We start from the raw sequence: 56,994 nt of genomic DNA, 5'->3' as shown, positions 1-56,994 counted from the left end.
ATAAGCCCAGGGGTCAAACGCGTTAACAATGAATAGACTGTTTGTGTTGTGGACGCTGAAGTTGACCTACATTTTTGGCGGACATAGTCTTCAAAGCGTCGTAAGTATTTGCCACCCATTGGGAAGTATTCATTACTCATTTGTGCCCCATCTGATTCCAATTTTTAGACTGCAGCGCCACCGCGAAGGAATTTTCTTGATGCATATTCCTAGGTCATCTACTTGTCGGATGTCTGGATTGCTCTTTACTAAGTTCTGACACTATCTTCATACTACAAAGAAAATGTCGGCTTGTCGTCACGGATGATCTGTAAAAACAGGCCGCACGCCATACATATATTCTAGTAAAAAAAGAGCTTTCCCAAGAATGATTGTGACAGTTTGAACTTTCTGCGCTGTTTTCTCCGGTATCTCCTCTGATATCTCCGAAGCGCGTATTCATCCTGTCGGATATTGAGGAATGAAATCGGGTTATCTGACACACGGACCCGTGAGATGCTATTCTGGAAATCGAGCTCACGGTCGAAATAGCGCTCAACGTCCTCGCGACCAAAATCTAACCCGAGTTGCGTCCCCAAAGAAACAACGATTTGGCCAATTTCGATCTGTTGATCTCGATGGGCGACAATCTCAAGCGCCTTAAGGGAATCCGCTATACCCCGATAGAAAAGGTAGCCGAACTCGATAGGCTCTTTCGAACGCCACTCCAAGTCAATAAATCTTGTTTTCCCATCGGGGGTGACCACTAGATTTTTCGGCAATGCGTCAAACAACCGGCTGGGGATTTCATGTCTTTTGTTTGGGACGTTATTTGCTTCAAGTTTGAGCTCCTTCAACAGAGCGTCAATCCAAGTGTCCGACCATTTCTTCAAGTCACCTATCTGCCAGTTTTCATCTAAAACCAGCTTTTGCAGCTGGTCAGTCCACATGACGCCTGGACAGAAATTCTCGTCCTCCAAAACCAGTGTGAAATGGTCTGTACTCTCTTGATGGTGATCCGTCACCAAAGCGCGAAAAACGCGCATGCCGTCGGGGGAAGACCGAAAGGTGACTGTCTTCAAATAGGCGTTTTTTCGGTTTCCACTACCATAGTGGATAGCGAGCAGGTCGTTCTTTGAGTTATTGGCAACGACATTGGACTTGCGAGCCATCACAATAAAGGAATTTGCCAGCTCCCCGCCAAGACCATTTTCCATAACTGATTTGACGGCCCCAGACATCGAAAAATGTTGCAAATCCGGCTTTTGCCTGTCTGATGCGTTGGCTGCGGCAACCAATGACGCCAGTTGCGACGCATAGGGTTGCGCGGTCGCAGGTTCGAAGAGTACCGCTTGTGGGAACTTGTAGTCTGGGAAGGCGTAGGCAAACTCGACGTTCTCGAGACCGGAGTTTTTCAAGCGCTGCTCAAGTTCCGCACGTCCGAAAGTTGCAATCGTTTCTGGACCGTATCGATCCTCGATTCCGAACATCGGCTTGCCAAAATGATCTTCCGAGTAACCTGCAAAGTATTTCAGGCCCAACTTATTCTCGATCGCTAAAACTAGGACACCATCGGGCTCCAGAATTTTCGAAACTGCATGAAGCATATGATCCACAGCGTCTGAATCTCCGGCGCTCCCAAAGTAGACCCGTGCGTATTCCAGAACCCCGATGAGCGTGATAGTTTTGAACTTCTTCTCCGGATTGAAATCCTGAAAGTTGCAATTAATCACTTGGACATTTTGCAAATCCCGGCATCGTTCGCCGATTATTGATGAACGTCTTCGGCTGCCTTCCAAGGCGTAGACAGAGTGTCCCAGTTCCCCTAGGTACCGTGTCAGGACGCCGCATCCTGCCCCGATTTCAAGGATCGGCCCAGTGAGGCAGTCCGCAATGGGACGAAAGACGTTACACCGTTGGTGATGCAAGTGATATGTCGACGGCCAGTCTTTCATTCCTTCTGAAAGCTCACTGGACATTACACTTCGGTCGGTAACTGACTTCAGTTTGGCCAGCAGGTACTCTTCATTCTCGTCGCCATCCGAATACCCAAAATCACCCATTTCGGAGCGAGTCGACCAAACATTTCGGGACGGATCGTAAGTGAAATCTGCTTCCAGCCAAGCCGCCTGTGCATTGTATTCGGGGTTTTCATTTTCGGACATGACCTGCTCCAAAGCTAGATTATCGCCGGTGCCCACCTCAAGGGAAGAACGGTTTGCACTCGCTTCCCGTGACCACTCAGGACGCCCTAGCAGTAAGAGGCGTAGTCCACAATACTGAAGCTAGATTACAGTATTTGGCTTGCTAGTTCCTGGTTGTTCTAAGTATGCGTGCGTCCAACTCGGAAGGTGCTTTCGCCAGAACTGGGTATCATAAACATTGAAGGCGTGGCAGCCAAATGGCAGTTTTTTCCCGTTCTTTTCATACAAATATTGTGACATCGTTTCGAAGGCGAATTGAGATGCAACGCGGCAGTTGGGAACCTTGAAGTCTTCCAAGCTGTCGCTGATGGGTCCTGTCCAGACAACGTCTTCGTGTGGGTTTTTGGGCACGATCAGGATAGTTTTTCCCAATGTGCGCAAAACCAGATTTGCAGCCTTGATCAACCCAATCGCCTTAAGCATACTAGTTATCCAGCTCTTCTTCAGGAGAATGATCTTTTGGAGAGCTAGTTGTGAGTCTGCGACTTTGCGTAGAGAGAGACCTCCATTTAGCATGCCCGTGAATTCGAGAGGTGTTACCGGTTTGTCAAAGCCTTTGAAGATTGGGGCACCCAAATACGAAAATTCGCTTTCCAGCCACTGCTCAAGGTTCTTTGAAAGCACAATTGCATCAGTCTGGCAGACCAAGATATGTGAGACGTCATCAAAGCGCGCAAAAAATTCGGGGTGCAGAAGTAGCCAGCTATAACTGAAAACACTACTGAAGTACTGATCATCAAAACACTCTGTCGAAATGTTCGAACCAGTTACTTCTTGCAGTTCTTTTGCCGTTGATTTGAGAAGCTGGCTATTTGATTGCGGTCCAAAAAGTACGGCCTGAAAACCCGAAAGGAGCGAAAGATTGTGGGCTGCCACCGCTGTTTCAAACTCCGTCAGGCGCCGGTGTACCGGAACCACAATCTTACAGGTCTTAGAACTACTTAATTTGGCCATCATTCGTTGTCCGTTTTCTGTGTTTGCCGCGAGATCGACAAGTATCAAGACAGTTTTCACAATTGAGGTGGCCCTTGGTAAGCAAAGAAGCGGTGATTTCGGTGCGGCCTAGGGCTTGCGCAAAGAGCCTCATTGTGCTTTGGCGGCGATGTTGTTTCCCAAAGTACCTACAATCTCAAAGCCTTGTGCTTCGAGCTTCTTGACCAGAGTAGATACAAGCTCATCGCGCTGGTAATAGTGACGGGGATGTAGTGCCATAATAAGCAATCGACACCGCGATAAGGCACTCCTGTCGCAGTCGATTAAATCCAGTTCCATTCCGCCAATGTTGCAGATCAATGAATAGTATCCCGTCAGCGAGGCATCCTGTAAGATCTTCCCGAGCGAAGCTGCAGGAACTCCTGCATGATACAACTGGCGACTTGGTGCACCAGACTTTTTGAGATCCTCGTCCCCGTCGACAACTAATGACGGAGCCTTGTCTTTTGTGGCGGCTTCCGGGTACGAGATAGTACAGTTCAAGACGAGAGTATTTGTGTGATCTTTTCCCAAGGACGCGTTTTGCGCGCACAGATCTATTAGGGCCGGGTCTTTTTCAACCACAATCTGACGCGTGTCAGTTTGGAGTGAATTTCTAGCTAAACCGCAAACAACTCCAAATGAAGCGCCGAGAACTATGTTGGGCAAGTCGTTAGGCAAGTGTCTTTTGATTAGTTCAAGGCGTTCTTGCGCGTATTTTCCCTTTCGAAGCGACTGGAATTTGGAAACCGTTATCTCACGTGGATAAGAAAAGCGTTTCCCGTCCAACTCGACGGTGTACCCTGACGACCATCCACGAATCGCTTTGAGTATTTTTGCGCTCTTTCGCTCGAATCCAACGCCCCGCTCGAGGTATCGAATTCGTCTTCGTCTGCCGGGCCCTGTGATTGTTCCTAAGTCTAGGGATGTGCAAGTCGTCGTAACGCTTCGCTTGCTGAATGCCTTTGCATACTTGGCCTCGAATTCTATGCAAGCTTTGTAGAACCTGGAGTCCACGTTACCGCTGGACAAATGCTCAACGCGAAAGTCTACAACGTAGGCAGTGCTCCCACGCACGTGGGCCTGTGCAACTAGGTCAGTTCCGTATAAATGGAAGCCTTCCAGGTCCACAGAAAATCCAATTTGTGCCTCTCGCTTCAAAACAATGAAGTTTTCGTCGACCGACATGACTTTCACTGGGGGTCGGCGAACCGGACCGACACTTATGTTATTGGGTTCGTTCAGATAAAAATAGCAATTATCTTCATTACATCCTGCGTTTGCCGCTATCGACCAACGCGGATCGCGTTCAGTTAAGTCTAAAATTGCGGTCCGCAAAGCTTCCGGACCGTCGATTGCCACCACATCCTGATGGCAAAAAATAAGATATTCGCCTCTTGCGAACCTTGCTAGCCGGTTGAGCCCTGAATATGCTGAATCCGAGTTGCCGTTGGTGTTGTCGATATACAGATACTCACTGTTGGTTTCATCGAAACCAGCGCTCCTGAATGAGGAGACCATCTCGCGAAATTGCTGTGGCTTTGTTACCAAAGAGCAAAATGAAAACTCGACTTCGTAAGCTGGCTCTCCACTGACCGCTACGGCGTCAATATCGCAATCCACTTTTTTCTCCGAACGCATTTGTGTGTCCTCCGAGGACTAGTCTAAGCCGCAGAGATTGACAACGTTTCAGCAATCAGCACGATCCGCAATATTCTTTCCAAAGATTGGGTTGCACGGTTAGGTAGGCAAACTACCGGGTGCTTGGGAATGTTGATTGCACTGTATTGACCGTAGTGCGGAGCCATAACTGACTGGTTCGGCGTGAATGAATTTGATGGCTTATGACCGCTGATTAATTCATTGGGACTTGATTGATAGCACAGGTCAGCGGGTTCCCAACGATTTATAGGCTAACTACATGCCGGTGATTTAACTCGCTCTTCGACGAATATTGGGGTCAGGACCCATAGCCAGCGAGCCACCCCACGTGAACTGATCCACCTAAATGTTTAGCTATCGGAGGGCCGCGAACGGCAAACAAGAGACCGAAGTCCGAAGAAATTTTCGTGACTTCACCGCAGGTTGAAGTTCTGATGCCTGGGAGAACACGCCGAGCCTTCTCTCGCTTCGTCTTCAAAATTGGACGCAGCACTTCTTCTATTTCTTCTTGGAACAAATTTTCTACTGACACTTCACCGATTATTGGAAACGCGTATGACTGTCGGGTTGCCACCCTAACGGGCAGTCTTTCTGAATTCGTGAACCTTCCCACCCGCTTCGCCCAGAGAGACGAGCCATGCGGACCCGAGGCCAAGTCCCCCGCAAGTCTCCCGCTTGCCTCCTCCACCCACTGTGATGCAAAGCAGCCAGAGACTCGCACCTGGCTCGTTAACCTAGAGATAGAGGCCGCCGCCGTCAGTGCGGCGCCCCAGCGGCGCTTTTTGCACGAAAGTAGTTTGTAACCGCTTCTCTAAGTCCGGCCCGGAGTGCTTACCGCTTCGGACGTTTTCTGTAGGCGATGAGCCATACTTTTTTGCCCCACCTTTTTTGTGGATAGTTTGGCATTAAATGTTGGAAGCTCGGCTAATAACCTTCGAATATCATGGGTATTCTTGATCCTTCGAACCTTCAATAGAGGGGTAATGGCGGAGACGAAGTCCGAAAGTTGTGTTTTGTCAGTACTTTAAGTGGCTGTTTTTGTTGGATACAAGACTGCTGGCTGTGGCAAATTGTGCAGCAAAGTGTGCAGCAGATAGAGGCTTATGCCAACTGCATCGTTCCTTAGTCGAACACATGGTGCCAGATAAGGGACCCAACCCAAGATCGACCGAGCTCATCTACGACCCCCCATGGACGTACGTCGACCGAAAGCTGTTGCGCTTTGACATGCAAGAGTGGTTTGATGCGGCAAATTCTAGTTCCGAAAGGCAGAGAGTTGGTCGTTAGATTTGAAGAAATTGACGAAGCTGAAAAACGTCGTTTGTGCGACTTCATGCTTGCGCAACGCGTATACTTGTTCGTCGGTTCCGGAGTTAGCCTTGATTCCATAGGCCTAGACGGAGAAATGTTCTCCGCAGGTAAGTTGCGCGAAGAGCTTGTCGCGTTAAACAGCCTTCCTTCAAATGCCACGCTTCAAAAAGCATACTCTGCTTTGAGTGATGAGCAAGTTGAGAAACATATAACGCGCCACTACACATGTACGGAGAATGGTCCAACAATAACGCGCTTGGCTAATCAACCATGGCGGCGAGTATACTCACTGAATGTTGATAACTGTTTCGAGAGTGCGTTTGGCTCTGTCATCGAATCAAACGAGTTTTCTCCTACATCGATTGAAACACTTAACTTCGACGATAGCTTTGTTGAGTTGCTTGCGGACAAACGCGCCTCAATAATTCACCTTCATGGATGGGTCGAGCAGACACAGAGTGGTTATGTTTTTAGTCAAAACGAGTATGCCAAGGCGATGACTCGTCCAAATTCGTGGATGCTGACGCTTAGCCAATTAATCCGAACCGAAACATTCATCGTAGCCGGCACTTCTTTTGATGAGATTGACGTTGAGTATTACCTCGAACAGAGAAGCCAAAAGACCGTTCGTGGTGACGTCCCGCCATCTGTCTTGATTGAGCCTTATCCAAACAAGCTTACCGAAATGCTATGTGAAAATCACCAGTTCTGCCTTTTTGAGGGAACAGTTCTGGACTTCTTCTCTAGACTAGAGACCATAGATGACCGTCTTCGTATACCGTGGCGCAATAACGAAAGCGATGGTTTGTCGGGGCTTGACTTATCGGAATCCGAACGACTGAGATTCTCTTCTAATTTCCATCGACCGCCTGACGATCCTCAAAAAATCCCGAACCCTGGGCGGTTCCTTCTCGGCGCAGAGTTGGATTGGTCGATGCTCGCCGCCAACTCGGATATTGCTCGAGAGGCATTTTCTGACGTTAGGCGGGATGTAGTGACCGCGGCCGACAGTCCACAATTCAAGCTTATTTTGCTTGTCGATGAACCTGGAAGTGGAAAGACGGCATTCCTGAAACGCCTCGCTTTTGACCTTTCCAGAGGTTCAGATGAGGTCTTTTGGTATGATGGCTTGGGTCTCGAACTTGAACCGAGCGAGGCCGCGGAAATATTTAATAAAATTGCCGGTCGCGTTTTTGTCTTCATTGATAATTTCGCGGATTGTTTAAATTCAATTTCACTGATCCTTGGGAGAATAGAGAAGCCAGATATTCTTTTCGTATGCTCTGAGCGAAACTACCGATTAAGGTACATCCAGAATGCCTTCACCGGCTTTGATTACCCTACGATTGAGGATAGACTTAAGCTTACCAAAGATGAAGCTAAGGCGCTTAGGACCGCCAACGAAGAGTATGGTCTATCTACAATAGGTGAAACATCGGAGAACCTTTACCTTGGGCAAGTTGTTGGTCGCACAATGGCCGAAGCAAATTGCAGAATTCAGAATAACTTCAAGACGCTTGATCGCATTGTGCAAGACCTAAGCAATGAGTGTGATCAGGATGAGAAGTTTGCCTACTTGCTCGTGGCTCTTGCGAGGTTCTGCTATTCAAATGGCGTCAGACGCAGTGTGCTCTCGACAGTATCCGTTCCAGATGCATTGGAGCACTTGCTTTCAGATCAATCTTCTTTATCTGTTTCTTACTCGGATATTGGTAGTTCGTTTGTTGTTCCCAAGCAGGCTATAGTTGGGGATCGTTTTCTAAGTCTAGCAAGACGCGATAAACATCGGCAACTATTTGAAGCTTTCTTGGAGTTGGCGAAGAGCGTAGCACCGAGAGTAAATATTACGACGATCAAGCACAAGACCCCAGAGGCACAGCTTCTCGGAAGGTTGATGGACTATGATAATAACGTAAAGGACTACATTGATGACTACGCGGAGGAGTATTATGCCGGTTTGAAATCTCTGTGTGATTGGAACTCTCGATATTGGGAACAGCTGGCTCTCCTGAAGTTAGATCGCTTTTATAGTTCGCCAGACGATAACCTCCTACTCGAGGAGAGCATACAACATGCTCGCTCAGCTATTTCGGCAGAAGTGCATCCTTTCTCTTTGGCTACACTGGCTAAGGTATTGTTCCAGGCAATGGAGAAATCCTCAAGAAACCGTGACCAATACTTTGCCGAGGCGTGGCAGAATGTTGTTGAGGCCAATATTCGCGAATCTCAATGGACAAACCGCGGGGCAACGCTGTTCATAATTGCGTTTGGAGGTGTGCTTAAGTTCCTTGAAATGGGTGGACAGCTATCGGGCGAGCAGAGCGAGTGTCTTCGGGACATGATTGCGGAGACTCGGACCCTCAAAGTGTCTGACAAAAGATTGATTGGATTGCGCGCTGAGTTAGAAGGTGCTCTTGGATGAACCAAGGTCAGCAGACTGACACTCAGTTTTCGGGCGATATTCGCGGCACAGAGATCGCCGAAAATCAATCGGCAACAGCTTTCTTGGCTAGTAAAATCGAACCGCTCAAGGTGAACCGGGATAGCCATTATGCTGCGTGCGAGTCGCTCCAAAGAACCCATACTTGGCTGGGTGTCGTCGTTGTAGCGCTTTCCACGATCTCGTTGGGGTTTGCTTTTGGCGGTGGAGAGATGCTTGGCGAGTTTGAGAGCTACTTTCTCGGCGGGACTTCCGTTGCAGTTGGCATACTGGCAGGGATACAAACATTCTCCAATTTCTCGGGACGAGCGTCCGAACATCAAGGCGCGGCAGTGGCGTACGGTACGTTGCTTCGAGAGTTGGAATTCAGGGTATCTGGAGCGATTAGCGACGGCGATAACCTGAATGAGTTGCCAAAATTAATGGACCGGTGGTCGGAGATATCGGAAATGGCGCCGTTGACGAAGTCGTCAATGCGAAAGAAATATGGCGATCCATGACGGCTGCTTCTTATCTCTAGCTCTATGCGCCGCTATGTGCATTTCGACTAGCAAACGAAAAAAGGGAATTGTCTAATTTCATGCGTCACGGCTACCGCCAAGATCAATCAATTTATTCCTGCAAGCCGGCGTGGCTAAAGAAGGTTAGGTTTTAGCACCATATTAGCACCATAGTGGCAAGCATTCTCACACTTCGAGTACCGGTGATCCGTACTATAGTCACAGCCCCAACCCCCGCTTCCGCCCGAAGGCCCAATCCACGCCTCCGCCCGGCAGCCCGACGCCGCCGATCTGTTGCCCCTTCCGTCGTTCCAGCGCGTCGTTCCAGGGGACGAGGCTGAAGCCCATGCCATTGTCGATCATGGCGAAGCGGCCGCTGGGAAGTTGGGTGCTGCCGACGAGTTCTCCACTGAAGCGGCTGCCGGGTTCGACGGGGAGCCAGTTGCGGCCGCGCTCGGCTGCCATGGCGCGGCCGACGCGGTCGATCTCGCGGGCTTCCAGCCGTTGCACGAGGTGGCGCGGGGCGCGGATGCGGCCTTGGCCGAGGTCTCGCGCGTCGCCGCGCTGGACGAGGACCTGCTTGCGGCGTTCCATGGCGCGTTTCATCTCCAGACCGAATCCTGTCGCTCGCAGATCGGAACTGCCTTGCCGCATCAACTCCTTGTCGAGCCAGGTCGCGCCATCGTGGGCGACTTGCTTGTCCAGCCCAATTGGTGACAGGAGTTCCATCCGCGCGCCGGAGCCGTGCGATTTCCGGTCATGGGCAAGACCGCTCTCGGGCAGGTCCTGCGGCACCTTCCAATGATCTGCGCTCCAGCGTTCGACGATCCCGGCGCGGCGCAAGGCTTCGAGGCGGCGCACATGGGCCGCGACGAAGCGCTCCGGGTCGGGCGTGATCTTCTCCTCCCGGGCGATCTCGATGTGCCGCGACGGATGATAGGTGCCGTCACTTCTGGTCGCGGCGAGGATGTTCCGGTCGGCGGTGCGGGATTCGGTCGGTGGCGGCACGGCGGCCACGATCATGCCGCGGGTGATGCCGTCGCAGCGGTCCGCACGCAGTTCGATCTGGTGCACGCGCCCGTCCGTGCCGTCGATGACCAGCTGCATCCGGTCGCCAATGCCGTCGCCCGCGAGGTCGCGCGCCAGCACCCGGCCGGTGATCCGGTCTCGCAGCTTGTCGCGGTGAACCGCCAGTTGGGATATGCCTCGAGCCTCGTTGAGGTCGTTGCCCTCCAACGCCCGGTGCATCGACTTGATGATGTCCTCGCGCTCGCCAATGCACGCAAGGCGCCTTCGGCGTGGTCGGAGATGTGCCATTTGCCGGGCCGTACTTCTGTTGCCAGACCCATCTTCTCGAGCCGCTGGGCACGGGCGATCAGCAACGCGCGGTTGCGCTTCATGATCTCCAGCGTGTCACGATCTCGCTCGCGCGTTCGCGGAGTCCGTGCGCGATGTAGTCGCCCGCGATGTTCAGGATCTTGCCCTGGTCAGTCACGCCACGGACAAGGATGTGGCTGTGCGGATGCCCGGTGTTGTAGTGATCCACGGCGATCCAATCGAGCCGCGTCTGCAGATCGGCCTCCATCTGGGCGATGAGATCGCGCGTCGTCTGGCGCAGGTCGGAGAGATCGACGCCGTCCTCGGCGGAGACGATGAAGCGGAACTGGTGCCGATCGTCGCGTCCACGGTCGAGGAAGTCCCGACCGTCGGCGACGTCCTCGGTCGCGGAATAGACCTGGCCGCGCTTGCCGTCGCGTGTTACGCCGTCGCGTTCGAGGTAGCGCAGATGCGCGTCGACCGCCTTGGAACTGACGAAGGACCGACCACGTGCCGCGCCGTGCTGCGGGTTCAGCTTCACGATCCGCGCCTTCACGGTCACCCGCCGGGCACGCGTCCGGCTGCCATCCGGACTGCGCGACCACGGGTTCCGGCCTTTCAATTCAACCGCCACTTTCGCACCCCGGCCGCGCGCGTTGAACCTCCCGCTCGCCTTTCCCTTTCCGGCCAGTCGGTTTGGATCGCCACCCGCGCGGCGCACGGCCTGGTGCACTTCGGCGAGGAAGCCCTGCGGCTTGCGACGCACCCTCGGCAGCCGCGGCGGGTGGTCCCGTGGCTTGCCGGGGCGGTTGCGGAACTCGGTCTCGTCACGGGTCATGGAGAGACGATTGGGGTTCGTATTGGCACGGATCAAGGGGCGTCCGAGCGCCATCGCAACGAGGCGTGCAAAGACAGGCCATGGCGTAGAGTGCTTCCCGATCGCGGCGTCGCGTGGCAGGAAAGAGTGTTGAATTCATTGAAGAAAGTGTCGGAACTTGCCGCACACTATCCGCGCACCGACCGCGACAGAGCCCAAAAAGCAATGTGCAGACAACAGCTTAGGGCCAAAGGCCCGGCCAGCGAGGAACTCGCTTTATCTTGCCATCCCTTCTGTTGTCTCCCGCGACCGTCCCAGGCGAGAATTTTACGCTCTCCCAAAGGCGCAAATGCGGCGACCCTTGCAACGCTCTTCGACGCATGAGTCGTGATCTGGAAGTGACCGCCAAGGTCACGGCATCGACGACCAGTAGCTGCCCCAGATCGCGCGAGTATCCCGTCCGATTTGCACGCTGTGGCAGGCCGCTTTGCGCGGCGCGGCCGCGCGCCCTGCACAAGACGGACGCGCCGCCACATGCTTGTTGGCATGACACGCGCCCGACCTTCACAGCGACGCAATCGCCCGGCCCAACCGGTCGATGCCGCGCGGATCGAGGCGGCACTTCTGAAGGTGGCTGCGCTGGTTGCCGATGACCCGACCTTTGCGCCAGTCTTCGAGCGACTCGAGGCCGAACTGGCCGCGGCCGTGAAGAAGGAAAGACGGCTGTTGGAGGCGCAGCGACGAGCACAGGCGCTGCTGGCTCAGAAGGCGAAGCGCGCGACGAGTTCTGCGACGTGTTCCAGCGACGCGCCCTTGCCGTATCGTTCGCGGTCAAGCCAGTGACCGAAAAGGTCGCGCCTGATGCGATCGTCGATCCCGGCGGCGAGCATGCGGTCCTCGAAGGAATGACGCAGGGAATACATCGAGTGGCGCGGCGTCTCGAGCAGGACGTTGGCGCGGAGGAACTTGTTCACGACCGCGCTGAGGGTCGCCCGATTGCGGTAACGCGGGAAGCCTTACGGGTGCTGTTTGAAGGCTTCGAGCGAGACGCCGGTCAACGGGATCACGCGGCGCGCATAGTGGCTCTTCAATTGCCGTCCCTCGGGCTCGATGGAGATGTGCGGCACGTCGCCATCGAGCCGGATCGTGTCCGCCGTGAGCGCTGCGCCCTCGGAGGGCCGGTAGCCGGTGTTGATCATCCCCAGCAACAGAGCACGGGCCTGGCCGTTCAACCCGTCCAGCGCACCGGGGGCGAGGAGCCGTGTCCTGATCCAGTCCTCGCTGAACGGCGGGCGCGTTAGCTTCTCGCCCTCTTTGAACGACAGCTCGCCCAAAGGCAGCGACAGCCCCAGCCGCTTCATCGTGTTCACGGTCTTCAACACGTCGCCAAGATGGATCAGGTCCTTGTTGGCCGAGTTCGCCGTGACCTCGCCCGCCTCGATCCGGTCGAGCCAGTGCTGGCGAAAGTCCAGCATGTCGTCGCGGGTGATGTTGGCGATCTCCTTGTTGCCGACGACTGCGACGAAGTTCTTCACCGCCTTCTTGCGCGGTGCTTCCCAGCGGCGAAGCTGGTCCTCACTCTTGCCAAGTGTCTTTTCCTTGGCGAGGCCTCAATACAATTGCAGCGCCTTGATGACCGTGATGCGGGGTTCCGGGACGGTGCCGAGAAGGGCGACGGCCTCGATGGTATCGGGCTGGTTCGCAGGCGCGGGGATCGCCTCCACGCGCATGATGACATCTTCGACCGGGAGCTTGGCCACGGCCCCCGCATCGAGATACCGAAAGCCCCGCGCCCGGGCCAGATCACGCGCGGCCTCGTAGCGGGCCTCCGCATCCACGTTGTTCCCGGCCAGTCGCGCCTCCCAGGCCTCGATCATCTGAGACCAAGCGCGATCCGCTTTGCTCCGAGCGACCGTCTCCGAGTCGGTACGCAGGCTGATCCAGACGGTTTCGCGCGGCTCGATGCCCCGATACCGACGCGGGACGCGGCGGCGGAGGTGGTAGAGACGGCCTCGTTTCGCGATGCTCATGGCGGAGAAATCCCCCGTTTGTGCAGCAAATTGTGTAGCAAAATGTGCAGCAAATCAAGCGGACCAAACACCGCCGTCAGCGCAAAAACGCCGAATTCCGACCTACTATCATGCGGTTAAGAGATAGCGATTTTTGGGAAAATGGCGGAGACGAAGGGATTCGAACCCTCGAGACGGTTTCCCGCCTACTCCCTTAGCAGGGGAGCGCCTTCGACCACTCGGCCACGTCTCCGCCGACGGGTATAGCCGTGCAAGCGACGGAAATACAAGGCCAATTCCTGCACCGCGGGAAATTTTTGCCAGATTGGGCGAAGCCCTTGAAAACGCTTGGAATCGCTTGAGTCTGCACCCGCTTGGGCCAAGGCGTGGTCACCATGTCTTGCTGTTGGATTTCCAAGAACCATGCGTGGATTCGCGTTCTGCTTCGATTTGGTTTCGATATCCCAACGTCCGTTGGCCTGAGAATGTACGCGCGGTCAGAGTACGTAATCGGACACAAAAATTATGGCGAGCCAGGTGCGGTGGGGAACTGCATCCGCAAAATGATGGGTGTCGCAAACGGCTGAACCAATTGGAAAGGTTGCCTGCCTTTGGCTTTGGAACGCGCTCTGCTGGATCTCCAGTGTCAGGTGGTTTGAGTTGCAGAAACGGCCGTTTCTTTTGACTAAACTCGGCGGCTCGGCTTGTCTGCGGAACAGGCATAAGAACAGAAAACTTGCCAATTACATGCCAATGGATGCATATTTGCTAAGATTTTAGTCATTTTGATTGATCCAAAAAACAGTTTCAGAGGCTGGCCGGGCAGTGAGCGCATCCGCGCTCGACAGTAACCTTTGGGGGAAGGGCTGGCATTTTGGCTTGGTTGAAGATTGTTCTGGTTGGTTTTTTCGTTCTTTGCGTTCCTGCCCTCAGCTGGGCAAACATCGGAACCGTAATCAGCGTGAAACAGGGGGCGGATGTGACCCGTGGCGGCAAAACGCTGCCCCTCCGTAATGGGATGGAGGTGTTGTCCGGCGACTCGATCGTCACGGATGCGAATGGCGTGGTTCAGCTTGTCTTTGTGGATGACACGAAGATCGCGGTTGGTCCCAATGCGCGGATGGTTCTGGACGTGAAGATGTTGCGCGGCAACCGCAAGGCCAAGAGCTTTGCTGTCGAGGCGCTGGGTGGAAGCTTCCGGTTCATCTCGGGCAAAAGCAGGAAACGCGCCTACTCCATCAAGACGCCGACTGCCACCATGGCGGTGCGGGGCACGGTATTTGACATGTGGATCGCGCCGGGAAACCAAAGCGCGATGCTCGTGCTGCACGGCACGGTTCAGATGTGTGGCCTCGGCGGCTCTTGCCGATCGACGGGCCGGATTTGCAGCTTGTATGCAACCAGCCAGCGCGGTGCGGTGGGGCGGCCGGTCGATCAGGCGATGTATGACAAGGCCGTGGTCAGCGGTTTTCCTTTCATTCAGTCGCAGAAAGACCTCAAACCGCCTTTGCAGGTGGATGTCGAGGGCTGCTCGGGTGAATCCCAACCTGCGCCGCGCGCAAAGTCGGACGCGCCCGAACCGCGCCGGTCCGCTCCGCCGCAGAGGCAGGTCAAGGCAGCGGTTGCCGCGCCGCCCGAACAACCGGATCCGGTCGGGCAGTTCGACAGGCCGGGTGACCGGCCCGAAACTGTCGATGATCGGCCGGATACTGGCGGCGGTGTCTTCGGGTCCGGTGGCGATGGCTAGAGCGTTGTCCATGTCGTTGCCGGCGAGCAGAGGTTGACGTGAGCGTCAGGCAGCACGAGAAAGCCGGACGGCGCCGTGCTTTTCGGCTGGTGGGCCTGGGTCTGATCCTGTTTGGTTGTCTGCTGCGGGTACTGGACCCTTATCCGGTCCGCATGTCCCGGCTGATCTATTTCGACGTGTTGCAGCGGTTGTCCCCGCGCGCCTTCGATCCCGATTTGCCGGTCCGGGTCGTCGATATCGACGAAACGTCGCTCGAGAATTGGGGCCAATGGCCCTGGCCCCGGACCCTGTTGACGCAGATGGTCGAGCGTTTGGGCGAGTATGGCGCCGCTTCAATTGCCTTTGACATGTTGTTCGCCGAGCCCGATCGGTACTCACCGTCGTGGCTGCTGAGTGATCCGGCCCTGGCTGACATTCTCAGCGCCAAAGAGGAGGCCGCCCAACTGGACAATGACATCTTGTTCGGGGCCGAGGTTTCGAACTGGCCCGTGGTGATGGGTGTGGCGGCGCGGTTGACCGGAGGGGATCAGGACATTGCCCCGAAGGCCGGGATCGTGGAGATCGGCGAAAACCCGGCCGCCGGGCTGGTGTCCGTGCCCCACTGGACTCCGCTGGCGCCACCGCTGGACCAGGATGCAACCGGGATCGGCGGTGTGAATGTTTCACCTTTGGGCGGCACGGGCGTGGTGCGTCGCGTTCCGGTGTTGTGGCAGGGGCCAAGCGGTGTTCTGCCCGGACTTGGGCTGGAGGCCCTGAGGGTCGCGACGGGCGAGCCGGTGATCTTCATCGAAGGGGCTCAGGGCGAGGCCGGCATCGTGCTGTCGGTCGAATTGGCGGGTCTGGTCCTGCCCACAACGGAAAACGGAGAGGTCTGGGTCAGGTACAGACCGGATGATCCCGGGCTCTACCTGTCGGCCAATGACATACTGCAATCCGCAGATGATCCGGTTCTGCGCAGCCAGATCGAAGGCCGGATCGTATTGATCGGAACATCGGCGGCAGGTCTGTTCGACATGCATCAGACTGCGTTGGGAGAGTCCGTTCCCGGCGTCTCCATCCACGCCCAAGTCATCGAGCAGGCGCTGCTGGGCGACATGCTGACCCGGTCGGATGTCACCGCCGCCCTCGAACTTCTGGCTTTCATCATCCTTGGAGTCGTCGTCACGGTCGTCATGTCCAGTTTCGGGGCCGTTGCCTCGTTCATGGCCGGCGGCATCGCGGCGGCCGTGGTTGTCGGGGTCAGTTGGTTGGCATTTCAGAACCAGTCCGTGCTGTTCGATGCAACCTTCCCGCTTGCCGGCGGGATGGCCAATTTCGGGCTGTTGTCCGGTTATCTGTTCATATCGACCGAGCGGGAAAAGCGGGTGATCCGGCGGATCTTCTCGCACTATGTCGCGCCCGAGATCCTGGACGAGATGGATGCAACCGGACACCAACTTCAACTGGGCGGTGAAACGCAGGAAATCACGGTCATGTTCTCGGACATTCGCGGGTTTACACCGTTGTCCGAGCGGGTGTCGGCCACGGACCTGGTCGCGCTGCTCAATGAACTGTTTTCGGTCATCGGAGACCGGATCCTGCACGAAAAAGGCACCATCGACAAATTCATCGGGGATGCGGTCATGGCGTTCTGGAACGCGCCGGTTCCGGTGGAGCGGCACCCGCTTCTGGCGGCACAGGCTGCGTTGCAGATGCGGCGAGCTCTGGCCGAGTTCAATGCTTCGGACACGATGCGCGGGCATCCTCCGATCGCATTGGCGACAGGATGTGCCACGGGAATGGCCTGCGTCGGCAACATTGGCTCGCGGCGGCGATTCAACTACACGGTGATCGGAGATGTGGTCAACGTCGCCGCTCGAATCGAGCAGAGTTGCCGCCAGGTCGAATATGACATCCTGATCTCAAGCTCAGTCTCACAGGCTGCTGGCGCCGATCTCGCGATGCTCGAAGCCGGGCTTGTTCATCTGAAAGGCAAGACCGAACTGGAGCCGTTATTTGCTTTGGTCGGTGACAGCGTGTTGGCCCATAGCGCGGATTTCCGGAAGCTGCAGGAGATGCATCAGGATCTGATCATTGCGATACGTGCACGGCGGGCTCACGACGAAATACAGCGCTTGAGCGAAGCCTGCAGCGCCCAAGCAGGCTTGGTCGAACCGGGCCTGCGCGCGTTCTATGCGGCCTTGCCGGGACGGTCGGCTGATTTCCGGTTCGACATCCGCTCGGGCCAGGCGATGTTCAGCCATCATGGTAACGTGCACCGGTTTCCCGGATGACAGGGTCCCATTGCGGGCCGCAGAGTCAAAACGGGCCGCGCCTTTTTTCAAAGGCACGACCCGTTTCGATCGGACAGGGTTCTCAGTCTCGCCCCCTCGAATACTATCTACAAAATCACGAACTAAAACTTCGATACATTCGAGACTGATCCACATTCCCAATCGGGATGACACATTGATGCCCGATTTCAACCGGGGCGACAGTGAAGCAGTTCACATTCGCAGAAACTTTTTTACAAATTTCTCCACTCGAAGAATCCGGGCCCGGCACGGTGCAGCAGTTTTGCCGCCATGGCCCGGCCCATTTCCGCTGCGTCCTCCGTCGAACCGGTCTCGCTCTCACTGATAGCATCCGATCCGTCCGGGCGCAGGACTTCGCCGCGTAGTCGCAACTGCCCATCGGTAAGTTCAGCCAGACCGGCAATCGGAGTTTCGCAGGACCCATCCAGCGCGGCCAGCAACGTGCGCTCGGCCGCCAGACGACAGGCCGTTTCAGAGTGATGAATGGCTTCCAGCATCTCGGCGGCCCGGTGGTCGTCCGCGCGGCGTTCGATGCCGATCGTACCTTGTGCGATGGCCGGCAGCATGTCGTCGGGCGAGATCGCAGTGGCAGGTACGTCCTGCATGTTCAGGCGGCGGATGCCGGCCATGGCTAGAAACGTGCATTCGGCCACGCCATCAGCCAGCTTCTTCAGCCGGGTCTGCACGTTGCCCCGGAACTCGACCACGTTCAGATCGGGCCGGCGGTGCAGCAACTGGGCCCGCCGCCGCAGCGACGAGGTGCCGACGACCGCGCCTTCTGGCAGGTCATGGATCGAGTTGAGGCGGGGCGAGATGAAGGCATCGCTCACGTCCTCGCGCGGCAGGAACGTGTCCAGCACCAGCCCTTGCGGCTGTTCGACGGGCATGTCCTTGGTCGAGTGCACGGCGATGTCGATATCGCCAGCCAGCATCGCCTCTTCGATTTCCTTGGTGAACAGGCCCTTGTTGCCGATCTCTTTCAACGGGCGGTCCGCGTCGATCATGGCGCGGTTGTCGCCGGTGGTCTTGATCACCACGATCTCGAACGCCTGTTCCGGCAGGTCGAAAGCATCACACAGCCGCTGGCGGGTTTCATGGGCCTGGGCCAGCGCCAGCGGCGAACCACGGGTGCCGATCTTCAGCGGCGATGCGGGGGTGGGCAGGGTCAAAGTCATGGGCACAGCTTTAGTCGCGTCACATTGCCCTGACAATGGGGGCCGCGCTTGACATTTTGCCGCTGAAGGCGGACCCGTTGCGCAAACCGGAATAGTGGGGGCTGACATGGCCGAGAACAAGAAACTGCTGCGGGCGCTGGCGGGCGAGGTACTGGACACGCCGCCGATCTGGATGATGCGACAGGCCGGACGCTATCTGCCGGAGTACCGCGCGACGCGGGAACAAGCGGGCGATTTCCTGTCGCTGTGCTACACCCCCGATCTGGCGGCCGAGGTGACGCTGCAGCCGATCCGCCGCTATGGGTTCGATGCCGCGATCCTGTTTGCCGACATCCTGCTGGTGCCGCAGGCGCTGGGTGCCGATCTTTGGTTCGTCACCGGCGAAGGGCCGCGCCTGTCGACGATCACGCAGCAGTCGGATTTCGATGCGTTGAAGCCGGTTGATGCGATTCACGAGACCTTGTCGCCCGTCTATGAAACCGTGCGCATCCTGTCGCGCGAGTTGCCGTCCGAGACGACCCTGATCGGCTTTGCCGGCGCTCCGTGGACCGTTGCGACCTATATGATTGCCGGGCGTGGCACCCCTGATCAGGGCCCTGCCCACGCTCTGCGCGAGGAAAACACCGCGCTGTTCGAGGCGTTGCTGGACCGGATCACGGCGGCCACGATCGAATATCTGTCGGCTCAGATCGAAGCGGGGGCCGAGGTGGTCAAGATTTTCGACAGCTGGGCCGGGTCGCTGAAAGGCGAGGCTTTCACCAAATACGCGGTCCAGCCGTGCCGGACCATCACCCAGGCGCTCAAGGAACGCCACCCGGGCATTCTCGTCATCGGTTTCCCGCGTGAGGCGGGCGAGGGCTATGTCGGTTTCGCGAAGGCCACCGGTGTCGATTGCGTGGCGCTGGACAACTCGGTTGCTCCGGAATGGGCGGCCGAACATGTGCAGGTGGATGGCTGCGTGCAAGGCAACTTGGCCTCGTCGCACATGGTCACCGGCGGGCAGGCGCTGGTGGATGAGACCCGCCGCATCCTGCGCGCCTTTTCCAAGGGGCCGCATATTTTCAATCTGGGTCACGGGATCACGCCGGATGCCGACCCGGAGAATGTGCAGTTGATGATTGACACGGTCCGCGGCGGGTAGGCGGCGCGGGAGGGGGCCAGCGCCCTCTTGGCCGTTGGCCAGATGAAGGGTGTGTCAGGTCTTCTTGAGAGCCTGAAGTTCCGTAAGGATTTCGGTCGTGTGTTGGCCGCGGGCCGGGCTGGGTTTCGGCTGCCATTGGTGGGTGGAGAAGCGCGGGGCGGCGGCGGCCTGCAGGGTGCCGTCTGCCGTGCGCCAGGTTTGGCGGGCGGTGTTCATCGGGTGGGTTGCGGCCTCGTCGGGGCAGAGCACTGGGGCGACGCAGGCGTCTGAGCCTTCGAACAGTTTGGCCCAATGGTCGCGCGGTTTGGTTGCGAAGATTTCCGCCAGGCGCCGGGTCAGGTCTGGCCAGTGCGTGCTGTTGTATTGTCGCTGGAACGCCGAGTCTTGGGACAGGCCCAGGATTTCCAGGAATTGGGCGTAGAATTTCGGCTCGAGACATTGGACCGAAACAAAGCCGCCATCCGCGCAGGCGTAGGTGCGGCTCCAATGCGGGCCGTCCAGCAGGCTCTGGCCGCGCGTGTCGGACAGGTTGCCGGTCTGGCGCAGGCTCATCAGCAGGTTCATCATGTGCGCGGATCCGTCGTAGATGGCGGCGTCGACCACCGTGCCTGTGCCCGTTGCGCGCGCGTTCAGCAGCCCGGCCAGTATGCCGGTGACCAGATACATCGCGCCGCCGCCGATATCGCCGACCAGCGTGGCCGGGGTCATCGGTTCGCTGCCGGGTGGTGAGCCATACCAGAGTGCCCCCGACAGCGCGATGTAGTTCAGATCATGTCCTGCGGCGTCGGAAAGCGGGCTGTCCTGGCCCCAGCCGGTCATGCGGCCATAGACCAGCGCCGGGTTCACGGCGTGGCAGGTATCGGGCCCCAGACCCAGCTTCTCCATCACGCCGGGGCGGAAGCCCTCGATCAACGCATCGGCGGTTGCGATCAGGTGCCGGGCGGTTTCTAGGTCGCCGGGGTCCTTGAGGTCAAGCGCGATCGAGCGCTTGCCCCGGTCCAGCACGGATCGGTCCGGCATGCCGGGTGTGACGGCGCCCCCCTTGCGGTGGATGGTCACGACATCGGCCCCCAGATCCGCCAGCATCATGGCGGCGAACGGGCCGGGGCCGAGACCCTCGATTTCGACAACACGGATTCCGTTCAGCATGAGCAGCACTCCCTCGCGGCGATGCTGGCCGGCGCCCAGCAGGAATGCAAGACCGACCGGCGGCGACGCGGCGTCTGGCATCGGTCTGATCCGGAACGGGAAAAACCAACAAACACATCGGAATACTTGCCAGCTTGGGGCCAGCGGCGTAGCGTGCTGTCCGGGGTGGACCAGCGAGGGGTAGGATGCGTCTTTGGATCACGATCAGTGCCGCCATGGTCTTGGCGGTTCTGGTGGCAATCATCCTTCTGCTGCACCCGCCCGGCGACCTGCGCATGGCAGCCGGACCGGCGGGTGGTGCCTATATCGAAGTGGCGCAGGACTACTCCGATATCCTTGCCGAGGATGAGATTCGGCTCGAGATCGTCGAAACCGCAGGGTCTGTCGAAAATGCGCGTCTCCTGGAAGACGGGGCTGTGGATGTGGCCTTCTTGCAGGGCGGCATCGAAGTTGACCCGGATCGGGCGCAGGCCATCGGGACCGTGTTTTTCGAGCCGATGATTTTCATGGCGCGCGAGGATGCCTGGATTCCGCCCAATCCCGCGCTGTGGCGTGGGTTGAGCATCAACAGCGGTGCACCCGGGTCCGGCACCGCGGACGCATTCCGCGACTTCGAACGCGCTGTCGGGCTGGCCCAAGAGGATAACGTGCATGTTGCACTGCCCTATGACCAGGCGGCCGACGCCTTGTTGGACGGAACGTTGGACATCGCCGTTTTTGTCGCCCCGATCGAAGCTCCCTACCTGCTGGCCGCGTACGAGGTGCCTGGACTGAAGGTGCTGAACCTTGAACATGTCGAGGCGATTTCGCGTCGTTTGTCCTATGCCACCGTGGTGACCGTACCGACCGGAGGCATGTCGCTGAACCCGGTTCTGCCGCCGCGCCCGGTAGATCTGATCGCTCTCGAGGCGCGGCTGGTCGTGCGGCCGGGACTGCATCCGGCGTTGGTCAACCGGCTGACGATGGCGGCGATAGCCCTGCACGAGGCTCAGGGCATCATTAATGACCCCGGGGCCTTTCCGGGGATCGAAGGGACCGCATTGCCCCTCAACAACACCGCACGGCAGCTGATACTTGAAGGGCCATCCACCTGGCATGATTGGTTGCCTTATTGGGTGGCGGCGCAGGTCAATCGGGTTTTCCTTTTGTTCCTGCCGTTCTTTTTCATCGTCCTTCCGCTGGTCCGGTTGTTGCCGCGCATCTACGCCTATTTCCAACGATGGCGTGTCTGGCAGCACTACCCGGAAATTCGTCTGATCGAACAGGACCTGGCCGACAACCCTTCCGCGGAAGACCTCGCGCGGATGCAAGGCCAATTGCAGGTGCTGGACGAAAAGCTGGCGGACCTACGGCTGCCAGCGGCCTACAGGCAAGGGCAGTATGATGCCCGTCTGCATCTGGAACTGGTGCAGAAACGGATTTCCGACATGCGGGCTCAGGATTCCGGGGGCGGCGGGTAATGTGTGGAACACGGTTGCCGCAACGGCAGTTCGTGGATAGGTCTTTGGTCGAATATCAGACATTTCAAGAAAGGGGGGTGCTCCCATGCAAATGAGTGACACGCGTGAAATTCAGGCGGCGCCGTCCGATGTCTATGCGGCCCTGCTGGACCCCGAGGTGCTGAAAGCCTGCGTGCCCGGTGCGCAAGAGGTTTCGGGCAATCCGACGGACGGTTACGAGGCGACCGTGGTGCAGAAGGTCGGGCCGGTAAAGGCCACGTTCAAAGGCACCGTCACGATGTCCGACATGGTTGAGGGTCAAAACCTGACCATCGCCGGTGAGGGCAAAGGCGGGGCCGCGGGTTTTGCAAAGGGCAGCGCCAGTGTCACGTTCAGCGCCAGTGACAGCGATGGAACGGTTCTGGCCTATAACGTGGATGCCAAGGTCGGCGGCAAGCTGGCGCAGCTAGGCAGCCGTTTGATCGACGGCTTTGCCAAAAAGATGGCTGACCAGTTCTTCTCGAACCTTCAGCAGCATTTCGAAGGCCCTGCAGAGCCGGAAGAGGGCGGCGAAGACACTCCCGAGGGGGAAAAGAAAGGCTGGCTGGGTCGCCTAACCGGGCGCGAGTGAAACCTGCGTTTGCGCGCAGAGGACTGTGCGGATTTGGTCTGTTCGGCAATCCTCTGGCGCGATACTGTCCCGGCCAGAACTGGGAAAACGCATGACGACAATTCTTTCGATCAAGGATCTGCGCAAAACCTATGCCGGCGGGTTCGAAGCGCTGAAAGGCGTATCGCTGGACATCGAAGAGGGCGAGATCCTGGCCCTGCTCGGCCCGAACGGGGCGGGAAAGACAACCCTGATCTCGACGGTTTGCGGGATTACCACGCCCACGTCTGGGACCGTCACAGTAGGGGGGCACGACATCCTCACGGACTTTCGTGCAGCCCGGCGCATGATCGGCCTCGTGCCGCAGGAAATTGCGCTGGAGCCGTTCGAGAAGGTCTGGAACACCGTACGGTTTTCGCGCGGTCTGTTCGGCTATGGGCAGGACAGTGCCCGGATCGAAGAGATCCTGCGCAAGCTGTCGCTGTGGGACAAGCGCAAGAACGCGATCAAGGAACTGTCGGGCGGCATGAAGCGGCGGGTGCTAATCGCCAAGGCGCTGGCGCACGAGCCGCGGGTGCTGTTTCTGGATGAACCCACCGCCGGTGTGGATGTCGAACTGCGCAAGGACATGTGGGCCATCGTCGACGAGTTGAAGGCTGCCGGTGTTACCATCATTCTGACCACCCACTACATCGAAGAGGCCGAAGCCATCGCCGACCGGATCGGTGTGATCGACAAGGGCGAACTGATGCTGGTGCAGGACAAAAACACCTTGATGGCGCAGATGGGCAAGAAGCAGATCGAGGTCATGCTGACCCGCACGATCTCGGACATTCCCGGCAGTCTGGCCCACCACAATCTGGTGCTGAACGGGCAGGGCGATGCGCTGATCTATACCTACGACACCAAGGCCGATCGCACTGGCATCACCACTTTGCTGAATGACGTGGCAGAGGCGGGGCTGGTGTTGCGTGACGTTCAGACCCGGCAATCGAGCCTGGAAGAGATTTTCGTCAACCTCGTGTCCGGAGATGCCGCATGAACTGGTCCGCCATCGCCGCCATCTACCGGTTCGAAATGGCCCGGTTCTTCCGAACCCTCGCGCAGAGCTTTCTGTCACCGGTTCTGTCGACCTCGCTGTACTTCGTGGTGTTTGGCACTGCCATCGGCAGTCGCATCCAGGAGGTCGAGGGCGTCTCCTACGGCGCCTTCATCGTGCCGGGGCTGATCATGCTGTCGGTGGTGATGCTGTCGATCTCGAACGCGTCCTTTGGCATCTATTTCCCCAAGTTCCTGGGCACGATCTACGAACTGCTCTCGGCTCCGGTGAATTTCATCGAGATCGTGATCGGCTATGTGGGCGCCGCCGCGACCAAGGCGTTGTTCGTGGGATTGGTGATCCTGACCACCGCCACGTTCTTCGTGGACATCCGCATCGAGCACCCCTTCGCGATGGCCGCCTTTCTGATCCTGTCCTGCCTCAGCTTTTCCCTGCTGGGCTTCATCATCGGGATCTGGGCCAGCAATTTCGAACAGATGTCGTTGGTACCGCAGCTGGTTGTGACGCCTCTGATCTTTCTGGGCGGCACGTTCTACTCGATTTCGATGCTGCCGCCGGTGTGGCAGACGATCTCGTTGTTCAACCCGGTGGTCTATTTGATCTCGGGCTTTCGCTGGTCGTTTTACGGGCTTTCGGACGTGCCCATTCTGCTTAGCCTTCTGGCGATCCTGGCCTTTACCGGCTTCTGCCTGGCGGTCATCGGTTGGATCTTCAAAACCGGGTGGCGCATCCGCAGCTAGGGCGTTGCATTTTTGCCGTGGCTGAACAGGATTTTGGTTCACGTCACGTTCATGGCAGGTGGGGTCCCTTGTTTAAGGGGCGGGCGCACTCTACATCGGCACCCATGAAACTCAGCCTGCCGTTTCTCAACAAGCAGCCAACCGTGGCTGTCGTTCGCCTGTCCGGAGCCATTGGAATGGCTGGCCGAGCCTCGCTGAACGATGCCTCTTTGGCACCGGTTCTGGAAAAAGCCTTCCGCAAGGGAAAACCTGCCGCCGTCGCGCTCGAGATCAATTCGCCGGGCGGATCGCCGGTGCAAAGCTCGCTGATCGGTGCGCGGATCCGACGGTTGGCCGACGAGTTCAAGGTGCCAGTCCATGCCTTTGTCGAGGACGTGGCGGCCTCGGGTGGTTATTGGCTTGCGGCTTCGGCGGACGAGATCTGGGCGGATGACAGCTCGGTTCTGGGGTCGATCGGGGTCATCTCCTCGGGGTTCGGAGCCCATGTTTTTCTGGCCCGTCAGGGGATCGAGCGGCGCGTGCACACCGCCGGGAAATCCAAATCGATGCTGGACCCGTTCTCTCCGGAGAAAGAAGAGGATGTCGCGCGTCTCAAGGGGCTTTTGGAGGACATCCACCAGAATTTCATTGCCTATGTGAAAGCTCGGCGCGGCAGTCGCTTGGACGAGGCCGCCGATCTGTTTACCGGTGAAATCTGGCTGGCGCGGCGTGCGCATGAACTTGGGCTGATCGACGGCATCGCGCATCTGAAGCCAAGGATGCAGGAAGTGTTTGGCGACAAGGTCAAATTCCGGCGCTACGGGTTGCGCCGACCGATCTGGTCGCGGTTCGGAACGGACATGGCGCAGGACGCCATTTCCCTGCTCGAGGAGCGCGCGGCCTACGCGCGCTTTGGTATGTGACGTGATCGTCAAGGTCGTCATTCTGTTTCTGGTTGCCATGGGGGTCCTGGCGATGTTCGGAAAGCTGCGCTTTCCCGGTCAACAGCGATTGAATTCCGCGAAATGTCCGCGCTGCGGTCGGTTCCGGATCGGCAAGGGCCCCTGCACATGTGAGCAAGGAGGGCGTCGATGACGGCCTGGCTGCTTTCCGGTCTTGGCTTGTTGATCCTGCTGTTGGCCGGTGACGCGCTGGTGCGGGGTGCGGTGAATCTCAGCTTGCGCCTGGGTGTTCCCGCCTTGATCGTCAGCCTTACGATCGTGGCCTTCGGTACCTCAGCGCCTGAGCTTCTGATCGCCATCAAGGCCATCGAGGAAAATGCGCCCGGTATCGCGCTGGGCAATGTCGTCGGTTCGAACACGGCCAACATTCTGCTGGTCTTGGGTTTGCCGGCCTTGTTGGCAACGATCCACAGCAGCGAATGCAACACGCGCAGAAACTACATCTTCATGTTGCTGGCCTCGGTTCTGTTCATCGGTTTCGCCTTTTGCGGAGAATTCAACCTGTTCAGCGGGGCAATCCTGCTGGCGGGATTGGCTCTGATCCTGCTCAACGCCTTCCGAGAAGCGCACGCGCATCGCAATTCCTGCTCGGAAGAGCAGGATCTTGAAGCGCTGGAAGAGGCCGACCCGGACATGCCGTACTGGAAGGTGTCGCTGTATCTGGTGCTGGGGCTGATTGGTCTGCCGATGGGCGCACATCTTCTTGTCGACAACGCGACCATCATTGCGCGGACCTACGGGGTCAGTGAAACGGTGATCGGGCTGACGCTGGTCGCGGTCGGAACCTCGCTTCCCGAACTTGCGACCACCGTCATGGCCGCGTTGCGCCGGCAGGCCGATGTTGCTCTGGGCAACGTCATCGGTTCGAACATGTTCAACCTTCTGGGCATTGTCGGTATCGCCACGCTGTTCGGGCGCATCCCCGTGGACCCCGAATTCCTGCAATTCGATCTTTGGGTCATGCTGGGCTCATCCCTGCTGCTGATCCCGTTCGTCTTCTTCAAGCAAGACATCACCCGGGTCTGGGGGTTCATCTTGACGCTGCTGTACGTCACATATGTCGTGATCCTGTTGGCCTGATCTGACTGAAAGGAGCCCCTACATGACCCGAGCACTGGTGACCGGCGCCGGCATTCGACTGGGGCGGGCCATGGCGTTGTACCTTGCGAAACGTGGCATGGACGTTGCCGTGCATCACGCAACCTCAGGCGCTGCCGCTGCCGAGACCGTGTCCGAGATCCAGGCAATGGGCCGCAATGCCGTGGCGCTGCAGGCCGATCTGCTGGACGAGGATCAGGTGCAGACCCTTTTGCCGCGCGCGGCCGAGGCGCTGGGCGGTCCGATCACCTGTCTGGTCAACAATGCGTCGATCTTCGAATACGACAACATCCGCACTGCCACCCGGCAAAGCTGGGATCGCCACATGGACAGCAACCTGCGCGCGCCCTTCGTGCTGACGCAAGCCATGGCAAGCCAGGGTCTGGAACCCGAGATGGATGAGAATGACGAACCCGTCGCGACCGGCTTGATCGTGAATATGGTCGACATGCGGGTGCGCAAACTGACGCCTGAGTTCATGTCCTACACCATCGCCAAGATGGGGCTATGGGCATTGACCCGGACGGCGGCCCAGGCACTGACGCCAGCCATTCGCGTCAATGCCATTGGGCCGGGTCCAACCCTGCAGGGACATCGGCAAAGCCCCCAGCACTTCAAGACGCAACGCGAAAACACGGTCCTGGAACGCGGTGCAAACCCGTCGGATATCAACGCGGCGCTTGGGTATTTTCTGGACGCACATGCGGTCACGGGCCAGCTTTTGTGCGTTGATGGCGGCCAGCATCTGGGCTGGCAAACGCCTGATGTAGTGGGCCTTGAATAGGTATTGGCCCTGCAAGTTTTGCACCGCTCTCGATCCTGTTACAGGTTCGTTACAAAAATGTCTTTTTTTTCATACACTTGTAAAACGATAATAAAAATATCGTTTAGAGTCAATATGTTAAAATTGTGCCTATTTATTGTGCAACGCAGTGAAAACACAAGGATTCAAGGAAAAATCACGGTGCGGGGAAAGTTGTCCGCACAGTTATCCACAAGAATCGTGGATTTGTTTTCTCTTGATCTGAGGCGCGCAAGATTGCAGCCACGGTCAGAGAATCGTATCTCTCTCTCATGACCGCCGACAGCGCCCCTCAATCCCAGCCTCAGCCGACCGGCTATGCTTGCATCCAGAAATACGTGAGGACGCTGGACAGTTCGCCGGGTGTCTATCGGATGCTCGATGCGGACAGCCGGGTTCTGTATGTCGGCAAGGCGCGCAACCTGCGGGCGCGGGTGTCGAACTACACCCGCCCGGGACATTCCGGCCGGATCGAGCGGATGATCGCCTCGACCGCGTCGATGATGTTCCTGACCACTCGGACCGAGACCGAGGCGCTGCTGCTGGAGCAGAACCTGATCAAGCAGCTCAAGCCCAAATACAACGTGCTGCTGCGCGACGACAAAAGCTTTCCCAACATTCTGGTGGCCAAGGACCACCCATTTCCGCAGATCAAGAAACATCGCGGGGCCAAGAAGGAAAAGGGCGCCTATTTCGGCCCCTTCGCCAGTGCGGGCGCGGTGAACCGCACGCTGAACCAGCTGCAGAAGGCGTTTCTGCTGCGCAACTGCTCGGATTCGATGTTCGACAGTCGCACCCGGCCCTGCCTGCTCTATCAGATCAAGCGCTGCTCGGGGCCGTGCGTGGGCATGATTTCGCAGGCCGACTATGCCGAAAGCGTGCGCGACGCCGAGCGGTTCCTGTCCGGACGCTCGACCCGAATCCAAGAGGAACTGGCCGCGCAGATGCAGGAGGCCTCGGATGCGATGGAGTTCGAGCGCGCCGCCGCCCTGCGCGACCGAATACGCGCGCTCACGCAGGTGCAGACGGCGCAGGGCATCAACCCGCGCGGTGTGGCCGAGGCGGATGTGATCGGCCTTTATATGGACAGCGGGCAGGCCTGCGTTCAGGTGTTCTTCATCCGCGCCAACCAGAACTGGGGCAACCGCGATTTCTATCCGCGGGTCGGGCCCGACGTGTCGGCGGCCGAGGTGATGGAGGCCTTTCTGGGCCAGTTCTACGACAACAAGGAGCCGCCGCGCCAACTGATCCTGTCGGACGGGATCGAAAACGCGGACCTGATGCAGCAGGCCCTGTCCGAAAAGGCCGGCCGCAAGGTCGAAATATTGGTGCCGCAGCGGGGCGAAAAGCTGGAACTCGTCTCGGGCGCGCTGCGCAACGCGCGCGAGGCGCTGGCCCGCCGCATGTCGGAAAGCGCGACGCAGGCCAAGCTGCTGCGCGGTCTGGCCGAGGCCTTCGATCTGGACGCGCCGCCGAACCGGATCGAGGTCTACGACAACTCGCATATCCAGGGCACCAACGCGGTGGGCGCGATGATCGTGGCCGGTCCCGAGGGGTTCATGAAGAACGCCTATCGCAAGTTCAACATCCGCGGCGACGACCTGACGCCGGGCGACGATTTCGGGATGATGAAAGAGGTGCTGACCCGCCGCTTCACCCGCCTTCTGAAAGAGGACCCCGACCGCGACAAGGGCCTGTGGCCCGATCTGTTGCTGATCGACGGGGGCGCGGGGCAGGTGAGCGCCGTGCACGAGATCATGCAGGCGCACGGGGTCGAGGACATCCCCATGGTCGGTGTCGCCAAGGGCGTCGATCGCGACCACGGCAAGGAAGAGTTCCACCGCATCGGCCAGCGCCCCTTTGCCCTGAAACGCAACGACCCGGTGCTGTATTTCATTCAGCGGCTACGGGACGAGGCGCACCGCTTTGCCATCGGTACCCACCGCGCCAAACGGGCCAAGGCGATGGGGGCGACGCCTCTGGATGAAATCCCCGGCGTGGGCGCGGCCCGCAAACGTGCCCTGCTGGCACATTTCGGCAGCGCAAAGGCGGTCAGCCGCGCCAATCTGGCGGATCTGAAGGCGGTGGACGGGATCTCGGCCGGTCTGGCGCAGAAGGTCTATGATTTCTTTCACGAAAAGGGCTGAGGCCGCTGGCGCCCGCGCCACAGGATGTAAAGCCCCGAGGCCACGATCAGCGCGCTGCCCAGCCACATGGTCTGGTCCAGATGCTCGTCGAATATCAGCACGCCCAGCCCGATGCCGAACAGAAGGCGGGTATAGCGAAACGGAGTTACGGCCGACACTTCACCCGTCCGCATGGCCAGCATCAGCGAAGAATAGGCCACCGCGCCCATCACCACGGCTCCAGTCAGGTGCAGGGCGGCTCTGGCGTCCACCGGCACCGCGGCGGCGCCTTCGAAAGCCCGGTACAGTCCACCGGCGACGACAATTGACAGAAAGCCATAAAACCCAAGAACGGTGGTGCCCAACGTGGCGGGGGCGGCGCGGCTGGCCAGATCGCGGCCGGCAAAGCCCAGCATTCCCAGTACCGCAAGAATGGACAGGGCCGAGAAACTGTCTCCGGTCGGCTGGATGATGATCACCACTCCGATCAGTCCGACCAGAATGGCACTCCAGCGCCGCCAGCCGACGGTTTCCCCGAAAAACAGCGCGGCACCCGCCACCACGACCAGCGGCGTGGCCTGCAGGATCACTGTGGCCGAGGACAGCGGCGTCAGGGCGATGGCCAGCACATAGAACAGGCGGCCGAAGACTTCGAACAGCACTCGGATCTTCATCGGCTTGGACAGGACATCGGGGTGCAGCAACCGCCGCCCCTGAATCAACGCGACCCCGGCGAAAATCAACGCCCCGCCCAGTCCGAACAGCACCAGAACCTGCCAGATGGGCAGCACCTTGGCGGCACTTTTCAACAGCGCGTCCTCCAGGGCGAACCCGGCCATGGCCGCGATCATCCAGGCGCTGCCGATCAGATTGGCGCGCGCATCGGTTCTGATATGTGAGGTCACGGGGCGGATCTTTCCTGATGTGCCGATACCCGCGCAACCTGACCCGTTCTTCGCGCCGCGCCAAGGGGGAAACGGTCGTCGATCCTCCGCCTGCGACGGTCTGACCTGTCGTGGTCCAAACACCTGTGTTCTTGGCAGTTTTTTGTCGTGCCGTCTTTTCTGTTCCCGGCCATGGTTGTAGGGTCCAGCGCATGAAGTGGAACCTGCCGAATATTCTGACTTTGCTGCGCCTACTGGCCGCGCCCGGCCTGGCGGTGATGTTTCTGTATTTCACACGGCCCTACGCGGATTGGTTCGCGCTGATCCTGTTCCTGTCGGCGGCCATAACCGATTGGTTCGACGGCTATCTGGCGCGCGCTTGGAAGCAGGAAACCAAGATGGGTGCGATGCTGGACCCGATCGCCGACAAGGCGATGGTGGTGATCGCACTGATGATCCTGGTCGGCTATTCGACCGAGCACTGGACGCCCTGGCTGGTGCTGCCCGCCACCGTGATCCTGTTCCGCGAGGTCTTCGTCTCGGGCCTGCGCGAGTATCTGGGCGACGTGGCCGGAACGCTCAAGGTCACCAAGCTGGCCAAATGGAAGACGACCGCGCAGATGGTGGCGATCGCCGTGCTGTTTTCGCAGGGCATATTCGAGCACTATTTCGTCATGTCCACCTTCGGCATGGATGCCGCGCTGATCGACCAGATCCTGTCGGGTCAGGTCGAGGACATCTCAGGCCTGCAATGGAAGCTGGATGGCATGTTCTGGTCGGGCCGCATCGGGTTGTGGCTGCTGTGGATCGCGGCGACGCTAACATTGATCACCGGCTACGACTACCTACGTAAAGCCATGCCCCATCTGAAGGAGGGCTGACGCATGGATGTTCTGTATTTCGCCTGGGTCCGCGAGCGGATCGGCGTGCCGAAGGAAAAGGTCGAAACCACCGCGGCCACGGTCTCCGATCTGGTGGCGGAACTCAGCGCTCGTGAAGACCGCTATGCCGCGGCCTTTGCCGACCTGTCGGCCCTGCGGGTCGCGCTGGATCAGGAACTGTCGGATTTCGACGCGCCCTTGGCCGGCGTCCGCGAAGTGGCCTTTTTCCCGCCCATGACCGGCGGCTAGGGCGATGCGGATCTCCGTCCAGCAAGAACCGTTCGATCTGGGGGTCGAGGCCAATGCCTTTGCCGCGGGTGACACGGCCAATGGCGCCATCGTCACCTTTACCGGCGTCGTGCGCGATCTGGCGCAGACCGATCTGGCTTGCATGGAGATCGAGCATTATCCCGGCATGACCGAACGCGCCATCGCCAAGATCGCCGAGGAAGCCAAGACCCGGTGGTCGCTGGGCGATGTGCTGGTGATCCATCGCCATGGGCGGCTGGCCCCGGGTGACCGGATCATGATGGTCGCAACAGCAGCCCCGCACCGCAAGGATGCGTTCGAGGCCGCTGAATACCTGATGGATTACCTGAAATCCCGCGCCCCGTTCTGGAAGAAGGAAATCACAGGTTCGGGCGCCGAGTGGGTTGCCGCCACGGACGAGGACGAGAACGCGCTGTCGCGCTGGTAGGCGCTCAGTCGGCGTTGTTGATCCGGCCGCGCAATTCCTCGGCTTCCTGGCGGGCGGCGCGCAGCCCGTCCATGGCCGCGGCCAGCTCGGCCTCGGTCTGGGTCAGCTGGTTGGTCAGCTCGGCCTCGCGCTGCTGCAGATAGGTGATCGCCTGATCGCGGGTTTCCTCAGCCTCGTGCAACTCCTGGCTCATGCGGTCCAGATCGGCCACGTCGGATTGGCGCACGCGCGACAGGCGGTGCACCAGCCAGTTGGCGAACCAGCCCATGCAGAAGGCGGCGAACAGGATGACGGCGGTGGCGATGATGAATTCGGTTCTGTTCAACTTACTGGTCCCCTGCATCCGTTTCGGATGCTTCTTCTTCTGTTGGCGCAGGTTCGGTTGCGCTTGTCTGGGTCTCCAAGGCTTCCAGACCGGTTTCCTGATTGGCGATCGGCTCGGGCCGGATCAGCCGGAATTCGATGCGCCGGTTTTTCTCGCGCCCGTCTTCGGTGTCATTGTCTGCAATCGGCTGCGTCTCACCATATCCTGCGGCCGAGTAGCTTTTGGTCGGCACCCGGCGGGCGCGCAATTCGTTCAGGATGGACTGGGCGCGTGACTGGCTCAGCTGCTGGTTCATCTCTTCACGGCCCTGGCTGTCGGTATGACCCTGGATTTCAATCCGGATCGGTCCACATTCGCGCAGGATCTCGGCAATCTGGTTCAGACTGTCGCGGGACTCTGATGAAACCGTAGCCGATCCGGGCTCGAACGTGATTTTGCGGGTTTCCTGAACCTCGGCGATGCGACTTTCGCACTGCTCGGGGTCTGGCAGCGCGTCTTCGGGTTCGGGCGGGGGCTGATAGGTGATCGACAGGTCAAAGTCCTGCGCATCGCCCAGCTTGTCGGACAGCAGGCCCGCGATCTGTGCCTTGGCGTCTTCATCATGGCTGACGCCTGTCAACTCGACCTTGTCAGGCGTTACGGTCAGCACGCCGTTGTTCAGCCAGGACAGGGATTCCAGCCCCGCCAGAACGCGCACGGGCCAGTCCTGCGGCATCTGGTCGACCACGCGGGCGGCACTGTGAACCTGATCGGATCCGAAGGCAGCCCGGGCGTAGCTGTCGATCATGTCGCGCTGCAAATCGTCGCCCAAACGGCCGCGCAATTGTACCAGGCCTTCCGGGCTGCGGGTGGCGGTGAATTCCACAGGTCCGGCCTGTTCGTTGTTTTCTGGTTCGGGCAGAACCGCGTGCAGGGCGAACACTTCGGGCAGGGCGTTCTCCAACTCGCCCACGACCTTGTCGAAGGTGGCCGGGCTGGTGTTCGGTTCAGCAATCAGCGTGATGTCGGCATCCGACATCGTGACGGAACCTTGCCCGATCTCGGACAGCGCCCGGATACTCAGTTCAGCGGCCTGCGCCCATCGGGGCGATGGCACACCCAGGCCAATCGTGCAGGTATAGGGCCCTGACAGCCCGGCATCCTGCGCGGCGGCAACAATGGTGTCGCGCGCCTTTTCATCCTGTGCCGAACAGGCGTCGAACTGGCCGCCTTCCTCCGAAATCAGGTAGCGCAGGGTGAACGGAGTGATCACCGGGCGCGGTGCCGAAATCGCCAGACCGATGCGCAAGCTGGGCGGCGCGGCGCGTGTCAGCTCTTGTTCCAGCCGTTCTTTTTCCTGCTGGCTGTCGGCGATGGCAGTGATCTTGACCAGATCGGGGCTGGCGGAAATCTTGGCTCGCGGCAGCTTGGACAGGGCAAGGATGGCATAGGAAATCGCGTCGTCCCAGCCTTTGGGTTTCTTGTAGTCTGCGGTCTCCAGCAGGTCCGACACCCGCGCCTGGGGGTCCAGCTTCTGCAGCCGGTCCATCAGTGCGTCGCGATCCACGCTGGCGGGAACCAACCCGATCACGGAAATGCCGCTGTCGTTCCGAAGAATTTCAGCCGAGAATTTGGGCGGAGTCAGGTCAGCCGTCGGGGCAATGTCCATCTCATCGATCACCCGAGAGGTGTCGACCTGTGTACCGGCCGCGGTCAGCGCATTGAATCGCGTGGCCTCGTCCGGGGCAGTACCGGTCAGCACAACGCGCAGCCCATCCGCCTGCACTTCGGCCCACTCATGGCCCTGCATGCTCAGTGCATTTCGAACGGCAGTTTCCGAGGTTTCTTCGATCTTGGTCACCGCGAATCCGGCGGCCAGCAGACAGACCCCCGCCGATACGACAAAGATCAGGGCTGATGTCAGGAAATACGGCAAGCGCATGAGCGGTTTCTTATCTCCTCGGGCCATTGGGCGGGACTCTTACAGGCACCGGTACCGTGGTGCAATCAGAGGAGCAATGCGACGCAAAGGAAGATGAGCGGAATAAGGCCGGTGTCCCGGTTGGCGCGAAACAGTTGCAGCAGTTTCGCGTTATCTTCGATGTCCAGCCCGCGCAGTTGCCACGCCATGTGCCACCCCATTGCCCAAGGTCCACCGATGGCCACGACCAGCGCCAACACGCTGGAATTGGGCAGCGCGGCCTCGACGATGGCCAGACCCATTAGCGCCACGGTCGCCACAAGGAAATACTTCAGCCATTTCGCGGTGTCGGTCCCGAACAGGCGCGCGGTGGACTTGATGCCGATCAGCTCGTCATCCTCGGCGTCCTGGTGAGCATAGATCGTGTCGTAGAACAGCGTCCAGGCGATGCCGGACAGGTACAGCAGGATCGCGGGCCATTCGACCGTACCGCGATGCGCCGCCCAGGCCAGCAGGGCGCCCCAGTTGAAGGCCAGCCCCAGAAACACCTGCGGCCACCAGGTGAAGCGCTTGGCATAGGGGTAGATCGTCACCGGCAGCAGCGACAGGACGCCCATCGCGATGGCCGCCTGGTTGAAGGTCAGCAGGATCGCCAGCGCCAGAAGGCATTGGATGCCCATCCAGATCACCGCCTGCCGCACGCTGACCTGACCCGAGGGGATGGGCCGCGAACGCGTGCGTGCGACCTGCGCGTCGAACTTGCGGTCGGTGATGTCGTTCCAGGTGCAGCCCGCGCCGCGCATCAGAAAGGCCCCGGCCGCGCACCCCACGGCAATCCACAGATCGCCCCACCGCGGCTGACCGTCATGAAGGATCGCCAGCGCCAGGCCCCACCAGCACGGGATCAGCAGCAGCCACGTCCCGATCGGCCGGTCCGCGCGCGACAGCCGCAGATAGGGGCGGGCAAAGGCCGGGGCGCGGGTATCGACCCAGTTGCCGGTAACGGCGTCGGCGACCTGACCGTCTGGTGTTGGGGCATTGCCTTGCATATGTAGGGTCTCATGAGTGCGAAGATCAGGCTGTATGTAGATCACCCTTTGGGTGCGGGGCAATCGGTTCCTTTGACGCGCGAGCAGGCCCATTACCTGTTCGGCGTGATGCGTCTGGCCGTGGGTGGGGAGGTGGCCCTGTTCAACGGCCGTGATGGCGAGTGGCTGGCGCAGGTGGCCGAGGCGGGCAAGCGGGGCGGTGTTCTGAGCTGTCTTGAACAGACCCGGCCACTGCAACTGCCGCCGGACCTGTGGCTGCTGTTTGCCCCGATCAAGAAGGCGCGGACCGATTTCATCGTCGAAAAGGCGGCCGAGATGGGAGCCGCCAAGATCATGCCGGTGCAGACCGCCTTCACCAATTCCGAACGCATCCGCCAGGACCGGCTGCAGGCCCACGCGGTCGAGGCGGCCGAGCAATGCGGCGGCACCTTCGTGCCCGAGGTCTGCGACCTGCAGCGGCTGGACAAGCTGTTGGACAACTGGCCCGACGGCCGCCAACTGATGTTCTGCGACGAGGCCGAGGCCGGGTCGGCCCTGCGCCTGGCCGCGCAGGACAAGGGCCGGCCCTGGGCCATCCTGATCGGCCCCGAGGGCGGGTTCTCCGATGCCGAGCGCCAGCGGCTGAAGGATCTGCCGTTCACGCATGTGGTCAGCCTGGGGGCGCGCATCTTGCGGGCCGATACGGCGGCGGTGGCCGCGATGACCCTGTGGCAACAGGCGCTGGGGGACTGGTCCTGATGTGGCGGCTGGCGCAGCAACAGGACGTTCCGGCGATCGAACGGTTTCTTCTGGACCATGTGCAAAGTTCGATGTTCGCGCTGGCCAACCTGCGAGAGTTCGGCCTGAACGCACCTGCACCGCGCGCGATGAGCATGTGGATGCTGGGCGACCCGCTGCGCGGCGTGTTCGGCATCACCAACGAAGGCATGATCCTGCCGCAATGCCCGGATGTTTCCGATGCCGACCTGGCCGCGGCGGCAGTTCTGATCCGCGACCGCCGGATCATGGGGCTGGCGGGCGAGGCTTCGCAAGCCCGCCGGTTTCTGCGACAGGCCGGATGGCAGGACCGCGCCGCGCATCTGAATCGGGATGAGCCCTCCTTTGCGCTGGACCTGCGCGACCTGATCGTTCCGCAAGCGGAAAACGCAAGGCTGGTGCCGCTTTCGGATGGGGATCGGAGCCTGTTGATCCGCTGGCGCGAGGCCTATCATCTGGAATCCTTGGGCACCGACCCGGGCATGGCCCACGCGGCAGCGCAGAAGGACATCGACGGATATATTCAGCGCGACTCCCACCGGCTGCTGATGGTCGATGGCCAGCCCGTCAGCATGACGGGCTTCAATGCCACGCTGCCCGAGACCGTCCAGATCGGTGGCGTGTTTACCCCGCCCGCGCTGCGCGGTCGGGCCTATGCCCGCACCGCCGTTGCCCTGCATCTGGCCGAGGCGCGGGCCGCCGGAGTGCGCAAGGCCGTTCTGTTCGCGGCTTCAAACGCCGCCGTGCGTGCTTATGTTGCTATTGGGTTTGCCCCTGCCGGGACCTTTTCACTGGTCCTGTTCAGCGATCAGATGGAGGCCGCGTCATGAGTTTCATCCGACCCGAAGCCAAACTGGCCCTGTGGCGCTGGCGCGAGGTGCTGGCCGCCGGGTTCGTTCTGATCCTTGGCCTCAGCTGGATTGGCGGTCCGGGCGGGTTGCTGGGCTGGCTGGGCTGGGTGCTTGTGCTGGTCTCGGTCGCGCTGGCCGTGATCGGCGTACAGCGCGCGCGGTTCCGGCTGGGCGCGGGCGGGCCGGGCGTGGTGTCGGTGGATGAAGGGCAGATTGCCTATCTGGGGCCGCTGGAAGGTGGCATCGTCGCCACCCGCGAAATCGAGAGCCTGACGCTCGACCCCACCGCCAGCCCCGTGCATTGGGTGCTGGAACAGCCCGGCCAGCCGCCGCTTCACATTCCCGTGAATGCCGAAGGTGCCGAGGCACTGTTCGACGTGTTCTCGGCCCTGCCGGGGCTGCGGACCGAGCGGATGCTGTCGGAACTCAAGGGCGGGGCGTCGCATCCGGTGGTCATCTGGGAACGCCACCCCTCGCGCCCGGCACACATCCGGTTGAATTGACGGTGCATTGACACCGGGGGAGATTGCGACCACCACTGACCCCCACGACTCGACACTTCAGGATCGGAGCACGGTTCATGTCCATTCCTCAGTCCGGCGGCGGGCCGATCGAACGCCACGAACAACTGGCCGAATACCTGGCCGATGGCTGCAAACCCAAAAGCGAATGGCGCATCGGGACCGAGCACGAGAAATTCGGCTATTGCAAGGACACGCTGAAGCCGCTGCCCTACGAAGGCGAACGCTCGATCCTGGCGGTACTGCAGGGGCTGCGCGACGGGCATGGCTGGACCCCCGTGGAAGAGGCGGGCAAGCTGATCGGGCTGGAAAAGGACGGGGCCAACGTCTCGTTGGAACCGGGCGGGCAGCTGGAGCTGTCAGGCGCTCCGCTGGAGACCATCCACGAGACCTGCGACGAGGTGAACGCGCATCTGCGCGACGTGAAGGACATCGCCGATAAGATCGGCGTAGGCTTCATCGGGCTGGGCGCCGCACCGATCTGGAAGCATGAGGACATGCCGCTGATGCCCAAGGGCCGGTATGTCCTGATGAATGACTACATGGAAAAGGTCGGCGACATGGGCCGCGCCATGATGCGCCGGACCTGCACGGTTCAGGTCAACATCGATTTCGGGTCCGAGGCGGACATGGTGCAGAAGCTGCGCGTGGCGCTGGCCCTGCAGCCGGTGGCGACCGCGCTGTTTGCCAACTCGCCCTTCTTCGAGGGCAAGCCCAACGGCCACAAAAGCTGGCGCAGCTACATCTGGCGGCATCTGGATGACGCGCGCACCGGCATGCTGCCCTTCGTGTTCGAGGACGGCTTCGGGTTCGAGCGCTATGTCGAGTACGCTTTGGATGTGCCGATGTATTTCGTCTATCGCGACGGAAAGTATATCGACGCGCTGGGCATGTCATTCCGCGATTTCCTGCAGGGCAAGCTGCCCGCGCTGCCGGGCGAGACGCCGACGCTTTCAGATTGGGCCGATCACCTGACCACCGCCTTCCCCGAGGCGCGGATCAAGAAATTCATGGAAATGCGCGGGGCCGACGGCGGCCCGTGGCGCCGTCTGTGCGCGCTGCCCGCCTTCTGGGTAGGGCTGACCTATGACCAGTCCGCGCTGGATGCCGCATGGGATCTGGTCAAGGGCTGGGACGCCGAAACCCGCGAGGGGCTGCGCGTCGCCGCGGCCCGGGACGGGCTGCAGGCGCAGGTCGGCGGCATCAACATGCACGATCTGGCGCGCGAGGTGGTGGCCATCGCCGAGTCTGGCCTGAAGGCGCGGGCGCGGCCGGGTGCGGGTGGTCTCGTCCCGGACGAGACGCATTTCCTGAACGCGCTGAAGGAAAGCATCCAGTCCGGCAAGGTGCCAGCCGACGAGCTGCTCGAGCATTACCACGGCGACTGGCAGGGCGATCTGACGCGGATCTACCCCGAATACAGCTACTGACCGCGACCTGTTGCAATTAGGGGCCTGTTAGCCACATTCCCGGATCGCGCCTTGTTCGGCGGCGGCGTTTGCGCGATACATTCGGGTCAGGTTTTCCGGTCGTGGTGCTTTCATGGCGCGTATCAGTGAGTTGCATTATTCCAATGCCTATGCCGCGAATTCGGGCGTGTCCGAGTTCCTGGAGGTGTCCCTTCGCCCGGACGAAGACCCGGCGGATTTCACCGTGTCCTTCTATCAGGCGAACGGGCAGGTTGGGATCGAGATCCCACTCAACGATCCCTCCGTTCAGGTCACCGTGGACCCCGACAACAACGAGATCGTCTATGTCATCTCGGCCGATGATTTCCCGATCTTCCTGACCGATCCGGATGGTGGCGGCCCAACCAATTACGAAGCCTATGCGCTGACCAATACCGCCACGGGTGAGGTGATAGATTTCTACGACATCGGTGGCGGCACGCAGAACATCGTCGCGGTTAACGGGTTGGCGGCCGGGGAAACCTCGGTCAACCTGCCGGTGCTGGTCGGGCCGAACCAGACCACGACGACCCTGCAGTTCAATCAACCCGATCCCGACACGCTGACCTATGGCCCCTTGTCGCCCGGGGATACCGGGGCCGCCTGTTTCACGGCCGGAACCCTGGTGGATACCCCCGAGGGGCCGCGCCGGATCGAGACGCTGCAGCCCGGCGATACGGTCCTGACCGTCGATGACGGCCCCTGCCGGGTGCGCTGGATCGGCGGCCGCACGGTGCGCGGCGTGGGCCGGTTCGCGCCGGTGCGCATCCGCGCGGGTGTTCTGGGCGCCAAGACAGACATTCTGGTCTCGCCCCAGCACCGCATTCTGGTCGGCGGCTGGCAAGCCCAGCTTCTGTTCGGCGAGGATGAAGTTCTGGTTCCGGCCAAATCGCTGGTCAACGGCGACACCGTTACCGTGCAGCCCTGCGACATCGTCCGCTACGTCCACCTGTTCTTCGACCGGCACCAGCTGGTCACCACATCAGGCCTTGTGTCCGAGAGCTTCTTTCCGGGGCAGGAGGTTCTCTCGGGGCTGGAGCAGGAGGCCGCGCGCGAACTGTTTGCGCTGTTCCCCGAACTGCAGACCCATCCGCAGGGCTATGGCCCCACGATCCGCCCGGTCCGGTGTGATCGACAGGCAGCGGTTCTGCGCGCGACCTGATCGCGCGGCCCGGCCCTCTTGCTTTCGCGCGCTGCTGTGATAGCAGGACAGCAACAGAATTCAGGGGACCGTCATGGACGATCTTAAGGCAAAATACCTGGGTCAGATCGCTGACGCAGGCGACGAAAGCACGCTGGAAGCGATCCGCGTGGCCGCGGTGGGCAAAAAGGGCGAAGTGGCGCTGAAGATGCGCGAACTGGGCAAGATGACGCCCGAGGAACGCCAGGTCGCCGGCCCCGCGCTGAACGCGCTGAAGGACGAGATCAATTCGGCGCTGGCCGCCAAGAAGGCCGCATTGGCCGATGCCGCGCTGGACGAACGTCTGCGGACCGAGTGGCTGGACGTGACCCTGCCCGCGCGCCCGCACCGCCAAGGCTCGATCCACCCGGTCAGCCAGGCGACCGAGGAACTGACCGCGATCTTTGCCGAACTGGGCTTTTCCGTCGCCGAAGGTCCGCGGATCGAGACAGATTGGTACAATTTCGACGCGCTGAACATCCCCGGCCACCACCCCGCGCGGGCCGAGATGGACACGTTCTACATGCACCGCGCGCCGGGCGACAATCGCCCGCCGCATGTGCTGCGCACCCATACCTCGCCGGTTCAGATCCGCTCGATGGAAAAGCAGGGCGCGCCGATCCGCGTGATCTGTCCGGGCGGTGTCTATCGCGCCGACTATGACCAGACCCACACGCCGATGTTCCACCAGGTCGAAGGCCTGGCCATCGACAAGGATATCTCGATGGCGAACCTGAAATGGGTGCTGGAGGAATTCGTCAAGGCGTTCTTCGAGGTCGACGATGTCGAACTGCGCTTCCGCGCCTCGCATTTCCCGTTCACCGAACCCTCGGCCGAGGTCGATATCCGCTGTTCTTGGGAAGGCGGCCAGCTGAAGATCGGCGAGGGCGACGACTGGATGGAGATTCTGGGCAGCGGCATGGTCCACCCCAAGGTGATCGCCGCCGGCGGGATCGACCCCGAGGTCTATCAGGGCTTTGCCTTCGGCATCGGCATCGATCGTCTGGCGATGCTGAAATACGGCATCCCGGATCTGCGGGCGTTCTTTGATTCCGACCTGCGCTGGCTGCGCCACTATGGGTTTGCGGCGCTGGACATGCCCAACCTGCATGGTGGCTTGTCACGATGAAATAGCGTGGGGCTTGCCCTGCTGCCCAAGAGAATTCGGCGGGCTGGCCCGCCTTACCGGACAGGAAAACAGAAATGAAATTCACCCTCTCCTGGCTGAAAGACCACCTGGACACCGACGCCTCGGTTGATGAGATCGCCGAGGCGCTGACCGATCTCGGGCTCGAGGTCGAAGAGGTCATCAACCCGGCCGACAAGCTCAAGGATTTTACCCTTGGCTATGTGAAACATGCCGAGAAACACCCCGATGCAGACAAGCTGCGCGTCTGCAAAGTGGACACCGACGAGGGCGAGCTGCAGATCATCTGCGGCGCCCCCAACGCGCGCGAGGGCATCACCGTCGTGGTCTGCAAGCCGGGCATGTATATCCCCGGTCTGGATCTGACGATCAGCGTTGGCAAGATCCGCGGCGTCGAAAGCTTTGGCATGATGGCGTCCGAGCGCGAGCTGGAACTGTCGGACGAACATGACGGCATCATCGAGCTGCCCTCGGGCGAGGTGGGCCAGCGGTTCGTCGACTGGCTGGCCGAGAACGACCCCGCCAAGATCGACCCGGTGATCGAGATCGCCATCACTCCCAACCGCCCCGATGCGCTGGGCGTTGCAGGCATCGCGCGCGATCTGGCGGCGCGGGGTCTGGGCACGCTGAAGCAGCGCGACTATGCCCCGGTGCCGGGGGATTTCGAAAGCCCGATCAAGGTGACGATCGACGACGACACGCTGGATGGCTGCCCGCATTTCACCGGCCGCCTGATCCGCGGCGTCAAGAACGGCCCCAGCCCGCAATGGCTGCAGGATCAGCTGAAGGCGATCGGCCTGCGTCCGATTTCGGCCTTGGTGGATATCACCAACTACATGACCTTCGACAGCAACCGCCCGCTGCACGTCTTTGACGCCGACAAGGTCAAAGGCAACCTGCGGGTGTACCGCGCCAAGGGCGGCGAGAAACTGGTGGCGCTGGATGAAAAGGAATACACGCTGCAGCCCGGCATGATGGTGATTTCCGACGACAACGGCCCGGAATCCATCGCCGGCATCATGGGCGGGCAAGAGACCGGCTGTACCGAAGACACGGTGAACGTGTTTTTGGAAAGCGCCTTCTGGGATCATGTCCAGATCGCGCTGGCGGGGCGCGCGCTCAAGATCAACTCGGACGCGCGGTACCGGTTCGAACGCGGGGTCGATCCGGCATACACGCTGGAAGGGTTGGAGCACGCGACACAGATGATCCTGGACATCTGCGGCGGCGAGGTTTCGAAGGTCGTCGAGGCCGGCAAGGCGCCGGACCATTCGCGCGCCTATCGGCTGGATGCTGCGCGGGTACAGTCGCTGGTGGGCATGGACATCCCCGAAAGCGAGCAGCGCCAGACCCTGACCCGGCTGGGTTTCCGTCTGGAAGGCGACATGGCCCATGTGCCCAGTTGGCGCCCCGACATCCAGGGCGAGGCCGATCTGGTCGAGGAGGTCGCCCGCATCGCCTCGCTGACCAAGCTGCAGGGCAAGCCGCTGCCGCGTGTCACGGATGGTATTCCCAAGCCGGTCATGACCCCGGCCCAGCGGCGTCAGTCGATGGCGCGGCGCAACTGCGCGGCGCTGGGGTACAATGAATGCGTCAGCTACACTTTCATCGATCAGGCCTCGGCCGCGCTGTTCGGCGGCGGTGATGACGCGACGATGCTGGAAAACCCGATCTCGTCCGAGATGAGCCACATGCGCCCGGACCTGCTGCCCGGCCTGCTGCAGGCCGCGGCGCGCAACCAGGCGCGCGGCTTTGCCGATCTAGCTCTGTTCGAGGTCGGCCCGGTCTTTCATGACGGGGAACCCGGCGAGCAACGCGCTCAGATCGCAGGCCTTCTGGTCGGGCGGACCGGTCCCAAGGATGTGCACGGCGCCGCTCGCTCAGTCGACGTGTTCGACGCCAAAGCCGATGCGGAGGCTGTGCTGACCGCCATCGGGGCCCCCGCCAAAGTGCAGATTCTGCGCGACGGCGACGCTTGGTGGCATCCGGGCCGTCACGGCAAGATCTGCCTGGGCCCCAAAAAGGTGCTGGGCGTGTTCGGTGAACTTCATCCGCGCGTGCTGCAGCAGTTGGACATCAAGGGCCCGGCCGTGGCCTTCACCATCTGGCCGGACGAGGTTCCGCTGCCGCGCAAATCCGGCACCACCCGCTCGGCGCTGGAACTGCGCGACCTGCAGGCGGTCGAGCGTGACTTTGCCTTTGTCGTCGATGCCGATGTCGAGGCGCTGACGCTGGTGAATGCCGCCGCCGGCGCCGACAAGGCGCTGATCGAAGAGGTGCGCGTGTTCGATGAGTTCATCGGCGGCAGCCTAGGCGAGGGCAAGAAATCTCTGGCCATTACCGTCCGGCTTCAGCCGACCGGCAGCACGCTGAAGGAAAAAGACATCGAGGCGGTGGCGGAAAAGATCATCGCCAAGGTCACCAAGGCCACCGGCGGCGTTCTGCGCGGTTGAAGCCGCTCTAACCCGAAGAGACACGCGCGCCGATGGTGCGCGTGTTTCAGTTTGCGAAGAAATCCGCCAGCAGGTCAAAGACCAGCCGGATGCGGCGGCTGGTATGCAGTTCGCGATGGGTGGTCAGCCAGATCGGGAACCGCAACGGCTCCATGTCGGGAAGGACGCGCTCCATTCCCGGTGTGGCATCGCCCACCGGCTCGGACATGGGCGCGATGCCAAAGCCCTGCCGGGCAAACTCCCACGAGACGATGCCGTTCTGCGACCCCAGGCGGAAGTTTTCTTCGGTCAGGCGCAGGCCGATCGGTTCGAAATAGGCGATCATCTGCGCGGTGTCGCCGAAACTGATGAACTCGTGCCGGGACAGGTCCGACAGGGACTTGGGGCGTCCAGCGCGGTTCAGGTAGGCGGTGGCGGCATAGAAATGCCCGTCAGCCTCCTGCACCAGTTTTGCGATCAGGTCGGGCTGGTCGGGGCGGACATGGCGGATGGCGATATCCGCCTCGCGCCGCATCAGATCGCGAATGTCGTTCGCGGCGATCACGTCGATCCGCAGTTTCGGAGCTTGTGCGCGAATCTCGCGAAGCAGATCCGGCAGGATATAGGCCGACATCACGTCGCTTGCGGTGATCCGCACCTGCCCCTCGATCGACTGCGCCTGACCGGACGCCGCCAACGCAATGCGATCTGCGGCGGCGCCCATGGTCCGGGTGTGCTCCAACAGCTCGATCCCGGCGGTGGTGATCTGAAGTGATCGGCCGACCCGTTCGAACAGCATCACGCCCAGGTCGGATTCAAGCGCGGCGATCTGGCGGCTGAGGGTCGGTTGCGTCTGGTCCAATCGCCGTGCCGCCGCCGAAAGCGAGCCGGTCTCGGCCGTGGCCAGAAAGGAGCGGATATGGTTCCAGTCGAATTTGCGCGGATCATCCATGCATGAATGTATAAGGATTCTGCGAATTTCGGCAATTCACCTTTGAAACGCGTATCACTAGCTTGCGCTCAAAGGAGAGCCGACATGACCGCCACAGCCAAATTCTGGGACGGAATCGCCGAGAAATACGCGAAATCCCCGATCCGGGACATCGAGTCCTACGAACACACGTTGCAACGCACGGTGTCCTATTTGAAGCCAACCGACCAGGTGCTGGAACTGGGCTGCGGAACCGGGCGCACCGCGCTGCGGCTGTCCGGCCATGCGGATACGATCACGGCGAGCGATGTCTCTCCGGGAATGCTGGCCGTGGGCCGCAGGTTGGCGCAAGAGGAGCAGATCGAAAACGTCGTCTTTGTCGAGGCCGACGCCAACCGACCCCCGAATTGGGCCTATGATGTGGTGATGGCATTCAATCTGCTGCACCTGATCCGGGATCTGGAGGCGACGCTGGCCGGGGTTCATGAGGTGTTGAAACCCGGCGGTCTGTTCATTTCAAAGACGCCCTGCCTTGCCCAGGGTGGATTGGGGTTCAAGTTCGGCTTGCTCAAGCTGCTCTTGCCGGTCATGCAGCTTTTGGGCAAGGCACCATACGTCAGCCAGTTCGACATCAAGACGCTGGAAACCGCCATTGAAAAGGCCGGGTTCGAGATCATCGAAAGCGGGAACTTCCCAGCGAAACCGCCCTCGCGCTATCTGGTGGCCCGCAAGCTGTGACGCCAGCGCCGCATCGGCAGGCAACTTCCGCATTGGGCTTTGCGGGTTTGGACAGTAAACAGGGCCAGAAGCAAAAGGCGGAGGCTGCAATGGGTTTGAATGTCTACCTGTCGGGCGAGATCCACACGGATTGGCGCGAACAGATCATCGAAGGCGCGCAAGGGCTGGACGTCACGTTCAACAGCCCAGTGACCGATCATGCGGCCAGCGACGATTGCGGGGTCGCCATTCTGGGGGCCGAGCCGAACAAGTACTGGCACGACCACAAAGGTGCGATGGTCAACGCGATCCGTACCCGCAAGGGGATCGCCGATGCCGACGTCGTCGTGGTGCGATTCGGGGACAAGTACAAGCAGTGGAATGCGGCCTTCGACGCGGGCTATGCCGCGGCCCTGGGCAAGTCGATCATCGTGCTGCACGGTCCCGAGCATCAGCATGCGCTGAAAGAGGTCGATACCGCCGCGTTGGCGGTGGCCGAGGAGCCCCACCAGGTGGTCGAGATTCTGCGCTATGTGCTGACCGGGAAACTGCCCGGTTGATGGCACGGAATGCCGACGCCGCTTGCAAGGCGGCGACGGCGTGATCCCTTACCCGCGCGGAGGCGTGACCAGACCCTTTTGAACCGCGGGCCGGTCCAGGAACCGGTTCAGATAGGCGATGGTGTTGCGATGATCGTCCCAGCCGACCAACTCTTTGGCGCCGTAGAAATCAAGGCCGCGCAGCCACGGGGCCAAAGCGATATCGGCAATTGAGTACTCACCGGCGATCCAGTCCTGCCCGTGCAACTGGGTCTCGACGACATTCAGCAGCCGTTTGGCCTCGTTGATATACCGCTCGCGCGGGCGCGGGTCTTCGATCGCGCTGCCGGCGAACTTGTGGAAGTAACCCAGCTGCCCGAACATCGGACCCACGCCGCCCATCTGGAACATCAGCCATTGCGTGATCCGATACTTGTCGGCCGTGTTCTGGCCGAGGAACTTGCCGGTTTTCTCGGCCAGGTACAGCAGGATCGCACCACTTTCGAACAGCGCCAAGGGCTGTCCGTCCGGGCCGTCAGGATCGATGATCGCCGGAATCTTGTTGTTTGGGTTCAGCGACAGAAACTCGGGGCTTTTGACGTCAGCGTCTGACAGGGTGACCTTGTGCGCCTCGTAGGGCAGGCCTGTTTCTTCGAGCATGATGGACACCTTCACGCCGTTCGGCGTCGGGAAGGAATAGAGTTGGATCCGCTCCGGCGAATGCGGGGGCCATTTGGTCATGATCGGGAAGGTGGCGGTGTCCAGCATGGCAAGCTCCTTGTTCGGGTACTATTGCAAGCTAGGCATTCAGGGGCGGATTGTTAGATGGCGGTCTGTGCAACCCCGGGCAGCGACTGTTTGCTGAAGCACAGCGGGGAAATCCGGGACATTTCAAACCTAGACCTGTGCGGTTTTATCGCCCAATGTTGCGGAAACCCCGCGCAAAAGTCGCGGGTTTGTTGCTGTTGGAAAGGAGACGCCCGTGGATGAGGTCGTGACGCAGGTAGGGGCATTTGCCCCATTGATCATGAGCGCGGTCAAAGCCCTGATCGTTCTTGTTGTCGGCTGGATAGCCGCTGGCATGATCGCAGGGATCGTTCGCCGCCGAATTAATTCGACCCCGCAAATCGATCCGACTTTGGGGAATTTCGTTGCCAGCACGGTCAAATGGGTGATCCTGGCCATTGTTCTGGTTGCTGTGCTTGGCATCTTCGGGATCGAAGCGACGAGTATCGTTGCCATTCTGGGCGCCGCTTCGCTGGCCATCGGCCTTGCGCTGCAGGGCACGCTCAGCGATCTAGCCGCAGGTGTGATGCTGGTGGTTTTCCGGCCATACAAGCTGGGTCAGTTCGTGGATATCGGTGGGACAGCCGGCACGGTGAAGGACCTGAACCTGTTCACGACCGAACTGGTCACGCCCGATAATGTGCAGATCATCGTTCCCAACGGTCAGGCCTGGGGGTCGATTATCACCAACTACTCGGCGCACGACACGCGGCGTGTCGATCTGGTGTTCGGGATCGACTATGGCGACAGTGCGGATGCGGCCATGAAGATCATTCTGGATGTGGCCAAGGCGGACAAGCGCATACACTCGGACCCCGAGCCCTGGGTGCGTGTGACCAACTTGGGAGACAGCTCGGTAGACCTGACCGCGCGGTTGTGGTGCGCGGCCGCCGACTATTGGGACGTCAAGTTTGATCTGACCAAGGCCGTCAAGGAAGCGTTTGACAGCAAGGGCATTTCGATTCCCTACCCGCACTCGGTGGAAATCCACAAAGAGGGCTGAATGCTCCCGCCCGTCCGTCGGGCATTGGAAATGCCCTTCTTCGGTTGGGCCAAGCGCCGCGCAGATGCGCGGCGCTGTTGCGTTTCGATCAGGCCTTGACGACCATTGCGGGCGAAACCACGTCGATCCCCAGTGCCTTGCCTACAGCATAGTATGTCAACTGGCCGGCGTGCACGTTGAGGCCCGCCAGAAGGTGGGGATCGTCCTGACATGCCTGTTTCCAGCCCTTGTCGGCCAGCGCCAGCATGAACGGCATCGTTGCGTTCCCCAGCGCGATGGTCGAGGTCCGTGCCACCGCACCCGGCATATTGGCCACGCAGTAGTGCATGATGCCATCCACCTCATAGATCGGATCCGCGTGTGTCGTTGCCTTGGAGGTTTCGAAGCAGCCGCCCTGGTCGATGGCAACGTCGACAAGCACAGCGCCCGGCTTCATGGTCGACAATTGCTCGCGGGTGATCAGTTTCGGGGCGGCCGCGCCCGGGATCAGAACGGCACCGATCACCATATCCGCCGACTGGATCAGCTCGGCCGTGGCGCCGGCGGTCGAGTACTGGTTCTTGAACCGGCCACCGAAGACGTCGTCCAGATAACGAAGGCGCGGCAGCGAACGGTCCAGAACGGTCACATCAGCGCCCATGCCCGCCGCCACCTGAGCCGCATGCGTGCCGACGACGCCGCCACCGATCACGACAACCTTGGCCGGGCCCACACCGGGGACGCCGCCCATCAGAACGCCGCGCCCGCCATTGGCTTTTTGCAGGGTCCACGAACCCACTTGCGGGGCCAGACGACCTGCGACTTCGGACATCGGGGCAAGCAGCGGCAGACCACCGTTGGAATCAGTTACCGTTTCATAGGCGATCGCCGTGCAGCCCGAGGCCAGCAGATCGTGGGTTTGCTCAGGGTCGGGCGCAAGGTGCAGGTAGGTGAACAGCAGCTGGCCTTCGCGCAGCATCTTGCGCTCGACCGCTTGCGGTTCCTTGACCTTGACTATCATGCCGGCGGTCGCGAACACCTCTTCCGCGGTGTCCACGATGCGCGCGCCTGCGGCGACATAGGCGTCGTTGTCAAATCCTGAACCCAGCCCGGCGCCGGTTTCGATGATGACCTCGTGACCACGGGCAACCGCTTCCTGCGCGGCGTTGGGGGTCATGCCTACGCGGAATTCCTGCGGTTTGATTTCCTTTGGGCATCCGATTTTCATGGGGCTCTCCATTCATAAACTGCACAAATTATGTGCAGAAAGCGGTGCAATTTCTGTGAAACTCGGTGCGCAACTGCGCTAATATGTGGGAAATTTTTCGATGAAATGAGAAAATCTTGCAACGGATGTGCGTGAATGTCACTTGATGCGACTGACCGAAAGATTCTGGCGGCCCTTCAGCGCAAGGGGCGTATGTCGAACGCGGAACTGTCCGAGCAGGTCAACCTGTCACCGTCGGCCTGCCATCGCCGGGTTCAGCGGCTTGAGGCGGAAGGCTATATCCGGGATTATGTCGCGCTGTTGAATGCGCGCAAACTGGGGGTGCCGACAACCGTATTTGTCGAGATCACCTTGCAGGGTCAGGCCGAGGAGGTGCTGGAGGCTTTCGAGCGGGCGGTCCGGCGCATTCCGGACGTTCTGGAGTGTCACCTGATGGCCGGGTCGGCGGATTATGTCCTGAAGGTGGTCGCCGAAAACACCGAGGATTTTGCGCGCATCCACCGCCAGTATCTGTCGCGCCTGCCCGGAGTTGCGCAAATGCAAAGCTCGTTCGCCCTGCGGACCGTTTTCAAGACGACCGCACTGCCTGTTTGACCCTGGTGCGGCAGTCTTGCCGATGCGGTTGTATCTGCCGTTGAGCCGGTTCAATATTGGCCTTCGGGGCGGGAAAAAGGTCGGCATGACATTGGCCGGTTACACGTACCCGATATGGTCCGAGACTGTTGAAAGATAAGGAGCAGGCCCTTGGCTGAAGACTATGAGAACACAGTCGACGATTGGCTGGAAGCCGAGTTGCAGGACACACTGGACGAGGATTTTGAGATCGAGTTCAGTGAACCCATGCTGTCGATGGAGGTCCGCAAGATCTATCGCGAACAGCATCCTGAAATGCTGGATCGCAAGGTCTATTTCCGCAACCTGTTGCGCCTGCAGGCCGAACTGATCAAGGTTCAGGACTGGGTGCAGCATACCGGCGCCAAGGTTTGCATCCTGTTCGAAGGGCGCGACAGCGCTGGAAAGGGCGGGGTAATCAAGCGGATCACCCAACGGCTGGACCCGCGGGTTGCACGTGTCGTTGCTTTGCCTGCCCCCAGCCGGCGCGAGCAGAGCCAGTGGTATTTTCAACGCTATGTGCCGCATTTGCCGGCGGCGGGTGAGATCGTTCTGTTCGACCGGTCGTGGTACAACCGGGCGGGCGTTGAACGGGTGATGGGCTTCGCCACCGAGGCCCAGGTCGAGCAGTTCTTTCAGGACGTTCCCGAATTCGAGCGCATGTTGGTTCGGTCGGGGATCATCTTGCTGAAATACTGGTTCTCGATCACGGACGAAGAACAGCAACTGCGCTTTCTGATGCGAATCCACGATCCGATGAAGCAGTGGAAACTGTCACCGATGGACCTGGAATCGCGGATCCGCTGGGAAGACTATACCAAGGCCAAGGAAGACATGCTGTTCCGAACCAACATTCCCGAGGCCCCTTGGTACATTGTCGAAGGCAACGACAAAAAGCGGGAAAGGTTGAACTGCATGGAGCATATTCTGACCAAGATTCCGTACGAAGAGGTGCCCCACGAAAAGGTCACTCTGCCGGATCGGAAATACAATCCCGAGTATGAACGGCGGGTTCTGCCGGACGAATTGTACGTACCCAAGATCTATTGAAACGACAAACCCCCGGGCGATGCCTCGGGGGTCGTCAAATAGTGTCATCCAAAGCTGGACGAGGAAGATCTTAGAGCAGACCTTCGCGCTGGGCTTTCTTACGTGCCAGTTTACGGGCACGGCGGATCGCTTCAGCTTTCTCGCGCGCTTTTTTCTCGGACGGTTTCTCGAAATGTTGCTTCAGCTTCATTTCACGGAACACGCCTTCGCGCTGCAGCTTTTTCTTCAGGGCACGAAGCGCCTGATCGACATTGTTGTCGCGAACACTAACCTGCATGTGGTTGTCACCACCTTTCTAGATAGAGTTGCAAGGAAATTGCAGGAGTTGGCCGTATAGCAAAGCGGACCTAACTTGTCTAGTACTGGGCACAACAGTCGGAGGACCGCCATGACCGTGACCTATGAAGATGCAAAACAGCAATTGCTGGACGCAATTCTGACCCATGTTCCTTTTGATGGTTGGTCCGAAGAGAGCTTTCGCGCGGCCATTGCCGACTGCGATCTGGACGAAGGTCTGGCCCGTGTCATCTGCCCGCGGGGCGCCGTGGATCTGGCGCTCGCATTTCACGCCCGCGGGGACGCCGAGATGCTTGAACGGCTGAACTCCGAGGACCTGAGCGATCTGAAGTTCCGCGACAGGATTGCCGCCGCAGTGCGCTTCCGCCTGCAGGCTGTCCCCGACAGGGAGGCGGTGCGCCGAGGCGTGACTTTGTTTTCGTTGCCGTCATATGCAGCAGATGGCGCCAAAGCGGTCTGGGGCACCTGTGACCTGATCTGGGATGCGCTGGGCGACACTTCGGATGATGTCAACTGGTACACCAAACGCGCAACACTGTCGGGTGTGTATTCCTCGACCCTCTTGTTCTGGTTGGGCGATGACAGCCCGGACCACCAGCGGACCTGGGAATTCCTGGATCGCCGCATTGCGGATGTGATGCAGTTCGAGAAGCTCAAGGCGCAGGTGAACAACAATCCGCTGTTCAAACCGTTCCTTGCGGTTCCCAACTGGCTGGCAAGTCAGGTTCGGGCGCCAGTCAGGATGCGGGCCGATCTGCCGGGTCTTCTGAACCCGCGCAAGTAACCGCCTCTTGTTGCTGGGCCTTTTCCGATTCGCCTGATACCCATTGCGCAAAGGAGTTTTGCCAATGCCCCAGATGATGCGCGCCATAGAGATCACCACGCCCGGAGGTCCGGACGTTCTGCAACTGACGGAACGCCCCATGCCCGAGCCGGGTCATGGTCAGGTGGTTTTGAAAGTGGCCTATGCCGGCGTCAACCGCCCAGACGCTCTGCAGCGGGCCGGGGCCTATGATCCGCCACCGGGGGCCAGCGACCTTCCCGGGCTCGAGGCTTCGGGCGAGGTGGTGGCCATCGGGTCCGGCGTCTCGGGGTTGGCACTGGGGGATCAGGTCTGTGCGTTGTTGCCCGGCGGCGGGTATGCAGAATACGTGGCGACACCGGCGGCACACTGCCTGCCTGTGCCCTCGGGCCTGAGCCTGAAACAGACCGCCTGCCTGCCCGAAACCTTTTTTACGGTCTGGTCAAACGTGTTCACTCGTGGCGGGCTGAAGGCTGGCGAACGGTTCCTTGTACATGGGGGATCGAGCGGGATCGGTACCACGGCCATTCAACTGGCCAACGCTTTCGGAGCCCGGGTCTTCGTGACGGCCGGTTCGGACGAGAAATGCCAGGCCTGTCTGGACCTGGGGGCCGAGAGGGCGATCAACTACAAGTCCGAGGATTTTGTTGCTGCCATGCGGGCCGAAGGTGGGGCGGATCTGATTCTCGACATGGTTGGCGGCGATTACATCCCTCGCAACGTCAAGGCGTTGGCCGAAGATGGCAGGCTGGTTCAGATCGCGTTTCTGCAAGGACCCGTCGTTGAGTTGAACTTTGCACTGATGATGGTCAAACGCTTGACCCTGACCGGCAGCACGCTGCGGCCACAGAGCGATCTGGCCAAAGCGCGCATCGCGCAGGATCTGCATGAGGCGGTCTGGCCGCTGCTTGAGGCTGAAAAAGTTGCCCCGGTCATGGACAGCGAATTTGATCTGGCCGATGCCGCCGCTGCGCATGCTCGAATGGAAAGCTCCGGCCACACTGGCAAGATCGTTTTGAAAGTATCAGGCTAGGCCTATCAGCGCGGGGGGTTGCCCCGCGCTTTGCTCAGGCGATGGCGCGTCGATATAGGTGCCATGTCGCGTGCCCCAAGACAGGCATTACGACGATCAGGCCCAAAAGCAGCGGGATCGCACCAAGAACCAGCAGCGCGGCGACGATGAAGCCCCAGGTCAGGATCACGGTCGGATTGTGCCGCAGGACCCGGACCGAGGTGACAACGGCCACGGGCAGGCCGACCTTGCGGTCAAGCAGCAACGGGAAGCTGACAACGCTGACGGCCAAGGCCACCAGAGCAAACAGGAACCCAACCGCCGATCCGACGATGATCATGGTCCAGCCGGGGCCGGTGGTCAGAGCCTGTGTCAGAAATTGGCCCAGCGTCTCTGGCGGCTGCGGATCCAGTGTTTCGACATAGATGCCGTGTGCCACCATCAGCCAGACCAGCAACAGCATGACAAGATAAAAGGCCAGTGCCAGTATGGCGCCGAACGAGGGGGATCGGAAAACACCCAGCGCGTCCAGCCAGTGAACCTCGTGCCCCTGTTCCCGCCTGCGGCTGATCTCGTACAAGCCCAGTGCAGCGACCGGACCGATTAGCGCAAACCCGGCCACCAGAGGAGCCAGAAGCGGCACCATGTTGGCTTGCATGGCGAATCCGAACATCAAAAGCCCAGCGATCGGGTAGATCAGAACGATGAAAATGGCATCGGCCCGGATCGCCAGAAAGTCTTCGTATCCGGCGCGCAGGCACTCTCGCAAGTCTTGCAACGTCAGCGTTTGTACCGTCGGCAGATGCTGGGTGTCAGCGCTGCCGATGCCCGTTACGTTTTCAGCGATGTGATCGCTGGTCGCGCCGAGTTGCTGCGCGGTCCAACTGATCGGGTTTCCGATTGTCTTTGCCATTGTCATCCCTTTCCTTGGCGCAGGTGCGCCGCAGGATGCATCCGGCGAAAAGTTGCCCGTGGCCGGATGACCCGGCAACGCCTGACCCTAGTGTACCACAGTTTTTTCCAATCCTGGTTCACCCTTGCGAGATCGCCGGATTGCCCTGCGGCGCCGAAGTGATAGCTTGGATCCAGGCAAAAGGAGGTCAGCATGCAGAAAACGGCGCGTACCGTAGTCATTCACGAAACCGGCGGCCCCGAGGTGCTGAAGATCGAGGATAGACCGTTGGGTGACCCGGGACGGGGTGAAGTTCGGATCCGCCATCACGCCTGCGGTCTGAATTTTATTGATGTCTACCAGCGGACCGGTCTGTATCCGATGGAACTGCCGCACGCGCTGGGAATGGAAGCCGCCGGGGTGATCGAGGCAGTCGGTGAGGGCGTGACCCATCTGAAACCGGGCCAGCGGGCGGCCTATGCCGCGGTGCCGGCCGGTGCTTATTGCGAAGCGCGGGTGATGCCCGCGTCACAGGTGTGCCCTTTGCCTGGCGGCATCTCATTCGAGACCGCGGCGGCCATGATGCTCAAGGGCTTGACGGTTGAATACTTGTTTCACCGCACCACGCCGCTGAAACGTGGTGATACGGTTCTGTTCCATGCCGCCGCCGGGGGTGTCGGCCTGATCGCGTGCCAGTGGGCCAAATCCGAAGGCATCAAGCTGATCGGTACGGCCGGGACCGATGACAAGTGCCGTCTGGCCCAGTTCAACGGCGCCACACACTGCATCAACTACCGGACCGAGGATTTTGCGTCCCGCGTGGCCGAGATTACCGGCGGCAAAGGGGTCGATGCGGTCATGGACTCTGTCGGTGCCGATACGTTCGAAGGGTCGCTGGACTGCCTCAAGCCATTGGGGATGATGATTTCCTTCGGCAACGCGTCTGGACCCGTGCCACCATTCAACATAGGCATTCTTGGGCAGAAAGGGTCGTTGAAAATCACCCGGCCGACGCTGTTCACCCATATTGCGGACCATTCCGTATGTCAGGCCATGGCCCGGCGGTTGTTCGGCAAGGTGGCCGGCGCCGAGGTCAAGATTCACATCGATCAACGCTTTGAACTGGATCAGGTCGCTGAGGCGCACCGCGCACTGGAGGCGCGGCAGACAACCGGAAGCACAATCCTGGTGCCATGAAAAAGGCCCGGCACGCCGTGCCGGGCCCGTTCGATTCTGCGCGAGGGATCAGAAGCGGTATGCCGCCCGGATCTGGAACGTGGTTGCATCCACGTCGACACCGGTCGAGTTGAAATTGTCGAACTCGTGGTACAGCAGCTCGCCCGCGATGCTGACGTTCGGCGCGACGATCTGTTCATAGCCGGCGCCGATGAACCAACCATCGTCGCTGCCCAGCGTGTCGGTTCCCGCATCCGCGTAACCAGCGACACCATACAGCAGCCCCTGCGGGTTGACCTTGTAGCCGGCGCGGGCTTTCAGCCGCCAGACGTCTTCGACCGTTGCGGCACCCGAAAGGTCGACGTCAGACCAGTCATAGTCAAAGCCGCCGCCTACAACCCAGTCGCCCAGATCATAGTCGTAACCAAGGATGAGACCGCCGATAGCGCCGTCTCCGTCCACACCGGACAGGCTGGTGCCGATATCCGCGTAGCCGACCTGCGCACCTGCATAGAATCCGGTCCAATCGCCCGAGGACTGCGCCATGGCGGTGCCGGCTGCAAAAGTTGCAACGGTGGTCAAAAGTGCCAGTTTGCTCGTCATCCTGCTATCCTTTCGTTGGAAGTTATCTGCCTCGGCCTTTCGTTGGCCTGAAGGTTTGTATTGATCATTACGTTCCGGTCGGTGGACCGGATCATTGGTTTTTCGCTGTTATTCCGACCCGGATTTCCGCAAGGTCTGCGGCTTGCCGCCCTTTTGGAGTGTTGTTCTGATCAGATAGGTTCGGGGTCGTGGGGCTTCAAATCACGATCGGCGGCAGAGGCATTCTGCCGCCGATCCTTGCCGCCAGTTCAGCAGATTATTGCTGCAGTTCGGCCGGATCCTTGTCGGCGATCGTTTCCCAGTTGACGCTGGCTTTTTCGATGAAGCCGGGGATGTCGCCTTCCCAACGCTGCTGGATGTCTTCCGACAGGTTGAGGTACAATTTGTTGTCCACGATTTTCCAGTAGGTCGGATCGCCGTCAAACTTGAACCCCATGGCCGCTCCGAAGGCACAGTAGCCGCCGTAGGCGGGCAGGTAGGCCTCGGGATTGGCTTCGAACGCGGCCTTGTTCTCTTCGGTGGCAAAACGGTACAGCGCATCGTTGTGCAACGCCGTGATCTTGTAGCTGCCTTTGGTCGGCTCGCCTTCGGTGAAATAGGCCACAGGGTCGTAACCCTGCATCGCCAGGCCGGTCGACGAGGCGTTGATTTCCACGCCGGCCGCCAGGGCCGAGCTTGCGATTGCCACGGACAGCGCCACGCCGCCCAACAGGGATTTGATCTTGTTCATGGTTCCACCTTTCGTGATCGGGGCTGCCCGGCATGTCCAAGCGCGGGCGTTCCAGCACCGAAATTGCGTTTCGTGCACCCGGTAATTGAGCGTCACGGAAACTGAGGTGGGAAAGGCCGCGATCACGTTCAAAGCAATCAAACGTGAATGTGCGGAAATGCCAAGCGGTCTGTTCGCCTGCGCAGGTCGGTCCGCGGTTCAGCTGTCGGGTACCAGGGCAAGAACAAAGCGTACGACCTTGGCGGCAGGCATCTCGCAGGGGCGCAGCAAAGCGCCGCTCTGATCCGTCAGGTACAGGTTCATACTGATGTAGTCTGCGCCACCCCGTTCATGGGCGACCAGCTTGTGCGATTTGCCGCCCGCCATCGCCAGCCGCGTGACCGAGTAGCTTCGACCGTTTGCGGTTCCGGTGAAGGAACCCGCCGGCAAGGCAAAGGATGCGTCCAAAAAGTCGACCGGCGCGGTCACGATTTCCCGATCTTGGGCTCTGTTCCCGCCTTGATGCGGGCCAGATTCTCGCGGTGGCGCCAGTAAATCAGCAGCGTCAGAACGACGCCCAGCAAAAAGGTCGACCCGTCCGTCAGGATCATCACCCATGTTGTCGACAGGGCTGCCGCGGCCAGCGCGCCGAGGGACGAGATTCGCCAGATCGCAGCAGCGACCAGCCATGTCAGACAGCACGCAACGCCCACCCGCCAGTCCAGCGCCAGCCACAGGCCCAGGAAAGTTGCCACGCCCTTGCCGCCCTTGAAGCTCAGCCAGACCGGGTAGCAATGGCCGACAAAAGCCGCCAGCGCCGCGACCTGGGCGGCATCGTCGCCGGCCAGTGCCCGGGCCAGCAGGACCGCGACCACGCCTTTGCCGGCGTCGAACAGAAGAGTCAGCGCCGCCGCCGCCTTGCTGCCAGTGCGCAACACGTTGGTGGCACCAATATTGCCGGACCCGATCTGGCGCAGGTTGCCCAGCCCCATCACTCGCGCAACGATCATGCCATAAGGTACCGACCCCATCAGGTATCCGATCGCGGCCCAGA

Annotated in this window: 52 protein-coding genes, 1 tRNA gene and 1 pseudogene (2 of these 54 running past the window's edge); 31 read left to right on the top strand and 23 right to left on the bottom strand. The window is 60.2% G+C overall.

The annotated features are described in order from the left end of the window. From ACR0NB_RS14685 to ACR0NB_RS14670, 4 genes are all read right to left on the bottom strand, one after another. On the bottom strand, positions 1-140 hold the beginning of the coding sequence (locus ACR0NB_RS14685; RefSeq protein ID WP_480776076.1) for an FkbM family methyltransferase. Its footprint begins 691 nt before the window's first position; 140 of the gene's 831 nt are visible here — the first part of the coding sequence; its start codon is at positions 138-140; its stop codon lies off the left edge, out of view. A 201-nt stretch (positions 141-341) separates the two neighbouring features. Next, positions 342-2,144: a class I SAM-dependent methyltransferase gene (locus ACR0NB_RS14680; protein ID WP_480776075.1), complete on the bottom strand. Its 1,803-nt coding sequence runs from the start codon at positions 2,142-2,144 to the stop codon at positions 342-344. 120 nt (positions 2,145-2,264) lie between these two features. After that, positions 2,265-3,185: a DUF5672 family protein gene (locus tag ACR0NB_RS14675; RefSeq protein ID WP_480776074.1), complete on the bottom strand. Its 921-nt coding sequence runs from the start codon at positions 3,183-3,185 to the stop codon at positions 2,265-2,267. An 81-nt stretch (positions 3,186-3,266) separates the two neighbouring features. Further along, positions 3,267-4,796, bottom strand: coding sequence for a hypothetical protein (locus ACR0NB_RS14670; RefSeq protein WP_480776073.1), 1,530 nt, complete (start codon positions 4,794-4,796; stop codon positions 3,267-3,269). A 1,264-nt stretch (positions 4,797-6,060) separates the two neighbouring features. Between ACR0NB_RS14670 and ACR0NB_RS14665 the strand changes: the two genes are divergently transcribed. Together ACR0NB_RS14665 and ACR0NB_RS14660 are read left to right on the top strand one after the other, a co-directional pair. Next, positions 6,061-8,550, top strand: a complete 2,490-nt coding sequence (locus tag ACR0NB_RS14665; RefSeq protein WP_480776072.1) for a P-loop NTPase — start codon at positions 6,061-6,063, stop codon at positions 8,548-8,550. Next, the gene (locus ACR0NB_RS14660; RefSeq protein WP_480776071.1) at positions 8,547-9,068 is read left to right on the top strand and encodes an SLATT domain-containing protein; all 522 of its coding nucleotides are present in this window, start codon (positions 8,547-8,549) and stop codon (positions 9,066-9,068) included. Before ACR0NB_RS14665 ends, ACR0NB_RS14660 begins: the two co-directional genes overlap by 4 nt. 219 nt (positions 9,069-9,287) lie before the next feature. Here the strand turns inward: ACR0NB_RS14660 and ACR0NB_RS14655 are convergent, their stop codons facing one another. The 4 genes and pseudogenes from ACR0NB_RS14655 to ACR0NB_RS14640 all read right to left on the bottom strand — a co-directional run bounded on the left by ACR0NB_RS14655 (position 9,288) and on the right by ACR0NB_RS14640 (position 13,464). Next, positions 9,288-10,385, bottom strand: a complete 1,098-nt coding sequence (locus tag ACR0NB_RS14655) for a DUF3363 domain-containing protein (RefSeq protein ID WP_480776070.1) — start codon at positions 10,383-10,385, stop codon at positions 9,288-9,290. Positions 10,386-10,464: 79 nt separating this feature from the next. Further along, positions 10,465-11,259: a relaxase/mobilization nuclease domain-containing protein gene (locus tag ACR0NB_RS14650; protein WP_480776069.1), complete on the bottom strand. Its 795-nt coding sequence runs from the start codon at positions 11,257-11,259 to the stop codon at positions 10,465-10,467. Between the two features lie 704 nt (positions 11,260-11,963). Continuing rightward, positions 11,964-13,232 (bottom strand): annotated as a pseudogene (locus ACR0NB_RS14645) (DUF6538 domain-containing protein). A gap of 142 nt (positions 13,233-13,374) precedes the next feature. Continuing rightward, a tRNA-Ser gene (locus tag ACR0NB_RS14640) sits at positions 13,375-13,464 on the bottom strand. 765 nt (positions 13,465-14,229) lie between these two features. On the opposite strand from ACR0NB_RS14640, the gene ACR0NB_RS14635 reads away from it, so the two are divergent. Beyond that, on the top strand, positions 14,230-14,958 hold the full coding sequence (locus ACR0NB_RS14635; protein WP_480776164.1) for a FecR family protein: 729 nt from the start codon (positions 14,230-14,232) through the stop codon (positions 14,956-14,958). A 38-nt stretch (positions 14,959-14,996) separates the two neighbouring features. Then, a complete protein-coding gene (locus ACR0NB_RS14630; protein WP_480776068.1) occupies positions 14,997-17,231 on the top strand; it encodes a CHASE2 domain-containing protein in 2,235 nt (744 codons plus the stop codon). Between the two features lie 233 nt (positions 17,232-17,464). Here the strand turns inward: ACR0NB_RS14630 and hemC are convergent, their stop codons facing one another. Continuing rightward, positions 17,465-18,427: a hydroxymethylbilane synthase gene (gene hemC, locus ACR0NB_RS14625; protein ID WP_480776067.1), complete on the bottom strand. Its 963-nt coding sequence runs from the start codon at positions 18,425-18,427 to the stop codon at positions 17,465-17,467. Positions 18,428-18,533: 106 nt separating this feature from the next. On the opposite strand from hemC, the gene hemE reads away from it, so the two are divergent. Further along, positions 18,534-19,568 (top strand): uroporphyrinogen decarboxylase, encoded by a 1,035-nt coding sequence (gene hemE / locus ACR0NB_RS14620; RefSeq protein ID WP_480776066.1) that lies wholly within the window; start codon positions 18,534-18,536, stop codon positions 19,566-19,568. A 54-nt stretch (positions 19,569-19,622) separates the two neighbouring features. On the opposite strand, the gene ACR0NB_RS14615 is transcribed toward hemE, so the two are convergent. Further along, positions 19,623-20,717 carry a CaiB/BaiF CoA transferase family protein gene (locus ACR0NB_RS14615; protein WP_480776163.1) on the bottom strand — a complete coding sequence of 365 codons (1,095 nt, stop codon included), beginning with the start codon at positions 20,715-20,717 and terminating at the stop codon, positions 19,623-19,625. Between the two features lie 185 nt (positions 20,718-20,902). On the opposite strand from ACR0NB_RS14615, the gene ACR0NB_RS14610 reads away from it, so the two are divergent. The 8 genes from ACR0NB_RS14610 (at position 20,903) to uvrC (ending at position 29,554) form a co-directional block, all read left to right on the top strand. After that, complete coding sequence (locus ACR0NB_RS14610) at positions 20,903-22,177, top strand: TAXI family TRAP transporter solute-binding subunit (RefSeq protein ID WP_170359971.1); 1,275 nt, start codon at positions 20,903-20,905, stop codon at positions 22,175-22,177. 85 nt (positions 22,178-22,262) lie between these two features. Further along, the gene (locus ACR0NB_RS14605; RefSeq protein WP_480776065.1) at positions 22,263-22,787 is read left to right on the top strand and encodes an SRPBCC family protein; all 525 of its coding nucleotides are present in this window, start codon (positions 22,263-22,265) and stop codon (positions 22,785-22,787) included. Between the two features lie 91 nt (positions 22,788-22,878). Then, positions 22,879-23,808, top strand: coding sequence for an ABC transporter ATP-binding protein (locus tag ACR0NB_RS14600; protein WP_480776064.1), 930 nt, complete (start codon positions 22,879-22,881; stop codon positions 23,806-23,808). Next, positions 23,805-24,566 (top strand): ABC transporter permease, encoded by a 762-nt coding sequence (locus ACR0NB_RS14595; RefSeq protein ID WP_093963579.1) that lies wholly within the window; start codon positions 23,805-23,807, stop codon positions 24,564-24,566. The genes ACR0NB_RS14600 and ACR0NB_RS14595 overlap by 4 nt, the downstream gene beginning before the upstream one ends. Positions 24,567-24,670: 104 nt before the next feature. Further along, positions 24,671-25,468, top strand: coding sequence for a S49 family peptidase (locus tag ACR0NB_RS14590; RefSeq protein WP_170342352.1), 798 nt, complete (start codon positions 24,671-24,673; stop codon positions 25,466-25,468). A gap of 168 nt (positions 25,469-25,636) precedes the next feature. Next, positions 25,637-26,587: a calcium/sodium antiporter gene (locus tag ACR0NB_RS14585; protein ID WP_480776063.1), complete on the top strand. Its 951-nt coding sequence runs from the start codon at positions 25,637-25,639 to the stop codon at positions 26,585-26,587. Between the two features lie 22 nt (positions 26,588-26,609). Next, the gene (locus tag ACR0NB_RS14580) at positions 26,610-27,389 is read left to right on the top strand and encodes an SDR family oxidoreductase (RefSeq protein ID WP_480776062.1); all 780 of its coding nucleotides are present in this window, start codon (positions 26,610-26,612) and stop codon (positions 27,387-27,389) included. A gap of 290 nt (positions 27,390-27,679) precedes the next feature. Beyond that, positions 27,680-29,554 (top strand): excinuclease ABC subunit UvrC, encoded by a 1,875-nt coding sequence (uvrC, locus tag ACR0NB_RS14575; RefSeq protein WP_480776061.1) that lies wholly within the window; start codon positions 27,680-27,682, stop codon positions 29,552-29,554. On the opposite strand, the gene ACR0NB_RS14570 is transcribed toward uvrC, so the two are convergent. Beyond that, the gene (locus ACR0NB_RS14570; protein WP_170359982.1) at positions 29,539-30,438 is read right to left on the bottom strand and encodes a DMT family transporter; all 900 of its coding nucleotides are present in this window, start codon (positions 30,436-30,438) and stop codon (positions 29,539-29,541) included. The two genes, uvrC and ACR0NB_RS14570, sit on opposite strands and share 16 nt — an antisense overlap. A 191-nt stretch (positions 30,439-30,629) precedes the next feature. Between ACR0NB_RS14570 and pgsA the strand changes: the two genes are divergently transcribed. The 3 genes from pgsA to ACR0NB_RS14555 are packed head-to-tail and all read left to right on the top strand — an operon-like array spanning position 30,630 to position 31,995. Next, positions 30,630-31,298, top strand: a complete 669-nt coding sequence (gene pgsA / locus ACR0NB_RS14565) for a CDP-diacylglycerol--glycerol-3-phosphate 3-phosphatidyltransferase (protein ID WP_170342342.1) — start codon at positions 30,630-30,632, stop codon at positions 31,296-31,298. A gap of 3 nt (positions 31,299-31,301) precedes the next feature. Continuing rightward, positions 31,302-31,547 (top strand): molybdopterin converting factor subunit 1, encoded by a 246-nt coding sequence (gene moaD, locus ACR0NB_RS14560; RefSeq protein ID WP_170540862.1) that lies wholly within the window; start codon positions 31,302-31,304, stop codon positions 31,545-31,547. A gap of 4 nt (positions 31,548-31,551) precedes the next feature. Beyond that, the gene (locus tag ACR0NB_RS14555) at positions 31,552-31,995 is read left to right on the top strand and encodes a molybdenum cofactor biosynthesis protein MoaE (protein WP_480776060.1); all 444 of its coding nucleotides are present in this window, start codon (positions 31,552-31,554) and stop codon (positions 31,993-31,995) included. A gap of 4 nt (positions 31,996-31,999) precedes the next feature. Here the strand turns inward: ACR0NB_RS14555 and ACR0NB_RS14550 are convergent, their stop codons facing one another. From ACR0NB_RS14550 to ubiA, 3 genes are all read right to left on the bottom strand, one after another. Further along, positions 32,000-32,320, bottom strand: coding sequence for a hypothetical protein (locus ACR0NB_RS14550; protein WP_093963571.1), 321 nt, complete (start codon positions 32,318-32,320; stop codon positions 32,000-32,002). A gap of 1 nt (position 32,321) precedes the next feature. Beyond that, the gene (locus tag ACR0NB_RS14545; protein ID WP_480776059.1) at positions 32,322-34,241 is read right to left on the bottom strand and encodes an OmpA family protein; all 1,920 of its coding nucleotides are present in this window, start codon (positions 34,239-34,241) and stop codon (positions 32,322-32,324) included. A 65-nt stretch (positions 34,242-34,306) separates the two neighbouring features. Continuing rightward, positions 34,307-35,269, bottom strand: a complete 963-nt coding sequence (gene ubiA / locus ACR0NB_RS14540; protein WP_170435976.1) for a 4-hydroxybenzoate octaprenyltransferase — start codon at positions 35,267-35,269, stop codon at positions 34,307-34,309. 12 nt (positions 35,270-35,281) lie between these two features. Between ubiA and ACR0NB_RS14535 the strand changes: the two genes are divergently transcribed. From ACR0NB_RS14535 to pheT, 7 genes are all read left to right on the top strand, one after another. After that, complete coding sequence (locus tag ACR0NB_RS14535; RefSeq protein ID WP_480633974.1) at positions 35,282-36,007, top strand: 16S rRNA (uracil(1498)-N(3))-methyltransferase; 726 nt, start codon at positions 35,282-35,284, stop codon at positions 36,005-36,007. Further along, positions 36,007-36,855: a GNAT family N-acetyltransferase gene (locus tag ACR0NB_RS14530; protein WP_480633975.1), complete on the top strand. Its 849-nt coding sequence runs from the start codon at positions 36,007-36,009 to the stop codon at positions 36,853-36,855. Before ACR0NB_RS14535 ends, ACR0NB_RS14530 begins: the two co-directional genes overlap by 1 nt. Next, positions 36,852-37,379: a hypothetical protein gene (locus ACR0NB_RS14525; protein WP_480633976.1), complete on the top strand. Its 528-nt coding sequence runs from the start codon at positions 36,852-36,854 to the stop codon at positions 37,377-37,379. Before ACR0NB_RS14530 ends, ACR0NB_RS14525 begins: the two co-directional genes overlap by 4 nt. A gap of 77 nt (positions 37,380-37,456) precedes the next feature. After that, positions 37,457-38,827, top strand: coding sequence for a glutamate--cysteine ligase (locus ACR0NB_RS14520; RefSeq protein ID WP_170342329.1), 1,371 nt, complete (start codon positions 37,457-37,459; stop codon positions 38,825-38,827). 112 nt (positions 38,828-38,939) lie between these two features. Then, positions 38,940-40,007 (top strand): Hint domain-containing protein, encoded by a 1,068-nt coding sequence (locus ACR0NB_RS14515; RefSeq protein WP_480776058.1) that lies wholly within the window; start codon positions 38,940-38,942, stop codon positions 40,005-40,007. Between the two features lie 73 nt (positions 40,008-40,080). Continuing rightward, positions 40,081-41,154, top strand: a complete 1,074-nt coding sequence (gene pheS / locus ACR0NB_RS14510) for a phenylalanine--tRNA ligase subunit alpha (protein WP_480776057.1) — start codon at positions 40,081-40,083, stop codon at positions 41,152-41,154. A gap of 74 nt (positions 41,155-41,228) precedes the next feature. Then, positions 41,229-43,625 carry a phenylalanine--tRNA ligase subunit beta gene (gene pheT / locus ACR0NB_RS14505; protein WP_480776056.1) on the top strand — a complete coding sequence of 799 codons (2,397 nt, stop codon included), beginning with the start codon at positions 41,229-41,231 and terminating at the stop codon, positions 43,623-43,625. A gap of 46 nt (positions 43,626-43,671) precedes the next feature. Here pheT and ACR0NB_RS14500 read toward each other — a convergent pair whose 3' ends face one another. After that, complete coding sequence (locus ACR0NB_RS14500) at positions 43,672-44,556, bottom strand: LysR family transcriptional regulator (protein ID WP_480776055.1); 885 nt, start codon at positions 44,554-44,556, stop codon at positions 43,672-43,674. Between the two features lie 84 nt (positions 44,557-44,640). On the opposite strand from ACR0NB_RS14500, the gene ACR0NB_RS14495 reads away from it, so the two are divergent. Together ACR0NB_RS14495 and ACR0NB_RS14490 are read left to right on the top strand one after the other, a co-directional pair. Further along, positions 44,641-45,273 (top strand): class I SAM-dependent methyltransferase, encoded by a 633-nt coding sequence (locus ACR0NB_RS14495; protein ID WP_480776054.1) that lies wholly within the window; start codon positions 44,641-44,643, stop codon positions 45,271-45,273. Positions 45,274-45,362: 89 nt separating this feature from the next. Next, on the top strand, positions 45,363-45,812 hold the full coding sequence (locus ACR0NB_RS14490; RefSeq protein ID WP_480776053.1) for a YtoQ family protein: 450 nt from the start codon (positions 45,363-45,365) through the stop codon (positions 45,810-45,812). A gap of 48 nt (positions 45,813-45,860) precedes the next feature. On the opposite strand, the gene ACR0NB_RS14485 is transcribed toward ACR0NB_RS14490, so the two are convergent. Next, positions 45,861-46,559 carry a glutathione S-transferase family protein gene (locus tag ACR0NB_RS14485; RefSeq protein WP_170360001.1) on the bottom strand — a complete coding sequence of 233 codons (699 nt, stop codon included), beginning with the start codon at positions 46,557-46,559 and terminating at the stop codon, positions 45,861-45,863. A gap of 214 nt (positions 46,560-46,773) precedes the next feature. Between ACR0NB_RS14485 and ACR0NB_RS14480 the strand changes: the two genes are divergently transcribed. Next, positions 46,774-47,580, top strand: coding sequence for a mechanosensitive ion channel family protein (locus ACR0NB_RS14480; RefSeq protein ID WP_170367577.1), 807 nt, complete (start codon positions 46,774-46,776; stop codon positions 47,578-47,580). Positions 47,581-47,668: 88 nt separating this feature from the next. On the opposite strand, the gene ald is transcribed toward ACR0NB_RS14480, so the two are convergent. Further along, entirely contained in the window at positions 47,669-48,787 is a 1,119-nt protein-coding gene (ald, locus tag ACR0NB_RS14475; RefSeq protein WP_480776052.1) for an alanine dehydrogenase, read from the bottom strand. A 135-nt stretch (positions 48,788-48,922) separates the two neighbouring features. On the opposite strand from ald, the gene ACR0NB_RS14470 reads away from it, so the two are divergent. Further along, a complete protein-coding gene (locus ACR0NB_RS14470; RefSeq protein WP_093963556.1) occupies positions 48,923-49,381 on the top strand; it encodes an Lrp/AsnC family transcriptional regulator in 459 nt (152 codons plus the stop codon). Positions 49,382-49,531: 150 nt separating this feature from the next. Further along, the gene (ppk2, locus tag ACR0NB_RS14465; RefSeq protein WP_170360005.1) at positions 49,532-50,449 is read left to right on the top strand and encodes a polyphosphate kinase 2; all 918 of its coding nucleotides are present in this window, start codon (positions 49,532-49,534) and stop codon (positions 50,447-50,449) included. Between the two features lie 70 nt (positions 50,450-50,519). Here the strand turns inward: ppk2 and rpsU are convergent, their stop codons facing one another. Beyond that, a complete protein-coding gene (gene rpsU, locus ACR0NB_RS14460; protein WP_005614280.1) occupies positions 50,520-50,726 on the bottom strand; it encodes a 30S ribosomal protein S21 in 207 nt (68 codons plus the stop codon). A gap of 111 nt (positions 50,727-50,837) precedes the next feature. On the opposite strand from rpsU, the gene ACR0NB_RS14455 reads away from it, so the two are divergent. Then, positions 50,838-51,530, top strand: coding sequence for a COQ9 family protein (locus tag ACR0NB_RS14455; RefSeq protein WP_170391776.1), 693 nt, complete (start codon positions 50,838-50,840; stop codon positions 51,528-51,530). A 64-nt stretch (positions 51,531-51,594) separates the two neighbouring features. Then, complete coding sequence (locus ACR0NB_RS14450) at positions 51,595-52,581, top strand: NAD(P)H-quinone oxidoreductase (protein WP_480776051.1); 987 nt, start codon at positions 51,595-51,597, stop codon at positions 52,579-52,581. A gap of 34 nt (positions 52,582-52,615) precedes the next feature. Here ACR0NB_RS14450 and ACR0NB_RS14445 read toward each other — a convergent pair whose 3' ends face one another. Continuing rightward, positions 52,616-53,473, bottom strand: a complete 858-nt coding sequence (locus ACR0NB_RS14445) for a DUF2189 domain-containing protein (protein WP_480776050.1) — start codon at positions 53,471-53,473, stop codon at positions 52,616-52,618. A gap of 192 nt (positions 53,474-53,665) precedes the next feature. Between ACR0NB_RS14445 and ACR0NB_RS14440 the strand changes: the two genes are divergently transcribed. Then, entirely contained in the window at positions 53,666-54,649 is a 984-nt protein-coding gene (locus ACR0NB_RS14440) for a quinone oxidoreductase family protein (RefSeq protein WP_480776049.1), read from the top strand. A gap of 48 nt (positions 54,650-54,697) precedes the next feature. Here ACR0NB_RS14440 and ACR0NB_RS14435 read toward each other — a convergent pair whose 3' ends face one another. The 4 genes from ACR0NB_RS14435 to plsY all read right to left on the bottom strand — a co-directional run. After that, positions 54,698-55,231: an outer membrane protein gene (locus tag ACR0NB_RS14435; protein WP_093963551.1), complete on the bottom strand. Its 534-nt coding sequence runs from the start codon at positions 55,229-55,231 to the stop codon at positions 54,698-54,700. A 256-nt stretch (positions 55,232-55,487) separates the two neighbouring features. After that, entirely contained in the window at positions 55,488-55,961 is a 474-nt protein-coding gene (locus tag ACR0NB_RS14430) for a YHS domain-containing (seleno)protein (RefSeq protein ID WP_093963550.1), read from the bottom strand. A 198-nt stretch (positions 55,962-56,159) separates the two neighbouring features. Next, positions 56,160-56,429 (bottom strand): hypothetical protein, encoded by a 270-nt coding sequence (locus tag ACR0NB_RS14425; protein ID WP_480776048.1) that lies wholly within the window; start codon positions 56,427-56,429, stop codon positions 56,160-56,162. Then, on the bottom strand, positions 56,426-56,994 hold the 3' portion of the coding sequence (gene plsY / locus ACR0NB_RS14420; protein WP_170360019.1) for a glycerol-3-phosphate 1-O-acyltransferase PlsY. Its footprint extends 37 nt past the window's final position; only the last 569 of its 606 coding nucleotides appear in the window; the start codon falls outside the window, past its right edge; its stop codon occupies positions 56,426-56,428. Before plsY ends, ACR0NB_RS14425 begins: the two co-directional genes overlap by 4 nt.

The sequence above is a fragment of the Ruegeria sp. CG3 genome, assembly GCF_056537205.1.
Note: the sequence above shows the minus strand (reverse complement) of the source record. Positions and strands in the feature narration are given on the sequence as shown.

Bases quoted from the DNA above. Each gene is read 5' to 3' on its own strand.
- pgsA (WP_170342342.1), top strand. From the start codon at position 30,630: ATGAAGTGGAACCTGCCGAATATTCTGACTTTGCTGCGCCTACTGGCC.
- ACR0NB_RS14545 (WP_480776059.1), bottom strand. From the start codon at position 34,241: ATGCGCTTGCCGTATTTCCTGACATCAGCCCTGATCTTTGTCGTATCG.
- ACR0NB_RS14500 (WP_480776055.1), bottom strand. From the start codon at position 44,556: ATGGATGATCCGCGCAAATTCGACTGGAACCATATCCGCTCCTTTCTG.
- ACR0NB_RS14490 (WP_480776053.1), top strand. From the start codon at position 45,363: ATGGGTTTGAATGTCTACCTGTCGGGCGAGATCCACACGGATTGGCGC.
- pheT (WP_480776056.1), top strand. From the start codon at position 41,229: ATGAAATTCACCCTCTCCTGGCTGAAAGACCACCTGGACACCGACGCC.
- ACR0NB_RS14585 (WP_480776063.1), top strand. From the start codon at position 25,637: ATGACGGCCTGGCTGCTTTCCGGTCTTGGCTTGTTGATCCTGCTGTTG.
- ACR0NB_RS14610 (WP_170359971.1), top strand. From the start codon at position 20,903: ATGCGTCTTTGGATCACGATCAGTGCCGCCATGGTCTTGGCGGTTCTG.
- ACR0NB_RS14445 (WP_480776050.1), bottom strand. From the start codon at position 53,473: ATGGCAAAGACAATCGGAAACCCGATCAGTTGGACCGCGCAGCAACTC.
- ACR0NB_RS14435 (WP_093963551.1), bottom strand. From the start codon at position 55,231: ATGACGAGCAAACTGGCACTTTTGACCACCGTTGCAACTTTTGCAGCC.
- ACR0NB_RS14680 (WP_480776075.1), bottom strand. From the start codon at position 2,144: ATGTCCGAAAATGAAAACCCCGAATACAATGCACAGGCGGCTTGGCTG.
- ACR0NB_RS14655 (WP_480776070.1), bottom strand. From the start codon at position 10,385: ATGGCACATCTCCGACCACGCCGAAGGCGCCTTGCGTGCATTGGCGAG.
- ACR0NB_RS14430 (WP_093963550.1), bottom strand. From the start codon at position 55,961: ATGAACAAGATCAAATCCCTGTTGGGCGGCGTGGCGCTGTCCGTGGCA.
- ACR0NB_RS14580 (WP_480776062.1), top strand. From the start codon at position 26,610: ATGACCCGAGCACTGGTGACCGGCGCCGGCATTCGACTGGGGCGGGCC.
- ACR0NB_RS14530 (WP_480633975.1), top strand. From the start codon at position 36,007: ATGTGGCGGCTGGCGCAGCAACAGGACGTTCCGGCGATCGAACGGTTT.
- ACR0NB_RS14515 (WP_480776058.1), top strand. From the start codon at position 38,940: ATGGCGCGTATCAGTGAGTTGCATTATTCCAATGCCTATGCCGCGAAT.
- ACR0NB_RS14635 (WP_480776164.1), top strand. From the start codon at position 14,230: ATGGAGGTGTTGTCCGGCGACTCGATCGTCACGGATGCGAATGGCGTG.
- ACR0NB_RS14660 (WP_480776071.1), top strand. From the start codon at position 8,547: ATGAACCAAGGTCAGCAGACTGACACTCAGTTTTCGGGCGATATTCGC.
- ACR0NB_RS14555 (WP_480776060.1), top strand. From the start codon at position 31,552: ATGCGGATCTCCGTCCAGCAAGAACCGTTCGATCTGGGGGTCGAGGCC.
- ACR0NB_RS14525 (WP_480633976.1), top strand. From the start codon at position 36,852: ATGAGTTTCATCCGACCCGAAGCCAAACTGGCCCTGTGGCGCTGGCGC.
- hemC (WP_480776067.1), bottom strand. From the start codon at position 18,427: ATGACTTTGACCCTGCCCACCCCCGCATCGCCGCTGAAGATCGGCACC.
- ACR0NB_RS14485 (WP_170360001.1), bottom strand. From the start codon at position 46,559: ATGCTGGACACCGCCACCTTCCCGATCATGACCAAATGGCCCCCGCAT.
- pheS (WP_480776057.1), top strand. From the start codon at position 40,081: ATGGACGATCTTAAGGCAAAATACCTGGGTCAGATCGCTGACGCAGGC.
- ald (WP_480776052.1), bottom strand. From the start codon at position 48,787: ATGAAAATCGGATGCCCAAAGGAAATCAAACCGCAGGAATTCCGCGTA.
- ACR0NB_RS14495 (WP_480776054.1), top strand. From the start codon at position 44,641: ATGACCGCCACAGCCAAATTCTGGGACGGAATCGCCGAGAAATACGCG.
- ACR0NB_RS14595 (WP_093963579.1), top strand. From the start codon at position 23,805: ATGAACTGGTCCGCCATCGCCGCCATCTACCGGTTCGAAATGGCCCGG.
- ACR0NB_RS14590 (WP_170342352.1), top strand. From the start codon at position 24,671: ATGAAACTCAGCCTGCCGTTTCTCAACAAGCAGCCAACCGTGGCTGTC.
- rpsU (WP_005614280.1), bottom strand. From the start codon at position 50,726: ATGCAGGTTAGTGTTCGCGACAACAATGTCGATCAGGCGCTTCGTGCC.
- ACR0NB_RS14615 (WP_480776163.1), bottom strand. From the start codon at position 20,717: ATGCTGAACGGAATCCGTGTTGTCGAAATCGAGGGTCTCGGCCCCGGC.
- ACR0NB_RS14470 (WP_093963556.1), top strand. From the start codon at position 48,923: ATGTCACTTGATGCGACTGACCGAAAGATTCTGGCGGCCCTTCAGCGC.
- ACR0NB_RS14450 (WP_480776051.1), top strand. From the start codon at position 51,595: ATGCCCCAGATGATGCGCGCCATAGAGATCACCACGCCCGGAGGTCCG.
- ACR0NB_RS14520 (WP_170342329.1), top strand. From the start codon at position 37,457: ATGTCCATTCCTCAGTCCGGCGGCGGGCCGATCGAACGCCACGAACAA.
- moaD (WP_170540862.1), top strand. From the start codon at position 31,302: ATGGATGTTCTGTATTTCGCCTGGGTCCGCGAGCGGATCGGCGTGCCG.
- hemE (WP_480776066.1), top strand. From the start codon at position 18,534: ATGGCCGAGAACAAGAAACTGCTGCGGGCGCTGGCGGGCGAGGTACTG.
- ACR0NB_RS14600 (WP_480776064.1), top strand. From the start codon at position 22,879: ATGACGACAATTCTTTCGATCAAGGATCTGCGCAAAACCTATGCCGGC.
- ACR0NB_RS14665 (WP_480776072.1), top strand. From the start codon at position 6,061: ATGCGGCAAATTCTAGTTCCGAAAGGCAGAGAGTTGGTCGTTAGATTT.
- ubiA (WP_170435976.1), bottom strand. From the start codon at position 35,269: ATGCAAGGCAATGCCCCAACACCAGACGGTCAGGTCGCCGACGCCGTT.
- ACR0NB_RS14605 (WP_480776065.1), top strand. From the start codon at position 22,263: ATGCAAATGAGTGACACGCGTGAAATTCAGGCGGCGCCGTCCGATGTC.
- ACR0NB_RS14670 (WP_480776073.1), bottom strand. From the start codon at position 4,796: ATGCGTTCGGAGAAAAAAGTGGATTGCGATATTGACGCCGTAGCGGTC.
- ACR0NB_RS14440 (WP_480776049.1), top strand. From the start codon at position 53,666: ATGCAGAAAACGGCGCGTACCGTAGTCATTCACGAAACCGGCGGCCCC.
- ACR0NB_RS14455 (WP_170391776.1), top strand. From the start codon at position 50,838: ATGACCGTGACCTATGAAGATGCAAAACAGCAATTGCTGGACGCAATT.
- uvrC (WP_480776061.1), top strand. From the start codon at position 27,680: ATGACCGCCGACAGCGCCCCTCAATCCCAGCCTCAGCCGACCGGCTAT.
- ACR0NB_RS14535 (WP_480633974.1), top strand. From the start codon at position 35,282: ATGAGTGCGAAGATCAGGCTGTATGTAGATCACCCTTTGGGTGCGGGG.